The sequence below is a fragment of the Vibrio sp. 10N.286.46.A8 genome, from assembly GCF_041470165.1.
Taxonomy (GTDB): Bacteria; Pseudomonadota; Gammaproteobacteria; order Enterobacterales; family Vibrionaceae; genus Vibrio; species Vibrio tasmaniensis_A.
Genome location: NZ_JBFRLX010000081.1, coordinates 1 through 47,799, shown reverse-complemented (window position 1 = coordinate 47,799; position 47,799 = coordinate 1). Strand labels below are relative to the sequence as shown.

Here is a 47,799-nt window from a genome sequence, read left to right as displayed (position 1 = left end):
CTTGTGGTTCATTTCTACTGCGTTAGAGACTTTTCATGTAGGCCAGCTACACGTCAAAGCCTCTTCCTTGTATTAATTTTCCACAAGATGCTGCAAAACCCAGCTCGAAAGGTCAACAGCCCCTATTAAGTTCTAGTCATTTTCTAGAATAATTTCAACTGCTTGCCGTACAAACAGAGCAATTAATTACCATCTCACTCATATTGCTACAGGGTTTGTGACAAGCCTAACGGACTGATTTAATTTTGTTTTCTCTTATGAAATATAAACTTAGGTGCTTATAAAACCTAAGGTAGGGGTCTAGCTCAGGATAAAACGAGGCCGATACAAATAAAAAAGACCACTGCGGTGAATTAACAACAGTGGTCTTAGAGCGGGTTAAGTAGTTTAGGCTAATCTAAATAGCTGTAACTCAAATAACGATGATTTAAACAGCCGTGCTTTAAATAACGAAAAGTAGAACTACGAAGCTTTATCAATCTTTGGCTTTGGGTCGGCTTCTACTTCTTCCTCGCTACTTTCAGAGAAGATATCAGCCACAGCGCTTCTCTCTAATTCACCCTTCAGATTACCTTCTTCGTCGACAACTGGAAGGGAGTAGTCACAAGACATAGTGTCTGGAAGTACTTCTTCAATTACCGCATCTGGTAAAACAGCAGGAACCTCTTCGTAAATCTCATCGCTGAAGTCATGGACAGAGGCATCTTCAACCGCGTCTTGTAAGCTCTCTTGAGTTACCAAACCTTGATAGCCTTCGTCCGTTACATGATAAGCGTAATCGTTTTTCAGCATCTTCATTTGTGCCAGAGCACCTTCAATCGTTTCTGAAGTGATTCGATAGAGAGGAGGCTGCATAACCGTTTCAACCGTCAATGCACGAGCACGGTTTACGTCTTTAACGAATGCCTCTACATAGTCATCGGCTGGATTCAGTAGAATCTCATGTGGCGTACCTTGTTGTACCAACTCGCCATCTTTCAAAATTGCGATTCGATCGCCGAGACGGAGTGCTTCATCCAAATCGTGGGTGATGAAAACAATCGTCTTATGAAGCTTCTCTTGCAGTTCAATGAGCTGATCTTGCATTTCACTTCGAATCAAAGGGTCGAGTGCCGAAAAGGCTTCATCCATTAATAAGATTTCAGCGTTAGTACACAGAGCACGAGAAAGGCCAACACGTTGTTGTTGCCCGCCAGAAAGCTGGGCAGGGTACTGCTTGCCGTAACCTTTCAAACCCACCGTTTCTAACCATTCATTGGCTTTTGCTAAACGATCTTCTTTCTTGATGCCTTGTACTTCCAACCCGTACGCAACGTTTTCTACCACGGTGCGATGAGGCATTAAGCCAAAGCGTTGGAATACCATCGACATTTTATGACGGCGGAACTCTTCTAATTGCTTGGTGTTGAGGCTCATTACATCAATGCCTTCGACCATAATTTTACCCTGCGTTGGGTCAATTAAACGGTTGAAGTGGCGAATTAGAGTCGATTTACCCGAGCCAGAAAGCCCCATGATAACGAAGATTTCACCGCGGTTAATCTCGAGATTAATCTCTTTTAAACCGACGGTATGACCCGTGTCCGCAAGAATCTGATCTTTGTGTTCGCCGTTATGGACTCGGTTCATCACAGACATCGGTTTCGGTCCAAACACTTTGTATAGACCACTAATTTCAATCAATGGTTTAGTCATGCTTGAGTCCTCCTAAATGCGCATTGGTTCTTCTTGCGTATGCCTGTGAAGCGCGGTCAAAAAGAATTGCGAGGGCAACAATGGCAAAACCGTTCATCAAGCCTAATGTGAAATATTGGTTGGTGATGGATTTAAGAACTGGTTGTCCTAGGCCTTTCACGCCAATCATGGATGCGATAACAACCATAGACAGTGCCATCATGATGGTTTGGTTGATACCCGCCATGATCGTTGGCATTGCTAGAGGGAGTTGAACACCCCATAAGCGTTGTTTCTTGCTCGCACCAAAAGCGGTTGCTGCTTCAAGGACTTCTTTATCGACTAAGCGTATGCCTAGGTTGGTTAAACGAATCACAGGTGGAATCGCGTAGATAACCACGGCGATCAGACCTGGAATTTTACCGATGCCGAGTAACATCACCACTGGGATCAAGTAAACGAATGCCGGCATGGTTTGCATGATATCAAGCATCGGTGTAACGATAGATTGAGCTCGATTTGAACGAGCCATCGCAATACCAATCGGAATGCCTAAGAATATCGAAACCAAGGTACAAACAGTGATGATACTGAGCGTCCGCATGGTGTCTTCCCACATTCCAAAGTAACCAATAAGGAGCAGAGAAACGACACAACCTAAAGCCAGTTTCCAAGAACGACTCGCGGCGTAGACAAGGCTTGTACAAACGGCGAGGACTATAATCCAAGGGGTTGAGATAAGAAGTTTTTCAAACCAAACAAGGAATGAAAGAAGAGGGTCAAATAGAGATTCAATCATTTCACCGTATTCTCGAGAGAATTCACGGTATGCGCCATCTAGCGTCTTTTTTATGGTTCGTAAATCAGCGCGTTCCATCTCTGGAAAGGTTGATAACCAATTGGTGTCAGCCATTTTATATCCTTATAGTTCGGAGCCACTTGTTCATGCGATGAGGTAATCGCCTATGAAAAGGGCTCCGAATCATGAATAACATCAAGTATAGCGACGTTATTTCCGTATTATTGAAGCTTAGTGCTTAGCCTTAGTGCACAGTGCGTTTCGAAATATAGCTATCATTGAAATATAACGGCTATCGAAATGCTGCGATTAAAGCTCAGCTTCAACTTTCTTAGCGACTTCTTGAGAAACCCATGGGTGCCATACTTCTGGGAATTCACTCAAGAAATGTAAGCTTGCTTCTTCACCATCCGCTTGATTGTCTTCCATCCAAGCAAGCAGGGAGTTCATCTTATCGTTTGTGAAGCCACGTTTAGTGAAGTAGTCATAAGCTTCAGGCGCACGTGACGCAAAACTCTCAGTGGTGATAGTGTGAACGGGTGAAGGTGGGTACATGGTCGCTTTAGGTGAATCACAGTCTTCTTTGGTGGTACAAGTTAAGAACTCTTGTTCATTAACACCACTACCAAAGTCAACTTTAACCATGTCGTATTTGCCTAGAACGGCAGTTGGCGCCCAGTAGTAACCAAACCAAGCTTCTTCGCGCTCATAAGCTTTTGCGATAGAGCCAGATAAGCCGGCACTCGAGCCTGGATCAACAATCGTGAAACCACTGTCTTCCAGCTCAAGAGCGTTAAACAAGTTTCCGGCGCTGATCTGACAGTTCCAACCTGCTGGGCAACTGTAAAATGCTGATGTATCTGGGTCTTCAGGGTGCTTAAATAAGCTAGCGTTTTTACGTACACCTTCGATGGTTGCCATCTCTGGGTATTGTTTAACTAAGTAAGCTGGAACCCAAAAGCCTTCTTCACCGCCATTCACAAGTGCTTTACCTGCGTAGCGAAGACGTTTTTCTTGGACACCCTTGTCCAATGCGTCTTTTAAGCTGTTGCTCCAAAGTTCAGGTGCAACATCAGGTTGGCCTTTTTCAATCATGGATGTGCCTGTTGGCATGGTGTCGCCAGGGATAAGTTCGGCATCACATCCATAACCATGTTCTAGGATGAATTGGTCGATATTGGCGATCAGTGTTGCAGAGTTCCAGTTCATATCTGCGATTGTTACGCTGCCACATTCTCCAGCGTTAGCATTACCGCTGGCTGCTGCTACTAACAAAAATACGGAGCTTAACTTGTATTTCATATTGAGTTTCCTTTCTCTTTAATAATACAACTAAGGTAACCAAGGTAAATTGATTATCTAAATTGCTCGATGGTGATCCTTTCCGTGTATTTGAACCATTTGAGCAGAAGGAGGGATGGGTGAAGTTTGAATAGATAAACGTGCAAAGTCAGTGAAGTGTGATTTGCCAATTCATCCACTGTGTTTCAACAGCCATCGGATAACTTTGTCAAACTATTACAAATTCGTCAAAAACCACCTCTATTTATAATCTTAGGGAATAATCGTACGAATTCCATCTTTGATGCGATTTACATGGCACTTTAACCGTCTGTGTCACATTACCGCTAAAGTTAGGTATGGGGCTGTTGATTTTTGAAGGGATTTAAAGGTGGTAAGACCATGACTGATGTGTGTGAAATGCGTTGAATGGTTTTTAAAATCTTATTTTCAATAATAATTTCGCCAAAAAAACCCAATTTGGTTTTGGGGTGTTTAGAGCTATCGGGGGGCTCGAAGTTTAATAGGATAGGTGGCTGTCATCGTATCAATGACAGCCATACAGTTGTACAAGAAAGCTATAGTTGTACAAGAAAGTTACAGTGGCGCGAAAAAGTTACATCGGCAGGTTTAAAAACTCATTTTGATACAGCTTGTTTGCCAAGCTATCGCGAAGTTTAGTTGGAAGGAATTTCATTCGATTGATTTGTCTTACCAACTCTTGTGCAAAGCTAGGTGTTTGTTTCATGTTCATCACACTGCCCATTAGATTGATACTCTGAGCATCAAGCAGCTTTTTCGCTTGTTCTAGGTGGTGAGTTGACGTTTCACCATAGGCGACAACCATCAATGTGCAGTCACAGGCACTCGCAACAGACTGTGCAGGGATATTCCCTTTGTTAATGTTGAGAAGCGGTGAGGTGTCGATGATGACTCTGTCGTATTTCTCTAGCCATTTGTTGACTACTTTTTGTAACGTTGTCGGGTCTTTATAAGCAAGCTGTGTTGATGCCACTTGAGGTGCCGGGACACCAATGAACATCCGGTGAGACTCAACATGTTCTATTAACTGCCCCTGTTGACTGTCTTCTAACATGTTCAAATCTTTGAAAGCGGGGTTGTACAAGTTGAGGTCAACATAAAGCGTAGAATGACCAGCAAGGAGAAAACGTTCTGCTAATGCAGTTGCAACAGAGGTTACCCCGTCACCTGAATGACAGGCAGTCACACAAATCGATTTCTGTCCGTTAAGTTCAGAAGCTAAATACAGTTGCTCGACTTCGGCATGGGTCGCTGAAATTGTCATTATAAAGCTCCTATTAAGACGATCATTGTTGTTAGACGTAATATGTCTTCTAGACCTACACGAGCTTTTTCCATAAAGCTCTCACGGCGATCTGGGATGTAGATAGTGTCACCAGCGCGCAGTACTGGTAGGTTGTAAATATTGGCTGTTTTGCTGAATTCAACAAGGTCGAAGGTACGAGCTTGACCTTGGCAACAAGACATATTCACAATGGTAATTTTCTCTACGTAAGCATTGTCCGTAGGGCCTGCCGCTTCTGCCAATATATCTAGAATCGTCATGTTGTCGTTGAACACATAGCGACCTGGGTTGTTAATCGCACCAAGCACACGAACGGTTTCTTCTTTCGGTGTATCTAACCAGTTTTTACCTTTCTCTGGAATGTAAATGGTGTCACCAGTGGTTACATTTGGCAGTAATGATTCGTCACCGGTTTCAAAGTAGAGCGATAGATTGAGTTTGCTTACTTTAGAGTAGGTTTTATCACGATGCGTGACACGAACGTTGTGTATATCGGCATCCTTAGTAGGCCCGTCAGCTGCAGACAAAATGTCAAGAAAGTGCATGTCTTTGGTGAAGCGGTAACGACCCGGTGCATTCACTTGTCCAAAAATGTAGATCGAAGCATCAGAGCTTTGACGTACCCATTGAGATTTATTGTCTGACGGATCTTGTGGTAAGTCATGGACACGGACGATAGAGCCTGCACGAATTTGTGGCATCAGATCTCGTGGTGCACCATTTCTGATGAAATCATCAAGATTAAACACAACCAACTTTCTACCCGTTACGACTTCAATTTTCGATGTGTCAGCGCGTAGCGTGGGGCCGCCGACGTGTGCCAATAATCCCATAAAGTTCATTTCATCTGACCATTCTATACGACCAGGTCGATTCACCTCACCGATCACGTTAACTGCTCTGTCTGGTGCAATCTTTAACCATGACTTCTCGTTCATGTCGGTTTTCTCAGGAACAAAGATCGCGTCACCGGCTTTAATATTCGGTGGGTTAGAGTTAGGCAAGCCTTCAGTGTAAGCCGCTAAATCGAATTTAAGTACTCGACCATCCGCTTTAATTACGCGTATTTGACGCGACTCTGCAAATCGAGTCGGACCGCCAGCATTGGCAAGGATATCCATGAAGGTCGCGTCTCTCTTTCCTTCAAAAGCGCCAGGGGCAGCGACTTCACCCATAACGTAAACCATGTTTGCGCCGGATTTGATCTCTTCCTCTTGCTTCGGCACAAAAATGGTTGCACCTGGGCGTAAGATTGGAAGTAGGCTTTCGTCACCAGAATCCAAATAACGCTTAAGGTTGAACAGCGTAGGTGTATTATTTGAAATTACTCGGATTTGTTCAACACTGGCATAGCGAGTTACCCCGCCTGAACGCATTAATACGTCGACAAGGTCGGTGTTCTCTTTGTAAGTGAACGAACCCGGCGCGTTAACCTCACCAAACACTTTAATCGAATTGCGAGAGTCAGCACTGTCACCTGAGTTTGCAAGCTTTGCTGCGTCAAACTCTTGCTCGATGTTACCGACTAATGGGGAAGCTGGAACGAATAATGAATCCAGTGATTGCAGAGTAGGTAGTGTTGATTCATCACCTGAATCAAGGAATCGTTTGTAGTTAAACTCTTTCTTGTCCGCACCTCGCTTAAGTATCAATTTGTCCAGTTGTGCGCCGGGACGTAATCCACCTGCTGCGTAAAGTGCCATTTGGATACTTGAACCTAACGCCAGTGTGTATTCACCGGGTTGTTCTACATAACCTTGCACGTAGATGATAATTTGCTGCTCTTTTACATATACAGAAGCGTTTGAAAGATCTTTGTAAGCGGTAGCCAGTGACTCTAAAACGACTTTGTTAAGTTGTTCACTGTTATAACCCGCAACAAATACGGCGCCCACTTCAGGAAGGGTAATCCGGCCACGTTTATCCACTTGGAACCCTTTGTTCAACGTACTTTCACCGGGCACGTTAACTTGGATAAGGTCACCGACTTGAACCGCGTCTGAAAACTCTTCGTTAGCATTTACGAGGTTCGATAGGCATAACGATAGGGTGATGATAAAAGCGATCAATAATTTCATAATCCACCTCCCATTTTCTCAGCGTTCTTAGGGGAGATAACTTCGATACTCACTCTGCGGTTGGTTAAACGCGTACCGTCTGATTCGCCTTCAAAAAGAGGAACCGTTTCACCAACAGACACTGCTTTGATTCGCTGAGCACCTAAGCCAAAAATAGTTAGGTAGCGTTCGACTTGTTTAGCACGTCCAAGTGCCAAGTCATCGTTATATTCTTCGGTACCCGTGGCATCAGCATGGCCGGTAACAACAAGGTCTAGAGATTTATGTTCTTTCAGTAGCGTCGTTGCCTCGGCAAGTCGTCCCATGTATTTGGGATTGACTTCAGTAGAGTTTTCCGCGAATTGGTTGTCAACATTAAGCAGGTCGTACAACTGCTCGATAACCGACAATTGCATTCTAAATTGGTTTTCATTTTTTGGTGGTTCACAATGGGCTTGTGACGTCACGTAGTCCAGTTGAACTTCAAGTTCGTTTAAGCGTTTTCTTTGAATGACTAGGTCGTTAGCCGCATCTAGCAGCAGGCCACCTTGTAGTTCGCGAGCGATACGATTTTGCTTTTCTATCGCTTGCACAACAGCAGCGGGGAAGCACCAGCGGGCGCCTTCTTGAATCAAGGCATCAAGATGTAATTTGGCCAGTTGCCAATCAAAACGTAATCCGTGTTCAGGACCAAGAGGTTCGTCTGGCATGACAGGAGAAAAGTCGGAATTTTGGTAATTAATAGAGTCATAACTTTCAGCCAAGCCGCCAGTGCCTTGTTCAGGGTAGCTAGTACAGCCACCTAGAACTAAAGCAGACAGAGAAAGGGCTATGTAGCTTTTCAGTATTTTCATGCCAACGTCCTATGTTTTTACTTTTTATTATTATGTTTTGTTACTTCTAGCTTAGTGGATCTTCATGAATTTGTAGGATTTTTTGAATTTACTGGGATAGCGTGGCCAATACGTAACAAGTTCATAATTTCAAGAGGCTGACCAGTCACATTTTCAAGTCGCATGTTGCGTTCGCGTTCAGTTAGGCGTTTGAACATGTAAACAATCGCGCCAACACCAGATGAATCTAAAAACTCAACTTGGCTAAAATCGACTTCGATTTCAGGGTGGCCGTCATTTGAGATTACATCGTCAATATCAGTCTGAGCATCACGGCTTCCCGCTGCGTCTAAATCACCGAAGATAGAAAGAGTTAGGGTGGTTGTATTCAAATCAATCTTACGTAGTTCCATAGCGATATCTCCTTTTAAGTATGTATGAACAATTGCACTGAATGTGCCAACTTTTATATTTATATTTTTCAACAATTTAAATCGACTGCCAATCTCTATCTCATATTGAGAAAGTTGGTTTCTCAATATGAGAACTAAAAACGGCGGAACATTTGAGATCCATAAGTCATTAATTATATGAATGAAATTGAAAGTTAAATAAGGTTGATGTGTGGGTCGCATCTTCTAGCAAAGGTTGTCTAGCTACGTGTCAGAACGCTTAGGATTAAAGGCGTTTGTTGACCACGACAGATATTAATACGGAGCAGATGATGAGATTAACTAAATTGGCGATAGCAACTCTATGGGCGTGTTCGCTTTCTTCTCATTCATCCTATTTACCGCCTGATCATCTGGTGCTCGCAAACACATACCAACAAGGCGTTGATGTTTCTGAATACTGGAAGAGTGAAAAGCTTGATGGGATTCGTGCTCTTTGGGACGGACAAAACCTTTATACTCGAAATGGGAATCGCATTTACTCACCGAAGTGGTTTACAAAAAACTTACCGAAGGTACACCTTGAAGGGGAGCTCTGGGCAGGAAGAGGAAAGTTCCACTTAGTCCAATCTACCGTCCTCGATCACACACCTAGTGATGTTGCGTGGCGCCAAATAGACTTGATGCTGTTTGATATGCCAGGGGCTACTGGCGATTATCAAAAGCGCTATTACAACATATTGCATTGGGTAAGTATGATTGGAGAACCTCATGTCAGCTACATCGAACATGTACCTATTCAAAATGAAGAAGCTCTGTTTTATCAATTAGACAATGTCGATGAACGTAATGGCGAAGGTTTGATGCTCAGAAAGATCACCAGTCGTTATCAAGCAGGTCGAAGCAATGACCTGTTAAAACTAAAAAGGCATCACGATGCCGAAGCCACAGTTATTGGCTACAAAGGCGGGACAGGGAAGTATAAAGGGATGATGGGTTCGATTTTGGTTCACACGGAAGAAGGGGTTGAGTTTTATATCGGAAGCGGGTTTAGTGATCAAATGAGACTTGCGCCGCCTGAGATCGGCAGCCGTATTACCTTTCGCTACAATGGCTTTACTCAAAATGGAAAACCCAAGTTTGCGCGCTTCGTTAGAGAAAAGAGTGAGTATTAATACCAATCAGATTGTTCAGTACAATATAGTCATACACACAGTAAACGAAAAAGAGCTCTGAATATCAGAGCTCTTTTTCGTATTCAATATCAGGGATACCGGTTGAGTGAGTTAGAACTCAGCGAGAGCTAAATTCTAACTGCACATCGTCGTCTTGTTTGTGCATCCAGTGCAGACGCATACCTAGCATAATAGCTGCAGACGTTAGACCAACAATGAACCCAACCCAGAAACCGTGCGCGCCCATAGGCTCAACAATCCAATCTTTCATTCCTAAAATGTAGCCAATAGGAAGACCAAGCAACCAGTAAGCAACGAAAGTAATGTTGAAGATCGAACGCATGTCTTTGTATCCACGCAAAGCCCCTGCAGCGATAACTTGGATTGCGTCAGTGCATTGATAAACTGCAGCGAACAATAGTAATTGCATTGCAACAGTAATTACCGCCGTATTCTCTGTGTACAGTAACGAAACTTGCTCTCTGAATAGTACCGTCAATGTAGCTGTCATTAGGGCTGTGACTAAACCAACAATGATTCCCACGTGTGTCGCGATCTTCGCTCCTTCAGTGTTGCTTTCACCCAACTTATGGCCAACACGAATACTCACGGCGGCACCGATACTCATTGGTATCATAAATATCAGTGACGAGAAGTTAATTGCAACCTGGTGTGCGGCGACAACCAAAGACCCAAGAGGGGCAACCAACAGAGAAACAACAGCGAATAGCGTCACCTCAAAGAAGATAGCAGCGGCAACTGGAAAGCCCAGTTTAAACAAACGAATTTGTGCTTTGAGCTGAGGCTTGTGGAACGTACCGAAGATATTGATTTTAGCCAAACGCTTTGATGTTAAAACGTAAGCGAACAGCAGAGCAAACATCACCCAATATACGATAGCCGTTGCAACGCCGCAGCCAACACCACCCAGAGCGGGAGCGCCAAGCTTTCCGTATACGAACATCCAGTTAAGCGGGATGTTTAATAGCAAGCCAATAAAACCAATCACCATTGCAGGCTTAGTTAAAGACATACCATCTGTAAAGCTTCTCAATGTTTGGAACAACAAAAATGCAGGGACAGCAAACATCACCGCATTCATATAACCGATGGTTTTTTCTGCCATGAGTTGTTCTATGTCCATCCACTCCAATATCAGTTGTGTCTGAAAAAGTACGCCAATGATTGGAAGGGAGATGACAAGCGCTAAAAACGCACCTTGTTGAATCTCAAATGGAATTTTTACTTGTCTACCAGAACCATGTAGTTGTGCAACGACAGGAACCAACGCCATCAACAGACCCACACCAAATAAGATTGATGGTAGCCAGATACTTGCTGCAATCGAAACCGCCGCCATATCGATAGCACTTACACCACCGGCCATTACGGTATCGACAAAACCCATTCCAGTTTGTGCAACAGATGCGATCAATACTGGGGTCGCAAGTTTGATTAGATTCGAGGATTCTTCTTTGTAACGATGCACAAACAACTCCAAATAAGAGGGAAAATTAGAATAATAGTGTAGGAAAGGACATTCTGAAGGAATCAGAGACAATGATCTTAAGCTTCCACTGGACGAATCATAAAGAAATGTCACAATAACTGCTATGAAAAACTGTTATTAGGGCGTGTTGATCTTTCGAGCTGATTTTTGCAGCGAGTTGCTGGGTATTTATACAAGGCAGAGGCTTCGATGTGTAGCTAGCCTACATGAGAAGCCGATAACGTAGTAAAAATGACCAGCAAACGCTGCCCGAAGGGTTCGGGCTGGGCGCCCCCGCAAAAAGCGTTTTACTCTTTGTTGAGGGAGATTTGCTTAGGATGCTTGGCTACTTCCCCCTCGCCGCGATTAAAACGCTTTTATCTCGAACAAAATTTAACCGAGAAAGGTCAACACGCCCTAGAATGCTAAATAGGAATCTTATGTTTACAGGTATCGTTCAAGGCATGGCAACACTGGTTGCTATAAACAAAAAAGAGTTGTTTCAGACTCATACCATTGAGCTAAGCGACGAAATGGTTGAGGGATTAGCGATTGGTGCCTCAGTAGCTCATAACGGTTGTTGCTTAACGGTAACGGAAATTTCGGGCAATCAGATTGCTTTTGATTTAATGCAAGCCACATTGCGATTGACGAACTTGGGCCAACTGAATGTTGGTGATAAAGTGAATGTTGAGCGAGCAGCAAAATTTGGTGATGAAATTGGCGGGCATAGTATGTCTGGCCACATTACGTTGATGGCGAACTTAGTGGATGTGATCAAGACTGAAAACAACCGCACGCTTTGGTTTGAGTTGCCACAAGAATCAATGAAGTATGTATTGAGCAAGGGTTATATTGGCGTTGATGGTTGTTCATTAACGATAGGTGAAGTGGAAGAGAACCGTTTCTCTGTACACTTAATTCCTGAAACGCTAAATCGCACTTTGTTTGGCAGCCGCGAAATAGGCGACCAAGTAAATATTGAGTTTGATCCTCAAACACAAGCGATTGTTGATACTGTTGAGCGCGTGCTAGCAAACCAGAAGTCGTAGTAGCGGTTCATCAATAACACGCGCCCCAAAAGCGTTGACTAAGTAAAAATCGAAGATGTTAAAAAAAGCACATTAAGTGCTCTTTTTCTATTTTTGTGTTTTTCTGGGCTAGCTTCAAAATCGAGGTGTAGCTTTAAATCGAGGTGTAGAGCCAACTCGACAAGAGAGTAGGTGTTAGAAAACTTGTTCGTCGTCTGCATCAATCGAGAGATGGATTCTGTCTCTCAATTCATCAACCTGCATGTCCAGATGAATTGCATTGCAACATGCAGGGCAATCGTCGTAAAAATCTTGGCTCCCATTAGATGCATCCAGCGTTATGCTAATTGCATGACCACAATGGGGGCAAGAAACATGTTTCTCTGTGTATTTATGCATGACGAATTCTCCTCACTGTACTTGCACTAATCGTAGTAGCTTGTATGGGTCGTAACAAATAGCGATATCCAACGTTGCAACTTATATAGATCGTAGTAGCTAGCTGTGATTGGTATTAAACGGCCTGTATCTTCTGAATATACGCCTCAGTTTGTGCTAAATACTCGCCGCCAAATTGATTGCAGTGGTTGAGAAGATGGTACAAATTATAAATGTCTTTCCGATCAGTATAGCCAACGTCGAGTGGATTGACGCTCTGGTAACCTTCATAAAACTCTTTTGAAAACCCTTCAAACAGTTCAGTTAGCGCTAAATCACATTCATGATCGCCCCAATAACAAGCGGGATCGTAACAGATTGGCCCAAAGGCTGAGTTAGCAACATTACCGTTCCAAAGGTCGCCATGAAGCAAAGAAGGGCGAGGGTTGTGGCCTGCAAGACGCATATTCACGACATCAACAATATCATCGATATCGCCGAATTCGATGCCTTTTTCTTTTAACAATTGCAGCTGGAAGCCAATGCGTTGCTCAGAGAAAAAACGTCCCCATTTCTTATGCCAAGGGTTGGGTTGAAGGGTGCTACCAATATAATTGTCTTGGTCACAACCAAACTCTTTCTGTTCACCCCATTGATGCAATTGGGCAAGTTGAACGCCAAAGTCATAGCTATTATTGCTTGTTTCAAGCGGCTTGGTCGGCAAGTAATTAAGGATAATGAACGAGCATTCTTTGGTTTTACCAATCAGTACTAACTCAGGAACATAAACGGTAGAAGTCTCTCTTAACAAGCGTAAGTTCTCAGCTTCAATTTCAAACTTAGGTAAAAATTCTCGCTGGTTCACTTTTACAAAGTAACGTTCGTTACCATCGCTAATCATATAGCAATCGTTAATGTCGCCACCAGAAACCTTGGTACGTTCAGTTATCTGGAAGTTAAATAGAAGAGTATCTGAAAGTTGTTGAGAAATGGCCTGCCACATAGGAAATCCTCAAAGACTGAAGGTTAGAAATACTGTTTGTTTAATAGCAATAGTTTAGGATAAATCTGAGCAATTTATAGACGCACTCGTCAATGTTCTTGGCTCTTCTTCAACTAATGTAGAATCAATTGGCTGATTTGTGAACTCGAACTGATTCAAGCCCTTTGAAATCAAAACAGAAATTGAGAATGATATAAGGAAATAGTTTGGAACTAATCTCACGGCATGATGATTTTCATACAATAGAATTGCAGAAATAGGTTGAGATTATTTTTCACTATATTTTAGGTGTGTTTGGTGAAGTTAGGGTGTTTTGATTGAAATTTAAGCTTAAATGCTAACTCGGATCACTTTAATACAGTTTTTAGTAATAAAGAGATGACAAACAGACTCATATACATAGTATTAGGTAGGTACATATTAATCTGCTCTTGAGCTTAAACGGAGATTTATTGTGGTTGTAGAAACCGATGGCTATTTGGCTTTGATCGAACACTTATCATTTAACCTAGATGTCTTTACTAATAGTAATGGCGATACAGGTAATGAAAGTGTCGAAGACATCATCACTGACATGATATCAACAAACATCATGGCTATTTTCGAGCAAAACCCTGAGTTACATTCAAGCGTTCGTTTTCAACTATTGAAAGAAGCGGATTCAGTGGTGGCTGATTTAGGTGAAGTGTTAGCTGGTGTATGGTCAAAAAAAGCGACTAACGAACAAATTGTATTCTTAGATGAATACATCGCATTAGTGAAGAATCTGTTTGATACTGCGGTCGCTCAATACGACTAATTAGCTTCTAGTACATTTACTAGGCTAAACAGCGATAGGCGTTTAAATAGTACCTTCAAAGCAACTGTGTTATCAGTTAATCTTTTAATCACTATAAACGCCTAAAATGCCAAAACTTAGAGGCCCAATAAGGGTTATCCAATCTCGATATAATGACACCTTTCGATGTCGAAGCATGTAAGAATTGATTGTTTCCTAAATATACACCGACGTGTCGTACCGTCATCGATGTTTTGAAAAACACCAAGTCACCACTTATTGCCTGTCCATACGCTATTTCCTTTCCCTTTTTAACTTGATCTTTTGTGGTTCTCGGTAAGGCTTGCTGGGTCGCAGTTTGCACTGCGATTTGAACGAAAGCAGAGCAATCTACGCCTCTAAATGAAGTCCCACCGAAATGATATGGCACACCTTTCCACTGTTCATACACACTCATATACGCATTGGTCGTTGATTGCTCTAACTTTGACAGAGGCTTGTGTGCGGTTTGACTAAGCTGAGAAGGGGATGGCGTCGAGCTACAAGCAGCCAATGTTGCTAAAGTTATTGTAACTACAGCCATTTTTCTGAATTTCATATGTAACTCTTCTGACAAAAAACTGAAATATAAACGTCATCAAGGACTTCTAGTATACGAACTAACTTAAGGATATCTTTTTTCGTAGTCAAACTGGATTTCACATGCCCGACACAAATTTATCAATAAAACCTTCACGTTATACATTCTCGCTCATTCAAACCGTCACCGCTGTATTTATTTCCATTCTTTTGCTCGTCATCTTTTTATCTTTGGTCAGTCTCCGAGGCGTCGATCGGGTCGGGGGCCATTTTGAAGCACTTTCGGAACAAGCATTACCTCTTGCATTAAACAACGCCGAATTAACACAAAGCGTATTAGAGCAGGTAAAACTTCTTACTTATAGCACCCAATCAACCGACCTAAATACGCTTAGCACAACAGGTAACTCGGTCGACGTGTTAGTTGCCGAAAGTAACCAAACGCTAGAAGAACTCCTCTTCATATCCCAGTCTTTTCCTGACGCGATTTCCGTTGAACAAAAACAAAACTTAATCGAGAACATGGCGACCTTACAATTGATGACTAGCCAAGTGTTGTCGTCACAAATCGAAATTCAGAATAAGCAAAACCTCATCGATGGCCAAGTCACTGAGTTTCGCTATGGTGTGAGTTCCATCGGACCTGAAATGAACCGTATCAGTTCTTTCCTTGTTCAGAACAACCCAGAGGCTTCCGATGCGGCTAACCGATTCACAGCGAGTGCTTCTGCAATGGCGAACACCTTCCTAATGTTGATGATGCAATCAGACTTAGAAAAAGCGCAAGACGAATACAGAGAGCTTCGAAATCGAATTGCAGGCATTAACCTAGCGTATGATGACTTTTCTGAATGGCATCCAGACATCGTAGAGTTCGCAAGCTTAACAGCGCCTTATGAGATGGTTAAATCTGGCTTTGCAGATAACGGTGTATTAAGACAAATCCTACAAAAGCTAGAACTTGTTGAGCAACAAGAAGCCGACTTAGCAAAAGTCATCCATCTGGCCAACACCGTGATAGGGACCTTAAATCAACTATCGAACACCGCTTCCATTTTAATTGATGAAAGCGAGTTTGTGGTCAATCAGACAATTGCGACGATAGACAAAGTACTATTTATTAGTGGATTAGTGATAACGGCCATCATTTCTATTTCATGGTTGGTGTTACGTCACTGGGTGAACAAAGGACTCAGGAACATTACTCAACAAATGAGCTTACTCGCGGAACACGATTTTTCAAAACAGAGTCAATTAGTTGGCCCATTGGAATTGCAAGTTATCGCATCAAAACTTAATTCTGTTGTCGACTCAACCGCTGATTCGGTGCGCTTGGTAACACGAAACTGTGAAACGCTTTATCAAACCGCGGAAGTCAGTCACGATGCCGCAGAGCAAACTAACTCAAGCTTACACGAGCAAAATGAATCACTTCAAAACATGATTACCACCATTACAGAGCTTGAAGCATCTATTGGTGAAATTGCACGTATTTCTAACGCCTCGAATGATGACGCCCAGCTTGCTGAAAGTGAGTCAGTAACAGGGAGTCAAGTTGTTGGACTTAACCAGCAGCGACTGCATGCACTAGAACACTCTCTAAGCATGAATGAAGAATCGATGGCCGACTTAGACGGGCGTGTTAAACAGATTCGCGAAATGGTCGACATGATCAGCGGCATTGCTGACAACACTAACTTACTCGCATTGAATGCAGCAATAGAAGCAGCTCGAGCAGGAGATCAAGGCCGAGGCTTTGCAGTGGTCGCCGATGAAGTAAGAAAACTAGCCAGCGATACTTCCCAGCAAACCACTAATATTCGAAATATGATGAATGAATTGGTAGCAGCAGCTGATCGCTCACGGGCTTCTGTAACAGAGTCGAGAAACGAAATGGCGAATGCACTGGAAACCAGTGGAGATGTGAAACAAGCGTTTGAAAAAATCGAGGTGGCGGTTAGCCAGATTAAAGGACGTGTTGAACAAATCATGGTGGCGACTGAGCAACAGGCACGCGCAACGGTGGATGTGACACATTCGATCACTCGTGTTTCTGAACAAGGCGAGAATACTAAGTTACAGCTTGAATCCATGATTGAGAGTTCAGAGCAAGTCGGAGAGATAGCAGGACACCAACAAGCCATGCTTCATAAGTACGTACTGAAATAAACGAGCGTGCTGAGTTAAGCCTGACAGCATAATAGTTGAAGCACTAACTACGCTTAAATTCCTATTGATACAGAAACGCCCTTAAGTTTTCACAAGAATCTAAGGGCGTTTTGCTTTGGTATTAAGCTTGGTTTGTTATTAAGATAGGTTTGATCTCAATATAAACTGAGACTCAACTGAATTCGAACCTAGTCTTTCGTTGTCGGGAATCGTACAAATGGCTGCCGTAGCATTAAGTCTAACCGTTGCTCTTTACCATCTTGAATCTCTGGAACGCCAATCTTAACGTTATCATGGCCAAGCTTAGGTTGAGCACGATAAGTTTTGAACCAGATATCCCACACCGATAAGAAGAAACCAAAGTTTGAGTGTGTTTCTTTAACAATGACTGAGTGATGGACGCGATGCATGTCTGGCGTAACGATCGCTTTTCTTAATAGTTTATCGAACCACAACGGCAGGCGCGCATTACTGTGGTTAAACATGGCACTGGCATTCAACACAATTTCGAAGATTACAACAGCGAACACTGGAACACCCAGTGCTATGACCAAGCTCACTTTAATCAGCATTGAAAGAATCATTTCTATTGGGTGAAAGCGGGTGCCCGTTGTGACATCGATATCGAGATCAGCGTGATGAACTCGGTGCAGCTTCCACAGCCAAGGAACGCGGTGAAACACCAAGTGCTGTAGGTAAATAGCGAAATCCAACAACAATACACAAACCACAATGCTGAGTTCTTTGGGAAGTGACAGGGTATTAAACAAACCCCATTGGTTATCTTGTGCGATAACTGCCGCTTGGAACGCCGCGATAGGGATTAACGTCGCTAACAGAAAGCTATTCAGAGCGACTAAAGCAAAGTTGTTTCCCCAACGAAACCATTTACTCTGAGTCAGCGTTTTACGTGGAAAGCGGTACTCCCAAAGCGCACATAATCCAAAAACGACAATAAAACAAACAAGGCGAAGCAGGGATGGGTCTTGCATGGGAATTCCTTCTATCATTCTAGGGTCACTGTAAGTACAATCGTGCCACTTTTCTAGATCTATCGTTATTGTCCATGAGAATCCACGCTTTTCACCGTTTATACCAACACCGTTTATCCATTGCTACTAAGCCGTTTAATGCGCGCGGGTGTAAAGTAGTGCGATGTGAGTTCTGTAAAATAAAAGAAGACAGCTGTATCTGCGAGCATCAACCTAACATTGATACGAACGTCGCGACTATGTTGATCTTGTCAGACAACGAAATCTTAAAACCAAGTAACACCGGTCGTTTGATTGTTGATACGGTAAAAGACAGTTACGCCTACCTTTGGCATCGTACTGAGCCAAATCAAGAGATGTTGGATGTTCTAAAAGACAATAAATACCAACCTGTGATCGTGTTCCCTGAAGACTATACCGACGACAAAACGCGCGTGGTTCAAAACCTGCCACAAATGCGTGACCCAAACAAAACACTATTGCTGATTTTCATTGATGGCAGCTGGCGCGAAGCGCGACGTATCTTCCGTCGTTCAGAGTATCTGCAAGACTTACCTGTGCTGTCGATTGAGCCTGAATCGGTTTCTCAATACATGATGCGTAAGTCAGACAACGAACAACACCTTTCTACTGCCGAAGTCGCGAGCTTAGTATTAAAACAAGCGGGTGAAGAGCAGGGCGCGAAGACTTTACAACTATGGTTTGAAGCATTTCGTGAAAGCTACATGTTAAGTAAGACACGTTATAAGTCGGATCCAACCAAACCGAGCCTGAATGCTTTCATAGAGCATACTAAAAGTGAGAAGTCACTCTAACCTTTAAACGCTTTGTGCTGACTTGTTGTTCAAACAAACTCAAACACGGGATAAGTTTGTCATCTATCACGGTTTGTAGGGGGAGTGTTATGGATAATGCTCCTTAGTTGTTTAATTTAAAAATTTTATTTGCCCTAATTTAGGGAAAAATTGGAGAGATTTCATGTATTACGGCTTCGATGTTGGCGGCACAAAAATTGAGTTTGGTGCATTCAATGAGAAACTTGAGCGAGTAGCAACAGAACGTGTTCCAACACCAACAGACGATTATCAATTACTGCTTGATACGATTGCTGGTTTAGTTAAAAAATACGACAGCGAATTCTCTTGCGAAGGCAAAATTGGCCTTGGTCTTCCTGGCATGGAAAACGCAGACGACGGCACAATGCTGGTTGTTAACGTACCTGCTTCAACAGGTAAGCCACTGCGTAAAGATTTAGAAGCGCTTATTGGTCGTAGTGTAAAAATCGAGAATGATGCGAACTGTTTTGCGCTTTCAGAAGCATGGGATGATGAACTTAAAGATGAACCATCAGTTGCTGGCCTAATTCTAGGTACTGGCTTCGGTGGTGGTTTAGTTTATGAAGGCAAAGTTTTCTCTGGTCGTAACCACGTTGCAGGCGAGTTAGGCCATATGCGTCTTCCTATTGATGCATGGTTCCACCTTGGCGACAACGCGCCGCTATTAGGTTGTGGTTGTGGCAAGAAAGGTTGTTTAGACAGCTACTTATCAGGTCGTGGCTTCGAATTGATTTATGAGCACTACTTCGGTGAGAAGAAGAAAGCGATTGAAATCATCCAAGCGTACAACGAAGGTGAAGCAAAAGCGGCTGAGCACGTAGATCGCTTCATGGAGCTATTGGCTATCTGTTTCGCGAACCTGTTTACCGGTCTTGACCCTCACGTAGTTGCATTGGGCGGCGGTCTTTCAAACTTCGAACTTATCTACGAAGAGATGCCAAAACGTATCCCTAAATACCTACTGTCTGTAGCGAAATGTCCAAAGATCATCAAAGCGAAGCACGGTGATTCAGGCGGCGTTCGTGGTGCTGCATTCCTTAACATTAAGTAGTCGTGGCTTAAGTTAAGCTAGCTAAGGTCTAAGGTTAGATAGTGAAAAAGTACAAATAAAAATGCCGCAATCTCGAAAGAGGTTGCGGCATTTTTTATTGTTCGGTGTTTTCGTTGCTAGAAGCTAAATTTTGAGAAAAAGAAGCCAGAGGGCTTACTTCTTCTTTTTGCCAACGCCAAGGTTGTCTTTTTGCTTCAAAGTAAGCTTAGTAAAGCCTAACTTACGGAAATAGTTGTCTTGGTAGTTACGTACCGCTTTAGTATCAGAAATAAACTCAAGCTGTTGCTCAGTTTTTAGATACTCTGTGATGTCGATACCTTCAGCTGCAGCTACAGCTTCTTGGATCGTGCGGTGTTCTTGTTTCGAAAACAATAACTCTTTGTCTTCATCTTTATAAGTGTACAGAATGGTACGAGCCATGGTGCTCTCCAATATAATTATTACTTTGCGCGCACTCTACATAAAAACAGTACGCCACTCAAGATAATGATAGGAAATTACCACTTATTACCCCCATGAATGGAATGTGTAATAAGCATTTTGTGGTATACTATTCGTTATTTTTTAATCTGGCTGACTTAAACGGAACTTATGAGCAATACGCTTTACCCAAAAATCATGGGAATAATAACGCGAATCCAGAACTACCCTGGAATCAAAGGATTAAAAGAAGTCGAAGATAGAATAACGAGTCTATGCGAAGCTAATAATCAACCGATCCCGGATTCCATCGCGCTTTTCCTTAAAGGTTTCACAAGCTATCGCCACGATAACCTTTCTGACGCTGCTGAGCATTATAAAGCCTGCCTAAACGTCATTGCTCCTGAAGAAATTCAACTATATGTATTTGTCATCGGGTTACTTGCGTCTACCCATAACATTCGTGGTGATTATCAATCAGCGTATGCTTGTTACTCAGAGACACTAGAAAACTTACACCTAGTTGATGACAATTTTAAGTCACTTATATTCTGTAATTTAAGTGACTTGCACTTAAGCTTAGAAAAATACGAACAAGCGAAGCAATATGCTCGTAAAGCCATTATTTCATCTCAAAATGCGAATCGCCTGTTAGATTGTGCTGTCAGCCATTTAAACCTAGCCTATAGCTGTGCACATACAAATGAGTTTGAGCAAGCGGTTAGCGCCATTATGGAAGCGAAAAGAATAGGCACCTCGCTTTCTAGTCACAGGACGATAGCGCTCTGTCATAGTTACCTAGGGCAAACAATGCTCTTGTGGGGAGGCTTCGATGATAGTGATGTATTAGATGCATTTTATCAGGCAGAAGAGCACTTCAAAAAATCGAGAGATGAGCATAATCGAAAAGAAAATTTGGTTTACTGGTTTCAATTCTTAGAAGGCATTGGAGAGCGAGAACAAGCAAAAGTAGGGTGCGCTTTTCTCGAACAGAATTTTGATCTAAAGAGTAGTTACCGTTCTTATGCTATCTATGCCCAAACTAAGGCGAAGCTCTTTCGAGATGAAGAGGATTGGTCTGGTTTAGCGGCACTTCAAACTCAGCATGTGGATCTTTTAGAAAAACACATGAGAAGTTATGAGCGCGAACAGAGCGAACGTATTCTAGAAGGGGTAGGTACCATTCAGAGTAAGAAGCAAAATGACGTTCTGGCTCAAATGCAAAAATATATGGGTGCGCTCACTGACATTGGCCAATTCATAGCAACCGCTGCAGATTTAGAAAGCGTACTGCCTGATATACTCCATAAGATAAATATGATTCTACCAACATCTGAGTTTGGGATTGCTATGTATGACGATAAATCAGACATACTCGACTACCGCTATTTTGTTGATACTCAAGGGTTAATACCGAACCTAAAAGTAGTTTGCCAAGAGAACCAAACCATTGGTACTTATGTTATTCGCAAGCGAGCTACCGTTCATTTTAATAGCGCGACAGATGCGGCTCTAGAACCCTATATCGGTAAAACCACACAAGACGATAATTTCGTTACGTTTCGTGGCGAGCTTGATACTAACTCAATGATTCTAACGCCAATCATTCTTAATGAAAAATTAATCGGCTTTCTGTCAGTTCAGCATCATATACCAAACCAATATCAGGAACACCATTGTCAGCTTATAGAACATTTAGCTAGCTTTATTGCCGTGTCGCTAGAAAATCAAAAGCAACGACAGCGTTTAGAAAGTGCTAATCAAACACTCGAAATCTTGAGTACTACTGACCCACTAACAGGTCTAGCTAATAGATATCAATTAGATAACATCACGCCAGTCTTAATACATAACGCATACTACCAAAAACAATCTCTAGCGGTCCTTATGATCGATGTTGACGAGTATAAAGCTTATAACGATTTTCATGGGCATTTAGAGGGCGACGAAGCGCTTCGTATTATCAGTCGCTTACTTAAAAAAACATTCACAACCAAGAATGACTACCTTTTCAGATATGGCGGTGATGAGTTCATGGCGATTTGCTTCGGACAGAGTAGTAGTGATATTGAAAATAAGGTTGTCACTCTGCGAAAGATGCTAAATGAAGTCAAATTAGCAAACCCTAAAGCTCTCTATGCGGAACAATTAACACTCTCTATTGGTGGGGTTAACGTCGACTTAGCCAGTGACAATGTGGATCGAAACTTCAAAATGATTTGTGATATTGCAGACAAACAGCTCTATCAAATCAAAGAAAATGGCCGTAACAACTATAATTTGGTCGATTGCAGATTACTTAAAGTCGAGCTTGTTTAGTTAAATTGGGATCGGGAGTACTTTGATTCCAATTCTAACGTTAACTCGGATTTCCTCGTCAATGACCTTTTCTTGTTAATGTTAAGCTGAGCTTTACCCCAATAAAAAGAAAGCCCCTGATATCTGGTATCAGGGGCTTCATCTATTTAGAGTATGTATTACTCTGAATTCGCTAGCTTAAAGTTCGCTTAAAGCTCACAATCTTGTTTATTTACACACGACCTTGCAAAGGAATGATCGTCACCGTTTCACCGGCTTTTACAGTGTCTACCGCTGGTGAAATCTCGATTAGACAGTTTGCTTCGCTCATTGAACGCAAAATACCTGAACCTTGCTTACCGGTTGTTTTTACTTCAAGCACGCCTGATTCGTTCATTGAGAACACACCACGGCTGAACTCAGTACGACCTTGACGAGAACGTAATTGCTCAGTTGCTATCGCGTTCGCTTTCACTGGTGTCCAGTTAGTTTGACCTTGTAGCTTGCGGATTGCAGGTTCTACAAAGTTAATGAACGACACCATCACGGCTACTGGGTTGCCCGGTAAACCGAAGAAAGGTTTGTCTTCAATTTTTCCGTAAGCAAGAGGGCGACCTGGACGCATGTTGATACGCCAGAAGTTAATCTCACCCAACTTGTCTAACGCGAGTTTGATGTAGTCAGCATCACCAACAGACACGCCACCAGAAGTCAGAACCATATCGGTCTCTAACGACGCAGCATGAAGTACATCCATCATCTTTTGTTCGTCATCTTCGATAATGCCGTAATCAACGATGTCGCAACCTAGCTTTTGAAGCATGCCGATGATAGTGAAACGGTTCGAGTCGTAGATAGAGTTTGGCTTTTGCTCAACGCCCGGTGCCTGAACTTCATCACCCGTTGAGAACACACCCACCTTCACTTTACGCAGAACAGGGCAGGTACCGAAACCTAACGACGCCATCATACCCATTTCTGGTGCTTCGATGCGTGTGCCACGTGTAAAGACAGGTTGGCCAATTTCTAAATCTTCACCGGCCATACGGACATTTTGTCCAACTGAGATTTTCGCATCTGGGAAGCTAACTTTATCGCCATCTTGCACGGCTTGCTCACGCATCACAACAACATCAACGCCATCTGGCATTGGTGCGCCCGTCATGATCTTAACAGCTTCACCTTGTTGAACGGTTTTGTCGTAGCTGTGACCAGCCATAACTTCAGCAACAATGTTGTAGCTATCCAATTCAAGATCTTCACTACGAATCGCGTAGCCATCCATTGCAGAATTAGTATTCTGTGGGACGTTGATTGGCGAGATCACATCTTCAGCCAACACACGACCGTAGCCTTGCAGTAATTCAACACTCTCTGTGAGATCAAGTGCGTCAATGCTATCAACAATCTTTTGTTGGCCCTGAGTTACGGTTAAACCTGCAGGAGAGAACGAATCACAACACACCGCGGGCGCTGCGTCTTTTGAAGATGAGCATGACGCTACTTTGCCTGTTGTAGAGGAAAGGTCAAAGGACTGGGCGTAATCGATGATGAAATCACGAATCGCTTCTAAGTCGTTGATCGCCATTTGAGGTAAGTCAGATTCAACGTGGCTATCAGCAGCAATAGCAATGATGTTGTCATCGTTTTGGTGCAACCAAGGTTTACCCACTTCATCACGGTGAAGCTCGATTTTAGGGAAAGCAATGTTCTTACAGCCTTCAACCAAAATCAGATCAAGTGTGTTGGTATCAAAGCGAGTCAACAGGTAATCAAAATCGGCTTCTGCTTCTGGAGTCTCAGTCATCATCACGTGACGGTTTCGAGAAGCTATCAGCATTTGATTTGCGCCCGCTTTGCGTAAACGGTAGCTGTCTTTACCCGGCTTATCGACATCGAAATCGTGGTGAGCATGTTTTAGCACACCAACTTTTAAACCCGACTCTGTCAATAAAGGAAGCAGAGCTTCTAATACGGTTGTTTTGCCTGTGCCACTGTAAGCAGCAAACCCCAATAGAGGAAGGTTAGGGCGTTGTCTAGAATCATTCATTATTGAAGCGTTCCGAATTGGGTGAGTTCTTCTGGCGTGTTTAGATTCACAAAGCAGTTAGGAGAATCGCTAAAATCGACATATTCCGTGACACACTCTTTGTACAGCAAGATAATTTTACGATCACCACGTTCCAAAAACGCTTCTAGCTTTGGCAGAACACGTTTGTGGAATAGGGTGAATACTGGTTGCTTAAATTCGCCATCATGCGCGACAAGAATGTCGCTGTCTTCTTTTACCGCAGAACAAAAACGTTCAACAAGGTCGTCACTGATCTGTGGGCTGTCGCAAGGGACAAAGCCGACCCAATCTGTGCTCGCGTTTTTAAGGCCAGCATGAATGCCGCCCAATGGGCCTGGATAGTCAGGGAAAGAATCGGAAACAACCGGTGCAAATGCTTGGTAACTGTCTAAGTTACGGTTGGCATTGATAGTGATGCTGACATCTTGTTGTGACAGCTTGTTTATAACGTATTGAATAAGCGGAGAACCGTTGAGCTCAACGAGTCCCTTATCTTTTCCGCCCATGCGGCTGGCTTGTCCGCCAGCCAAAATAACCCAACTAGTTTGCGTTGGAAGCAGCATAAATATTCTCTTGTGCTTTGTTCTTTTTAATAACTTGCAGAAGCGGTGATTCGCTCAAAGTGTTGTCCTTGATCCACCACTGCTTCTTACACAAATCGGTTAACGCGTTAGTTTGGTGACTTGTAATGACTAAACTCGCGCCTCTCTGAAGAAGATCTTCGGCCATAATCACCAATCTTTCAATAGATTCTTTGTCTAAAGAAGCACTTGGTTCATCCATAAGCAAGATTGAAGGCTTAAGAATCCAAGCACGGGCCATTGCTACGCGTTGGCGCTCACCACCAGACAACACAGAAATGTGCTCATCTGCCAAGGTTTCTAAACCTACCATTCTTAATGCATTAATTATTTGAGCTCGCTTATCTTTTTGACTCTCTTTATTAAAGCGAATGCCATAAGCGACATTTTGGTACACCGAGCCATCAAAAAGGTAAGGGGTTTGGTGGAGATAGATGATGTCTTTAAATTTTAACCGAGGAAACAGGCTATGTTGCCAGCTTTGTGTCGGAGACTGAATACGGCCAGAGCTCGGCTTGATCAATCCTGATAAGATTTTAAGTAGGGTCGTTTTGCCAACACCATTGTCCCCTTTGAGATAAATGGCATCGTTGGGGCCGATCGACAATTCGGGAATGTGGAACAAAACACGCTCTTTGTAGCGCATTGAAATTTGCTGCGTTGTTATTTTTATACTCATGACAGCGTTCCTAAGTTCTTAAATAGCCTTTTCCTCTCACACTGGAAAGGAAAAAGTTAAGGGCTAATGCCAATGCTAATAACACCATACCGAGGGCGACGCCTTGAGCGAATGCGCCTTTGTGGCTTTCCATGGCGATAGCTGTTGGGATGTTTCTTGTCATCCCCATAATGTTGCCACCCACCATCATTGAACAACCTACTTCTGTGACGATACGAGAGAAGGCAGCAATGGTTGCAGCCAATAGAGGGAAACGAGTTTCCCAAATCAAGGTACACGCGACTCGTGTTGTTGATACGCCAAGAGTGCGCGCTGTTTCTACTGCTCGGCGGTCACTGGCCTGCAGAGCGCCATGCATCATCGCAACTAGGATAGGGAAACAGATCAGCATCTGACCTAGAATCATCGCCTTTTGCGTGAACAGTAATTGCCAGTCACCTAAAGGACCAGAACGAGAGAGCATCATGTACATCAACAAGCCAATTACCACGGTCGGTATCGCTTGTAAGGTGTTGATCACCGAAAGCAGAGCCCATTTACCGGGGAATTCGGTGTAAGCCAGTAAGAAAGCCATAAGGATTGCAGGAACAATCACTAATGAGATGGCGGACAAAGATACGCTGAAGGATACCGCGACGATTTGCCACAATTCGTGGTCAAAACTCACCAGTAGATTCATTGCATCAATCGTTGTTTGCCATAGGGTCATGAAGTATCTCGTTTGAATCGATAATAGGCTTTTATCGGTAGTGTCTGATGTTAATCATAGCTGACACAAACTATTTGAGCCTGTATTGGTCAGCGATTGTTTCTAAGCGTGAATGCCTTTAAAGCAAGACGGTTTTTAAACGTGATTATTTAGGTGGTCTCGTTGACTGTTTAGTTAAGCGTAGCGCTAATTGGTTAGGGTTAAACCTTCAACGCTACGCTTTACTTACAACCCAAGACTCATTTCTTACAACAAGCTATTCTGCGCTTGCAACCAACTATTCTGCGTTTGCAACAAATAGCTGTTTGCCGTGCAGTTTAAAGTCGTTGATCAGTTTCTGGCCTTTAGGGTTAACCAACCAATCACTGAATACTTTCGCTGCTTGGTAATTGATGCTTGGGTAGCGTTCTGGGTTAACAAGAATCACTTGGTAAGGGTTAAATAGGTTCTTGTCGCCTTGGAACAACACTTTAAGGTCAAGTTTGTTTTGGTAAGCCAACCAAGTACCACGGTCTGTCATGGTGTAGCCTTGCATTTCAGACGCCATGTTCAGAGTAGGACCCATTCCTTGACCAACGCTGCGATAGCCGCCAAAGTTTGGCTCCATCTTAGTTTGTGCCCAAATACCCATCTCTTTCTTATGAGTACCAGAGTCGTCCCCACGAGAAACAAACGTCACGTTGTTGTTCGCGATTGCTTTGAACACATCAGCTACTGCTTTTTGAGATTCAATCTTCGCAGGGTCGCTTTGTGGGCCAACGATAACAAAATCGTTGTACATCAGCTTACGAGGTAAAACGCCGTAACCTTTTTCAACGAAGTTCGCTTCAGCTTTTGGTGCGTGAGTCATTACCAAATCAACATCACCGTTTTCACCCATGCGAAGTGATTTACCCGTACCCGCAGCGAGAACATCAACCTTAATACCAGAATCCTTTTCGAACTCAGGCAATAAGTAGTCCAGTAAGCCTGAGTGGTAGGTACTTGTGGTTGTCGCCAATTTGATATGAGTGGTGTCTTCCGCGCTGCTAGCCGTGTAACTGACGATAGATAGAGCTGCAATAGTTAGGGGAATTGCTTTCATTATTATTATGTCCATTCTGTTATAAATGAATGACATGCCTCTATTTTTAAAGGGCTCAAAGAAGGGCATGTGCATAAGACGCTAATTGTTGTAATTAGGAATCTACACCTAATAAGCAAGCTTAATGCCAATAAATAGTGCATCAAATTTCATTAAATTGCTGTTATATCGAACAAAACTGCGTCATTTAGGCTAACAAAATGCATTAAAATATGAGCTAGGACAAAATGTCGCACATTGTCCCTGTCGCACAAAAGGTTAATTGGTACACTCTGTCCCAACTTTCCCCATCGGCTAATCATTATGTCTTTACCTAGTTCACCTGCATCGAACCTCAACCCAAACACATTGACTCAATATCAAGCGTTTTCCGTCTTGGTCGTGGACGATGAAGTCGGGATGCAGGCTATTCTAAAGAAGGCCCTGGGTAAGTTCTTTGGCAAGGTATCGAGTGCAGGGTCTGTTGAAGAAGCTGAAATACTGCGTTCGAGGGAACATTTTGATCTCATTGTTCTTGATATCAACCTGCCAGGACGCTCTGGCATTGAGTGGGAAGAGGCTTTTAACGACAACGACAAACGTGCCGATGTTATTTTCATGACTGGCTATGCTGATCTAGAGATGACCATATCCGCGCTTAAGCTTGGCGCTTCAGACTTCATTCTTAAACCTTTCAATTTAGAACAGATGATACAAGCTGTACTACGTTGTATGGATAAGCGCCTTGATCAAAGAATGCAATACGCATTGAAGCGTGATGTTAGCCGTCATATCAAGACCGAGTTAATCGGTAACTCAGATAAAACCAAACAGCTTAAATTGCTGATCAGTCAATTTGCACCCTCTCGAGCATCCGTTCTTATAGAAGGTGAGTCAGGTACAGGTAAAGAGCTAGTTGCACGCGGGGTACATGAAGCCAGTAAACGCGCTGGGCCATTTGTGCCAATCAACTGTGGCGCAATCGCCCCAGAACTTCTAGAAAGTGAACTATTCGGGCATACCTCTGGCGCATTTACCGGCGCGAAGAAAAACCGTGAAGGTCTATTCAGAGTCGCAAGTGGTGGCACCTTGTTCCTCGACGAAATTGGTGAAATGCCACTACCAATGCAAGCAGCGCTGTTACGTGTGTTAGAGCAACGCACTATTCGTCCAGTCGGTAGCGAGAAAGAAATTGCCGTTGACGTACGAGTAGTGGCGGCGACTAACCGAAACCTTCAACAAGAGGTCGAAAAAGGGCACTTCCGTCGCGATCTATTCTACCGACTCAATGTCCTTAAAATTGATGTTGTGCCATTGAGAGAGCGTCCATCCGATCTAATAGAGCTTGTTCCGTATTTCACTCGTCTTTTAGCAAGTGAACTTAGTGTACCGGTCCCAAACTGGGCTCATGAAGATATTTTGGCGATGAATGAATACGAATGGCCGGGAAATATTCGCGAACTCAAGAACCTAGTCGAAAGGTGCATTCTTTTAGACAAGCCACCAGCGCACTATTGGCGCGAAATTAATGGCGATCCTGCGCCCACCAGCATTTCAGTGACGGTGTCACATGGAGCAGAAATACCAAACTTGAATAACGTAGACGCTGCAGAAGGTTACCCCAACACTTGGACACTCAAAGAAGTAGAAAAATCTCATATCGAGCAACTGGTGAGTTTTCATGATGGTAACAAATCCGCAGCTGCAAGAGACCTCGGCGTTGCACGGAAAACGCTAGAGCGTAAATATAAAGACTGGAACACAGAAGGCTCTGAATATGCCGATTAGACGTCATTGGTGGTCAAAGTGGACGTTTCGGTTCAAAACCATGGTGCGTTATCGTCTGTTATTTTTGACGTCAGCGCCGATCATCTTAACTTTATGTGCTCTTGTTGCGATCACTTTGTATTGGTCTGTTCATTATACGTGGCAGGGGGCTTTGATCGATGTTGATGAGCGTTTGGACGTTGCCGACAATAGTATCCATCTAATTCAAAACCAACAGGCCTATAACGTTCAAGCATTCGCTGAGTCTTATAACTTTCGAATCAAACTTACGAGTGATATTTCAAAGGAAGAGCTCACACGTTGGGTTTCTGAAAACAAATCTCGCTATGAGCTCGACTTTTTGCGTTGGAGGAGTGTTGAGAGCATGGGGAAAAAGCGTGAATACCTCGACCTGACACGCAAAGAATCGTTCTTTAGTGTATTGAGCCAAAATGAACTCAACGATTTAGACCAAAACCTTGCAAGGCAAGCCGAAGTCCCAATGCTCAATAATCAAAACGTTGAAACTCGGGGTTTAGTTAGCCGCACCGTTGTGTCAATTCGAGACAAGAATAATCACGTTATTGGTTTTCTTGATGGCGGGATCCTCCTTAATAACAGCACACAGTTAGTTGATCAGATCAGCAATTTGATCTATCCACAACGTGATGGTTTTAATCGCCGCATTGGCACGGTTACCGTATTCCTTGATGATCTGCGTGTCAGCACTAATGTGCCATTAAGCAGTGAAGACAGTGCAGGGCGCGCAATTGGTACTCGCGTTTCTCATGAGGTTCATTCAAAAGTATTGAATCAAGGGCAAAAGTGGTTAGACCGAGCATATGTTTACGACGCTTGGTACATCACCGCTTACCAACCAATCCACGACCAGTTTGATAACGTTATTGGCATGCTTTATACCGGCTATCTAATCTGGCCACTCGTAGAAACGTACCTGACTAACCTTGGTGAAATCAGCATCACCATCATATTACTGCTGTTAGCTTCAGGTTTGATCGTACACCGTGGTGCACGCGATCTTTTCAACCCAATTGAACGCATCCATAAAGTCGTAAAGCTCGTCCAAATGGGGCAAGACAAGCGAATCGGTACGTTGGGTTTGGATGATCAACACGAACTTACGTTGCTTGCGAAACAGTTCGACAAAATGTTAGATCTGCTCCACGAGCGTAATCAAGAGATTCAACAAGCTGCGTCTGAACTCGAATGTAAGGTTCATTCTCGTACCGCCAGCTTGAAAGAGAAAACGGAAGAACTCGAACTGCACATCCAGCTTCTCAACCAAGCTAGAGATAAGCTGGTGGTCAACGAGAAATTAGCCGCATTAGGTGAGTTAACCGCAGGTATTGCCCATGAGATTAATAACCCAACGGCGGTGATTCTTGGCAATGTTGAACTAATGAAGTTTGAACTCGGTGACGAAGTGGCTCGGGTAGACGAAGAAGTCCACGCGATCATGGAGCAGATCGACCGAATTCGAAACATTACACGAAGCTTACTTCAATACAGCCGACACGGTGGTGTACAAGACGAAATCACTTGGCAACATATCAATCCAATTGTCGATGAAAGTATTACGCTCGTAAAAACAGGCGCAAAAAAGAAAGGCATTGTGTATGTCTCGCAATTGAATGCTAAAACCTCAGTCGAAGTGAACCGAAACCAATTGCTGCAAATTCTAGTGAACCTGCAAATGAACGCGATTCACGCGATGGACGGACAGGGCACATTGACTATCTCAAGTGAAGACTGGGTTGAAAATGGTGTGTCTCATGGTGCAATCGTTCATGTCGAAGACGAAGGCTGCGGTATCAAAGAAGAACAATTGAAACGTATCTTTTCACCTTTCTACACCACCAAACGTGATGGTACAGGCTTAGGCTTGTCAGTATCTCAAAGTATCTTGAGCCAAACGGGTGGCGAGATCCGAGTTGAATCTGAGGTAGGAAAAGGAAGTCGCTTTAGCATCTATCTTCAACAAAAGGCCACACCGCAGTTGTTGGTGTCTAACCTTTAGTCGTTCATAACGCGAATAGAAAACACCTCCGTACTTAAGATAAGTTCGGAGGTGTTTTTATTTATGGCCCGTTATTTCAAACAATTACAAGCCATGTCGAACAATTACAAGCGTCTAAAATATGAAAAGCCTAATGCGCTGCCACTGAAATCTTCGGTGGGTTGATGTTGTGCTTCTTAAACTCTTTCATCACACGCAGGGTAATGTCGGTTTCAAACAATTTCTCATACGCGGTGTCCACCACATAAGCCTTACACGTCAACTGTATCGCTAGGTAGTTGTCGGTAATCGTCTGTTTAACCAGAACCGTTACAGGCTTTGGCAAGTGTATGTAACGACTTGAAGACGCGGCTTCTTGAATCAGGTCGCGGGCTAGGGTGATGTCTTCATTCATACCGACGTAAAACGGAATCACCACTTGCATGTCCAATGCGCCATAGTTACCACTGGTGGTCACTTCATTTAAGAACTTGTTGTTCGGAATAGTAATGATGTCATCGTTCAGGGTTCTCATTCGTACCGAACGTAAACCAATGGTGATGATGTCGCCGTAGTTGCCTTCGAACGTGACGCGGTCACCAACCTGAAACGGTCTGTCAATCATCACAGTGATGCCGGCGATAAACGACGCTGCCAAGTCTTTAAGCGCAAAGCCGACCGACACGGCGAGGGTACCACCAATCAAAGCCAGTATTTGATCGTTGATTCGAAAGCTCATCATGAACACGATAAGGCCGGTGCTCACGTAAATAAAGAATTGAGTAAACGACTGCAGTTTCTGTAGCAGCATTCGATATTGCACGAACTGACTACCAAAACTGGTCACCAACGAATTGATGAACTTAAGCAACAACCACATTGCGGCAATAACGATCATGGAGAAGAACACGCCGCTCCATCGCACCAAGCTCGCTATCTTAGAGATGTTTTCTACGTTAGCTAACTCTTCCGTCGCAAAGGTCGGGAAACTGACAGCACTTGCCAAGCCAACAAATAGTAGGATAAATAACTTCTTCATTTTACTTCACCAGTAGATGTTGACGATCAAGAACGTTAGTAATGTGGCGGAACCAGTGCTCGGAAATTCGAGCCTTTTCTTCATGCCAACCAATATAACCACGGCTTTCAAAGTAACGCAGAATCCCCGTTATCTCTGCCGTGCTCAGCTGTGTACATTCAGACAACACTTCTGGAGAAGCGATTTCCAGTTGTACAATAGAACGAAGTACAGCCAACATAGGTTTAGGCATATTCTCTAGTTCTTGCGCTTCAGGGACATGGAATAAACGTACTACCGCTTGATCTGTCTCTTTATTTCGGTTCAAAGAGAGTCGGAAGAAACGCAGCGCAACGGTAGGGTTGCCATCAGAGTAGTGCCACAAAATTCGATAAAAACCTTGGCGTGCACGTTCTTCTTCACTCATATCATCTTGGTCCCATTGCTTAGGGACCACTAAGCCATCAAAAGACAACGGCTTCTCAAGCTCCGTATTGATACGGCTATTTAGAAGTTCACCCACTTGTTTCTCTGTCCAACGCGGAAGGAAGCACACCAAATCAAACAGCAGACGCTCACCACGCGCTCTATCCACAAATCGCCAACTTGATTTGGCGATCGATATCACGACACGGTGGTTCTTTTTAGAACGACGCAGAAGGTTGGTCAAACGAATCAAATCAGACAGACCGCCAACCATTGGTTTCACCAGTCGTTGAGCGTTATCTATCGCGATAAGGTAAGTGGTATTGCTCTTACGAAGGTGCGCTAATATTTGAATTTCAGTCGCTTCTTCTTCCAAGCCGATGCTCACGGCTAGATGTGCCAACAGCTCTTGGTAACCCGCGTAAGGGCAGCTTACATATACGGGCTCAGCGTTAGATACTTTGTGCAGCAAAGTATAAAGCAGCGTTGTCGCGCCCACACCACGCTCGCCTGAAACAATACAGATAGCCGGGCTGTCAGACATCAAGTAGCGAGACAGTTGCTTAACCTCGTCACCGGCATAGTCAATTAACGTGCTGTCTATATTACCTGGCAGAATGTATTCATACGTTTGATCGCCTTTGATTCGAACCAAGTTTTGCTGATTCTTATCAAGATCTGACTGCTTAGCCACTTCGATTCTAAAGAGATACGCCAAAGCTTGGCTAAACAGCGTGTAATTAGATAGCAAGGCCATTATGCGGTGTTGGAAGTTGTAAACGCTCAGCCACACGATACCAATGGCCGTCGCCAATACATTAAGTAAGAACGTATCCTTACGGTTTACCGCCCAATTCACCCATACCGGACGATCAGAAATGTGTTGAAGCGTATCGAAGACTTTCGCTCTCCATAACTTGAGCACTGAAACCGTAACCAATACAAACCAGAAAAACAGGGCGCTATATATCCAACTATAAATCGTGCCTTTGCCTAGCGTAATACTTGATATTTGCAGAATCACACCCGCCACGATGAAGCTCCACACGTAACGGCGGATAGTCGATAGTCGCAGCGCGATCACTTCTTGATTGGATGTACGCCCCAAACGGTAGGCAAATTCCAAAATAAAGCTGATGGCAATCGAACCACCTAGAATCCACCACGTGAAGATTTCCAGGAAAATCAAATGTTGCAGACTAGGGATACTAGAAAGCACTCTCAATGACAATGTGATGGCAATTAGCCAAGCAATCGCACTTTCAGCGCGGCTGATGTACCAAATGACACGAACCAAGAAAGGAGGATTCGTCTTCGCTTCAAGAAAGTTAATTCGAAACAACTCAATCAAGCGAGTGCTGTTAGCAAGCCACCACACTAAACCGAAATAGATGAACAACACTTTTAACGACGCACCAATCACAGGAACGGGCGAAATAAAGATATCGTTAACTAACGCCTTGAAGCTTCGGATTTGGAAGTATGCAAGATACTCAATATTGAGCTTAGTTAATTCCCATTCTTGCTTAAACTGGGTAACACCATAAGGGCCAAAACCGGTTAAGCGCTCTTTGTTCGCAGAGTTCGTCTGTTCTAGAAGATGTTGTTTACTTACGTTTAAGCTATTCAAAGTGACGTAACTGGTTTGAACCTCAAACCATTGAACGACGTCGTTGTTATCTCTATAAGCTTTTATCTGTTGCTCGAAGATTTTGATTTCCTGCTTTTGAACTCGCAGAACTTCAGCTAACAAGATATTGACTTGGCGTCGGTCCGACGGCTCCATAAAGAGGGGATCGGGTAACGAATCAATTCGAGCATCGAGGTCAACAGCAGAATCGGATACCTGCGGCTGAGATTGTAAGTCATATTCCAAGTTGGCATGACTAGGCCATGAGAGAATGGCTAAAGTGAGGAGTAAGAAGCGCGATAGTGAACGCATAAAAGTCTCTTAGAATTATGAGGTTAGGATTACTATAGTTAGATAATCTTACTTTGTGAAATCCAACCCCGTATCGGGGGCGAGTACTTTATTCCTGTTTCGATCGATTTTGTCATGAAATTGTCAGAGATTAGGCTAGTCTTGGCTATGTCGGTGGCTGCTTTGATCGGGTTGGTTTTACTGTAACTAATCAGCATACGATATATTCAATGGTCGGCATGATTTGGGGCGTTATATCTCTCCCATTTTAGGGCGCCGTTTGATATTTTGTTTTCCCTGAAAATCAGCGGCTTTTCGTCGATAAATAGAAAATCAAAAGTGTGAGTCAGCTCAAACTATGATTTGGTTAGGTTATCACTCACTTAATAGCGGGTAATTGCAATCAAGACTTGCAGTTAAAGCCCCGAACAAGTAACGTTGCGGCGTTTTTCACATTAAAAAGGTAACGGCATTGATCTCCACAGCAAATATCACCCAACAATTCGGCGCTAAGCCACTTTTCGAAAATATTTCAGTTAAGTTCGGCGAAGGCAACCGCTACGGTTTAATCGGCGCGAATGGCTGTGGTAAATCGACGTTCATGAAGATCCTATCTGGTGAACTTGAGCCAAGTGCTGGTAACGTAAGCTACGATCCAAACGAGCGCGTAGCTAAACTAAACCAAGACCAATTTGCTTACGAAGAATTCACGGTAATCGACACGGTTATCATGGGTCACAAAGAGCTTTGGGCTATTAAACAAGAGCGTGACCGCATTTACTCTTTGCCTGAAATGAGCGAAGAAGACGGCATGAAGGTAGCTGACCTTGAAGTTCAGTTTGCTGAAATGGACGGCTACATGGCAGAAGCTAAAGCAGGTGAGCTTCTTCTTGCTGTAGGTATTGAAGAATCTATGCACTTCGGTCTGATGAGCGAAGTAGCACCAGGTTGGAAACTTCGTGTTCTATTGTCTCAAGTACTGTTTGCAGACCCGCATATCATGCTTCTTGACGAACCAACGAACAACCTGGACATGGACACCATCAAGTGGTTGGAAGATACGCTAAACCAACGTAACTGCACAATGATCATCATTTCGCACGACCGTCACTTCCTAAACTCTGTTTGTACACACATGGCTGACCTTGATTACGGCGAACTTCGTCTATTCCCTGGTAACTACGATGAGTACATGACGGCAGCGACACAAGCTCGTGAGCGTCTACTGTCTGACAACGCTAAGAAGAAAGCACAAATTGCTGAACTTCAAACGTTCGTATCTCGTTTCTCTGCTAACGCATCTAAAGCGAAGCAAGCAACGTCTCGTGCTAAGCAGATCGATAAGATTCAACTAGACGAAGTTAAAGCATCTAGCCGTCAAAACCCATTCATCCGTTTTGAACAGTCTAAAGAGCTATTCCGTAACGCACTTGTGGTTGAAAACCTATCTCAAGGTTTTGAAGAAGACCTATACAACAAGTTCGACGGTATTTTCGAAGTAGGTGAGCGTGTTGCTATCATCGGTGAGAACGGTGTGGGTAAAACAACGCTACTTAACACACTAGCTGGCGCTCTTGAGCCACGTACTGGTGAGTACAAGTGGTCTGAAAACTCAAACATCGGTTACTACGCTCAAGATCACGCACACGATTTCGAGACAGACATGAACTTGTTTGATTGGATGAGCCAATGGCGCCAAGAAGGCGAAGACGAGCAAGTTGTTCGTGGTTTCCTAGGTCGTATGCTATTTGGTCAAGACGACATTAAGAAATCTGTAAAGGTTATCTCTGGTGGTGAACAAGGTCGTATGCTTCTTGGTAAGATCATGATGCACAAGCCAAACATCCTGCTTATGGATGAACCAACGAACCACATGGATATGGAATCTATCGAAGCGCTTAACTTGGCTCTTGAGAACTACAAAGGCACATTGTTCTTCGTATCTCACGACCGTGTATTCGTAGACTCGCTTGCAACTCGTATCCTTGAAATCAAAGATGGCAAAATCAACGATTTCCGCGGTACTTACGCAGAATTATTGAAAGCACGCGGCTAAGCTTTAAGTTAGCTTGCTTTTCAACTCAATACGTTGGAACTTTAGCTATCAGCTATAAACCGAAAATTAAAAATTAAAAACGCCGTCATACTGAAAAGCATGACGGCGTTTTTGTATCTTGTATCTTGTATCTTGTATCTAGCTAAGTTTCTATGTATCTATCCTTGAAGGGTCACTAACTCTTTACATCAGAACTTTACAATTAGAAGCGGTTAGTGAATCACCAATCGAACTTACGCTTTTTTCCGACTGCTGATTATTCACCTTTCACATCAAAATCAATCTTCTCTGCGCCAGTGAACACTTGGAAACGCAGGCCTTTAGCACGAGCAATGGTCGTGATACCAAATTGCTGAGCCAAGTCTAAACCCATTTGCGTTACGCCTGAACGTGATAACAGAACAGGAATACCCATCTGCGCCACTTTGATGACCATTTCAGAAGTCAGGCGGCCAGTAGTGTAAAAAATCTTATCTTCACCAGACTCTTTGTTAAGCCACATCTCACCAGCCAACGTATCTACCGCATTGTGACGGCCAACATCTTCAACAAACGATAGAACCTTGTCGTCTTTGCAAACAGCGCAACCATGTACCGCCCCAGCTTTCTTGTACGTGTCGTTGTAATGAGTCAGTGCTTCTAAAGCCGTGTAAATTTCAGATTGCTTAATTTTGGTCTGAGGCACTTGGTAATCTTCCAACTGCTTCATCACGTTACCAAACATGGTGCCCTGACCACAGCCAGAGGTCACCGTCTTCTTCTTAAGCGCTTGCTCAAGCTGGCTCGTATCTTCATTGGTAATGACCGCTGCAGAGCTGGTTTCCCAATCGATGATGATAGATTCAACTGCTTCAGGGTCAGAAAGGAAGCTTTGGTTCTTCAAATAACCCAAGACTAAAGATTCAGGACGCGAGCCGAGCGTCATCAGAGTTACGATCTCTTTCCAGTTCAACATGACGGTAAGAGGGCGTTCACAAGCGATCTGTTTGGTTAGCTTCTCACCATATTCATCAAACACTTCAACTTCGATTGTTTGAAGTGGGTTTTCACTAGTTTTTATTATGTTTGGTTTTACCACAGTCACGTCCTACTTAATGAGATAGCGATTTAAAGAGATAAGAAGTTAACAAGAGGGTCTAACGCCGATCTTGTTCATCGATTCTTTAACTCATGCTTAAAGCAAATCTTATTCCAAAATAACGGGTATTCAGGAAAACATGAAGCATTTGATTAAAATAGCGCAAAATATGGGAGTTCACCGAGTGGAGTTGTCTGAAATAACCAGTATCGACTAACGTTAAGTGACAACTTGATGACGAACATTATAGATGCGCTATTGAAGTTAACCTGTATTGGCGTGTTTATTGCTTTATAGCGCTTATAGGATTGAGCTAAGTACAAAATGTCCTAAGCACATTCAGGCCAAAGAAAATCAATTGGGTGAAGTATGTCTGAGATAAAAGAATTCAAAGAACAATACGAAAAAACAGAAGCAGCTTGGCCAATAGGTGTCCAAAGAATAGAGAAAGAGATCAAAACAGGTATCTGGGTAACCACTCAATGGGAATTGAAGGGGTTTGAATTGTCACCAGAAGATGACGCCCCAGACGTTTGTTTACTTCAATTACATAAAGATGAACGTACAGACTATCGATTCAACCTAAGCTCTCAGCAACCTAAGCTTTTCTTAGTAATGGATAATGTCGATTCTGATGTTAAGCCCGTCATTCAGTTACTTACTGCCTCACAAACCGTTGCAGGGCAATACATGGACGGTGACAACCAAGTACTTTCCTACGACATTCCTTTGCCCGTACAGGCTTGGATGGAAGCATTCATCGGTCGTCATGGCGAGTTATTAGAAACAAGACGTAAGAAACGCAAAGGCGCGGGAAGATCAAATGGCAACTAACTTCTTTAGCCGTTGGTCTCAACGAAAGCTTGATGGATCCACTGACGAACCTTTGGAAGTAGAGCAAACACTGGAAGCACCAGAACTCACTTCTTCTGATTCTTCATCTTCTGAGATTTCGCCTGCTGATTTTTCGTCTGAAATAGAAGCAGCAGCGCCTCAGTCTTTAGAAAGTGAAGCTTCAGAAACCAATGAAGACGTTCATGTTGCTGACGTTCAAGATCCCGCACCAGAAGCCACTGAAGACTTGTCTGTTGCTCAATTATTGGTATCAGAAGCTTCAGAAAGCGTAAAAAAAGCCGCATTGCGTAAACTATTCCTCTCAGAAGAGTTCAACGTTCGTGATGGTTTAGATGATTACGACGACGATTACAGCAATTTGAAGTCTCTGTCTGAAGGAGTTGCAGAAACTCTTCGCGATTGGGTAAAAGACAAGACAGAAGAAGACACAGTAAACGAACCTGAACAAGCCGCTGATAATGAAGAAGAAACTTTGATTGATGAGGTTGATGACTCTATTAATGAAGCCGAAGAGACCGAGTCAGAATTCAGTGAAAGTGACGAAATTGCGGGGGAAGAAAAAGAACTGTATAAAAAAACAGTGCTAGATAATGACGCTACAATGTCAGACGAAGCTGACCTGACAGAGATGGGACAAAATATACCACACAAATAATAGGTACATTTTGACTAAACACTCAATGAACCGCTTGCGACAAAATGTCCCAAGCGGTTTTTTTATACGTACAATAAACGCCACAAAGCATTAAAGCACTGATATATAAGAATTATTAAATTGGCATGGCATTTGCTAAATAACGTTCATTATCAACTTTTTTGTAGATAGACGAGTTCAGGGTCTAACGAATGGCACACTAGCTAAAGAGTTAGTTGTTAACGGATTACTCAGCAAGTTCTCTATCGCTTACTACAATGAAGGTTGAACAGATTATCCATGTCCATAGATGGAACTGAGCAATGCTTAAACAATTATTAGAACAAGCAACTTCAAATAACGCTAAAGCAAGACTGTATGCATTTGAAAATACAGTAGAGTTAACAAATCTGATTCCACCTACTGTTAGCTACGAAAGCGGCGGTAATACACTTGTTATTGGTCCAACTGCGATCATTGAAAGTGCTGCGGCGCAATTACCTCAATTAACGAGCTTAACCTTATTGTCAACAGACGGCGAAAAGGGCACAAACCCAGAACTGTACTTCGCAAATTCGGTTCAAGTATCCGGTTTCCTTGGCACGTTTGAAGTCGTGATTGAGAGTAAAGGCACATCAAGCAACTTGGCAAAAGTGGCTATTAATCACGATTGTTTCGATGTGGTTTTAGACCTTTGTCTGAATAGCTGCATGACAGAAGAAGTACCTGTTCCTGGGTATTACCCAGTAGGGCGCGGTTATCCAAAACTGGCTGAAGCACTGGAAGAGATTCCAACGCTAATGGGCACGTTCGATAAGCCTAAGTTCTTCCGTTTAGACACCGACCTTTGTGCGCACAGTTCACGTGGCGTTAAAGGCTGTGAGCGTTGTGTTGATGCTTGTCCTGCTGGCGCACTATCAAGTGAAGGCTCAGAGAAGACAGGTCACAAGATCGAGATTAACCCTTACCTATGTCAGGGCGTTGGGACTTGTGCAACAAGCTGTCCTACAGAAGCGATTACCTATGCGCTTCCAAATCCTGACGATACGCAAAAGTTCATTGAACGTACGCTAGCTAACTATGAACATGCGGGCGGTCTGGACCCAATCGTACTTATCTGTAGCTCACGTCATGAAACTTACAACGTGATGGCTCTTAAAGCGCTACCAGATAACGTGATTCCAATCGTTGTTGAAGAATTGCCTTCTATTGGTATTGATACTTGGTTTGCAGCGTTAGTGAATGGCGCAACTCAGGTTCTGTTTGCTGCTTCTCGCTTTATGCCAGAGACGATCATTCGTGTTCTGAATAACGAAGTAGGGATCGCTCAAGAGTTACTAGACCAAATCGGTGTTCCAAAAGAAACCATCGATATCCTGTATTTAGAATCTCTACGTGAAGGGCCTCCAACACTGTATGTTGATTCGTTCGATCTTGCACTTGGCGATCTTCAAGGCAATAAACGTCAACGTCTATTCACAGCACTTGACGCGATGTCTTCATCTCGTATTCCTGTTGAAAACATTGTAGAGCTCCCTTCGAATGCGCCATACGGCACGGTTTCGTGTGAAAGCAAAGATTGTACTTTGTGTATGAGCTGTGTGGCTGTGTGTCCAACACGTGCGCTGCATACCGATGGTGCCTCTCCATCACTTAAGTTTGTAGAACAAGACTGTATTCAATGTGGTCTGTGTGAAAAGGCATGTCCTGAGAATGTTCTGACTCTGACTCCTCGTATGAATTGGGTGAAAGAAGAACGTCAGAAGGCTGTTGTGATTCATGAAGAGAAAGCAGCGGAATGTTTACGTTGTCATAAACCATTCGCACCGCAGTCTATGATTGACATGTTACAAAATAAGTTACGCGGTCACTCTCATTTCTCAGATGAGACAGCAATTAATCGTATTGCGATGTGTGAAGACTGCCGTGTGGTAGACATGTTCGATTCAATGGCTCAAGACCCATTGAAACAATTGAAATACTAGGAGTTGGCCTTGGATACTAATTTGGATCAGGCACAAGAGCCTGAGCTCGCAAAAGAATTAAAGCAAGAACAGACACTAAGAACTGAAATCTATCTGGTTCTTTCTGCATTGTTTCGTAGCGCACCTTCTGAAGAGGTGATCGACTTTCTAAAGACACTAGACATTGAAGCGTCTGAAAGTGCGATGCAAAAGGCTTGGATTGCGATTCAACAAGCAGCAACTGAATCAAACCGCGAAGCACTAGAAGATGAATATCAGAATCTTTTCATTGGCATTGGTCGTGGGGAGATTGTTCCATTTGGATCTTGGCACAGAACAGGATCGATGATGGAAAAACCATTAGCTGAGATCCGTCACGATCTTGAATTGCTTGGCATTGAACGTGATGAGCAGGTTAAAGAGCCTGAAGATCATATCGCGGCTCTTTGTGAAGTAATGGCGATGCTAACCGATGAAGAAGACGCGCTACAACAAGCCGTTTTCAATAAACATATCGGGCCTTGGTTTAACTCTTTTACACGTCAGCTTGAAAGTGCAGAAAGTGCGAACTTCTACAAATCAGCAGCACAGCTATGTGAAGCATTCTTAACGTTGGAGCAGGTTCGTTTCAGCGTGAATACAAAAAGCAGTAAACACAAATTAAAGATTGATGTGAAAAACGTCACTGATTACGAGTAATCGAGCAGTACGCGATTATATCGATAGAGGGGCATGAAGCCTCCAAAAAGATCTACCGCAAGGTAAGGAAGCAATGATGAAAGATAACAAAGAAATAGATACAAGCCGTAGAGACTTACTCAAAGGTTTAACGACTGCAGCCGTTGCTGGTGCCGTTGTCGCTGGTACAACGAAAGTGGCAACTGCTTCAGAAACGGTTGAAATGCCGAAAGAAGACGTGAAGAAGACGGGCTATCGTGAAACGCAACATATTCGCGATTACTACGACACACTTTAGGAGATAACGGATGAAACTTGTCAAACGCTCCGATAGTGTGAGCAAAGAAACCAATCAACTGGGTGTGTCTCGACGTGCCTTCATGAAAAACACCTCATTAGCAGCTGGTGGCGCGGTAGTAGGCGCAAGTCTATTCGCTCCAGGCATGATGAAAAAGGCGCAAGCTAAGTCAGTCGATCCTGAAGCAAAAACAGAAGTGAAACGCACTATCTGTTCTCACTGTTCTGTGGGTTGTGGTATTTACGCTGAAGTTCAAAACGGTGTTTGGACGGGTCAAGAGCCTGCATTCGATCACCCATTCAACGCTGGTGGACACTGTGCTAAAGGTGCAGCTCTGCGTGAACACGGCCACGGTGAGCGTCGCCTCAAGTACCCAATGAAATTGGAAGGCGGTAAGTGGAAGAAGCTTTCTTGGGAACAAGCGATTGAAGAGATCGGTAACAAGGCGCTAGAACTTCGTAAAGAATCTGGCCCTGATTCGGTTTACTTCCTAGGTAGTGCAAAACACAGTAACGAGCAAGCTTACGCATTCCGTAAGATGGCGTCGCTTTGGGGCACCAACAACGTTGACCACCAAGCGCGTATTTGTCACTCAACCACAGTAGCCGGTGTTGCAAACACTTGGGGCTACGGTGCGATGACAAACTCGTTCAATGACATGCACAACTGTAAGTCTATGCTGTTCATTGGTTCGAACCCTGCAGAAGCTCACCCAGTAGCGATGCAACACATCTTAATCGCGAAAGAGAAGAACAACTGTAAGATCGTTGTTGCGGATCCTCGTCGTACGCGTACTGCTGCGAAATCTGATCACTATGTTTCTCTTCGCCCAGGTTCAGACGTTGCGTTTATCTGGGGTGTGTTATGGCATGTCTTTGCTAACAAATGGGAAGACCAAGAATTCATCCGCCAACGTGTATTCGGCATGGACGAGATCCGTGAAGAAGTTGCGAAGTGGAGCCCTGCTGAAGTTGAGCGTGTTACTGGCGTAAGCGAAGAAGACGTTTACCACACAGCAAAACTGCTCTCTGAAAACCGTCCGGGTTGTATCGTTTGGTGTATGGGTGGTACTCAACATACTACAGGTAATAACAACACACGTGCTTACTGTGTACTTGAGCTTGCGCTAGGTAACATCGGTAAATCAGGTGGCGGTGCAAACATTTTCCGTGGTCACGATAACGTACAAGGCGCAACTGACCTTGGCGTACTATCAGACACGCTACCGGGTTACTATGGCTTGTCTGAAGGTTCGTGGCGCCATTGGTCTAAAGTTTGGGATATCGACTTTGACTGGGTGAAAGGACGTTTCGACGACAACGCATACGGCGGTCAAAAACCAATGAACAGTGCAGGTATTCCTGTATCTCGTTGGGTTGATGGCGTACTTGAAGACAAAGACAAGATCCGTCAGCGCGAAAACATCCGCGCGATGTTCTACTGGGGTCACGCGGTGAACTCTCAGACTCGTGGTCCAGAGATGAAGAAGGCGATGCAGAAGCTGGATATGATGGTTATCGTTGACCCATATCCAACAGTTGCAGCAGTAATGAACGATCGCACAGATGGCGTTTACTTGCTTCCGGCAACCACTCAATTTGAAACCTACGGCAGCGTAACGGCATCAAACCGTTCTCTACAGTGGCGCGACAAGGTTGTTGATCCTCTGTTCGAATCTAAGCCTGATCACGAAATCATGTACCTTCTTTCTAAGAAGCTTGGTTTCTCTGATCAACTGTTCAAAAACATCCGTGTTGAGAACAACCAACCATTGATTGAAGACATCACTCGTGAATTCAACAAAGGTATGTGGACGATCGGCTATACAGGTCAAAGCCCAGAACGTTTGAAAGAACACCAGCAAAACTGGCACACGTTCCACAAAACAACGCTTGCTGCAGAAGGCGGCCCAGCGAATGGCGAGACTTACGGTCTTCCTTGGCCATGCTGGGGCAACCCAGAGATGAAACACCCAGGTACGCATATCCTTTACGATACGTCTAAACCGGTTGCTGAGGGCGGCGGTAACTTCCGTACTCGTTTCGGTGTCGAATTTGAAGGTCAAAGTCTATTGGCTGAAGACAGCTACTCAAAAGGCAGCGAAATCAAAGACGGTTACCCAGAATTCAGTGACAAACTGCTGAAACAACTGGGTTGGTGGGACGATCTAACCGCAGAAGAGAAAGCTTCAGCGGAAGGTAAGAACTGGAAGACTGACGTTTCTGGTGGTATCCAGCGTGTGGCTATCAAACATGGTTGTATCCCGTTTGGTAATGCGAAAGCGCGTGCGATTGTTTGGACATTCCCAGACCGCGTACCACTGCACCGTGAACCACTTTACACGCCACGTCGTGATCTTGTTGCAGACTACCCAACATGGGATGACAAGGAAGCAATCTTCCGTGTTCCTACGTTGTACAAATCAATTCAAGACCAAGACAAGTCTGCTGAATACCCAATCATTCTGACTTCTGGTCGTCTGGTTGAGTACGAAGGTGGTGGTGAAGAAACCCGTTCTAACCCTTGGCTAGCGGAACTACAACAAGAGATGTTTGTTGAAGTGAACCCGAAAGACGCAAACGACATTGGCTTTAAAGATGGTGATGATGTTTGGGTTGAAGGTGCTGAGAAAGGCCGCATCAAGGTGAAAGCGATGGTTACTCGTCGTGTTAAACCGGGTTTAGCGTTCTTGCCGTTCCACTTCGGTGGTAAGTTTGAAGGTGAAGACTTACGTTCTAAATACCCAGAAGGCTCTGATCCTTACGTTATTGGCGAAGCTGCCAATACAGCAACCACATATGGTTACGACCCTGTCACGTTGATGCAGGAAACGAAAGTAACCCTTTGTAATATTCGTAAAGCGTAAGGAGTCTTAAAATGGCTAGAATGAAATTTCTTTGTGACACCAAACGTTGTATCGAATGTAACGGTTGTGTCACTGCATGTAAGAACGAAAATGATGATGCTCTGGAGTGGGGTATTCAACGCCGCCGCGTTGTGACACTGAACGATGGTGAACCGGGTGAAAACTCTATCTCAGTCGCATGTATGCACTGTACTGATGCCCCTTGTATGGCAGTTTGCCCAGCAGACTGTTTTGAACATACAGAAGACGGCATCGTACTTCACAATAAAGATCTATGTATCGGTTGTGGTTACTGCTTGTTTGCTTGTCCGTTTGGCGCACCTCAATTCCCTAAACAGGAAGCCTTTGGTGAGCGCGGTAAAATGGACAAATGTACCTTCTGTGCTGGCGGCCCTGAAACAGAACCTGGTTCTGTGGAAGAGCGTCAGAAGTACGGTGCGAACCGTATTGCTGAAGGTAAGCTACCAATGTGTGCTTCGCTTTGTTCAACAAAAGCGCTGCTTGCAGGTGATGCTGAGCAAGTCTCTGATATCTTCCGTCAGCGTGTTGTAGAACGCGGTGCGAAAGGTGCTGGTTGGACAGACGGCAACGACCTTTCTTACGATGCGATGAAGAGCTAGTTAGGAGAGACATATGCTTACAATGTTTAAGCGTCTCTTCCTTGTTGTGCTGCCGATGTTGGCAGCACTAACAATGCTGTCTCCTTTGAGTCATGCATCTGAGACGAACTCATCACAAACTCAATCGAGCTCTGCTGAAAGAGAAATCACACAACTTGCTGGCGCTGATTTTTGGCGACAAGTAAGAAACGGTGAGGAAGGTTACACCACATCTCAATCTGCTGAGCACGGTGTGTTAATCAGTACGCCCGGGCAAACATGGTACATATTGAAAGAGAAGTGGATGTCGCCAGCCGGCGCAGTTGCTATCTTTGGCAGTATTGCTTTCGTTACTCTAATGTACGTTGTGATTGGCCCACTAATGCTGAGTGCGCCAAGAACTGGCCGTAAGATCAAGCGTTGGTCTCGACTGGATCGTGCGTTGCACTGGAGCATGGCGTTTACTTTCTTAACGCTCGCGTTCAGTGGTTTGATGTTGGTTTACGGCAAGCACTTTTTGAAGCCGTATATTCCAACTGACCTTTGGGGCTTTATCGTTCTATTGGCGAAGCAATACCACAACTACATCGGCCCGATTTTCTATGTGCTATTGATGGCTGTTCTTATCAAGTGGTGGCGCAAGTCGATCTTCAAAATGGTCGATATTCAGTGGTTCATCAAACTAGGCGGCATGGTAGGGAAACACAAAGGTTCTCATCCATCGGCAGAGTTTTCGAACGCGGGTGAAAAAGCGCTATTTTGGCTGCTTATCGTTATGGGCAGTGTCGCAGCGATCAGTGGCTTGGTGTTAGATTTCCCAATCTTTGGCCAAACACGACGTGATATGGAGCTTTCCAACTTAGTTCACATGCTTGCTGCTCTGATCCTTATCTGTGGTTTTGTGTTCCACATCTACATCGGCCTGTTCGGTATGGAAGGCGCACTAGAAGGTATGGTAACGGGCGAAGTCGATGAAACTTGGGCTAAAGAACATCATGACCTTTGGTACAAAGAAGTGATGGAACAAGAGAAAAACGGCGTTGAACAAAGCGCTAACGTAGCAACAGAGAAAATGGAAGGGGTGAATAAGAATGAACAAACCTCATAAGGGTATTTGGGTTGCTTACATCCTAAGCTGCTTTACACCATTTACTTGTCTTCTCTCTGGTGTGATTGCCATTATCTACGCGGGCTATCGTTTAGATAAAGGCGAAGACGGCGAAGTAGTGGATACCCATTACTACGGCTTGATTCGCTCGTTCTTCTTGAACCTGACGTTTTTTGTTGTGCTTATCGTTACGGTAGCGACCTCTAACGGTGTGTTAATTGGTGTTAACGATTACTGGTATCAAAACCATATTATCGATGACATCGCTTACTACATTCCATATGTGGGCATGTTATTTGGTGGTGTGGCGATTGTGGTGTGGTTTATTCGTATGTATCAAGGCATGCAGCGTTTAAGTCAAAACCTACCGCAAAACCCGACAACAGGTCCAAACCTTTAAGCGTTTAAATGTAAGCCGTTTGGGTTACCAAACTCGATAATAGCTCCTTTGTCGATGAGTTAACTCTAATCAGCGAAAGACCTTAAAAGCCCAGTGATTCATTTCACTGGGCTTTTTGTCGTTTGGGCGCTAGGTAACTGATCTAAAACCTTATATTGACCGCATCAATATGGTGCAATTCCCTCAATTGGTGCAATCTGTTATCGAATGTTTTCTCTCTCTGAGAACCAATAAAGTGCACCCTAGAAATTAACCACTAAAAATCAAGAACTTAAAACCAAATCCTGTTGCACGTTTTTTGCGTAACCAAGTTGGAACACATCTTGCGTTTACTGTTGAGTCTTTAATTAATTACGACATCAATTCGCACGGTTCTAGTGCAATTGAGACAAAGCTAAGGGAGAGAGCTTTAATGAGTCAAACGGTTAACCAAGTTCATAGCGCAGTAC

40 protein-coding genes are annotated in these 47,799 nt (G+C 43.7%); 19 read left to right on the top strand and 21 right to left on the bottom strand.

Annotation, left to right across the window (positions count from 1 at the left end; genetic code table 11):
• Positions 1–462: 462 nt before the first annotated feature.
• From AB4232_RS09800 to AB4232_RS09770, 7 genes are all read right to left on the bottom strand, one after another.
• Complete coding sequence (locus tag AB4232_RS09800) at positions 463–1,695, bottom strand: glycine betaine/L-proline ABC transporter ATP-binding protein (RefSeq protein WP_017083649.1); 1,233 nt, start codon at positions 1,693–1,695, stop codon at positions 463–465.
• On the bottom strand, positions 1,688–2,587 hold the full coding sequence (locus AB4232_RS09795; RefSeq protein WP_004733798.1) for a proline/glycine betaine ABC transporter permease: 900 nt from the start codon (positions 2,585–2,587) through the stop codon (positions 1,688–1,690). The genes AB4232_RS09800 and AB4232_RS09795 overlap by 8 nt, the downstream gene beginning before the upstream one ends.
• Positions 2,588–2,782: 195 nt before the next feature.
• Positions 2,783–3,775, bottom strand: a complete 993-nt coding sequence (locus AB4232_RS09790) for an ABC transporter substrate-binding protein (RefSeq protein ID WP_004733797.1) — start codon at positions 3,773–3,775, stop codon at positions 2,783–2,785.
• 595 nt (positions 3,776–4,370) lie between these two features.
• On the bottom strand, positions 4,371–5,060 hold the full coding sequence (locus AB4232_RS09785) for a tyrosine-protein kinase family protein (RefSeq protein WP_017083650.1): 690 nt from the start codon (positions 5,058–5,060) through the stop codon (positions 4,371–4,373).
• Positions 5,060–7,159 carry an SLBB domain-containing protein gene (locus AB4232_RS09780; RefSeq protein ID WP_135382557.1) on the bottom strand — a complete coding sequence of 700 codons (2,100 nt, stop codon included), beginning with the start codon at positions 7,157–7,159 and terminating at the stop codon, positions 5,060–5,062. Before AB4232_RS09780 ends, AB4232_RS09785 begins: the two co-directional genes overlap by 1 nt.
• A complete protein-coding gene (locus AB4232_RS09775) occupies positions 7,156–7,992 on the bottom strand; it encodes an OmpA family protein (RefSeq protein ID WP_372087018.1) in 837 nt (278 codons plus the stop codon). The genes AB4232_RS09780 and AB4232_RS09775 overlap by 4 nt, the downstream gene beginning before the upstream one ends.
• 62 nt (positions 7,993–8,054) lie before the next feature.
• Positions 8,055–8,384, bottom strand: a complete 330-nt coding sequence (locus tag AB4232_RS09770; protein ID WP_004733793.1) for an STAS domain-containing protein — start codon at positions 8,382–8,384, stop codon at positions 8,055–8,057.
• A gap of 311 nt (positions 8,385–8,695) precedes the next feature.
• On the opposite strand from AB4232_RS09770, the gene AB4232_RS09765 reads away from it, so the two are divergent.
• Entirely contained in the window at positions 8,696–9,538 is an 843-nt protein-coding gene (locus tag AB4232_RS09765; protein WP_372087017.1) for a DNA ligase, read from the top strand.
• A gap of 118 nt (positions 9,539–9,656) precedes the next feature.
• Here AB4232_RS09765 and AB4232_RS09760 read toward each other — a convergent pair whose 3' ends face one another.
• Complete coding sequence (locus AB4232_RS09760) at positions 9,657–11,027, bottom strand: MATE family efflux transporter (RefSeq protein ID WP_372087016.1); 1,371 nt, start codon at positions 11,025–11,027, stop codon at positions 9,657–9,659.
• Between the two features lie 440 nt (positions 11,028–11,467).
• On the opposite strand from AB4232_RS09760, the gene AB4232_RS09755 reads away from it, so the two are divergent.
• Positions 11,468–12,079 carry a riboflavin synthase subunit alpha gene (locus tag AB4232_RS09755; RefSeq protein ID WP_372087015.1) on the top strand — a complete coding sequence of 204 codons (612 nt, stop codon included), beginning with the start codon at positions 11,468–11,470 and terminating at the stop codon, positions 12,077–12,079.
• A 174-nt stretch (positions 12,080–12,253) separates the two neighbouring features.
• Here the strand turns inward: AB4232_RS09755 and AB4232_RS09750 are convergent, their stop codons facing one another.
• Both AB4232_RS09750 and AB4232_RS09745 read right to left on the bottom strand, forming a co-directional pair.
• Entirely contained in the window at positions 12,254–12,457 is a 204-nt protein-coding gene (locus AB4232_RS09750) for a CPXCG motif-containing cysteine-rich protein (RefSeq protein WP_012603956.1), read from the bottom strand.
• A gap of 115 nt (positions 12,458–12,572) precedes the next feature.
• The gene (locus tag AB4232_RS09745) at positions 12,573–13,439 is read right to left on the bottom strand and encodes a fructosamine kinase family protein (RefSeq protein ID WP_372087014.1); all 867 of its coding nucleotides are present in this window, start codon (positions 13,437–13,439) and stop codon (positions 12,573–12,575) included.
• Between the two features lie 454 nt (positions 13,440–13,893).
• On the opposite strand from AB4232_RS09745, the gene AB4232_RS09740 reads away from it, so the two are divergent.
• Positions 13,894–14,238: a DUF3802 family protein gene (locus AB4232_RS09740; protein WP_009846752.1), complete on the top strand. Its 345-nt coding sequence runs from the start codon at positions 13,894–13,896 to the stop codon at positions 14,236–14,238.
• A 91-nt stretch (positions 14,239–14,329) separates the two neighbouring features.
• On the opposite strand, the gene AB4232_RS09735 is transcribed toward AB4232_RS09740, so the two are convergent.
• A complete protein-coding gene (locus AB4232_RS09735; RefSeq protein ID WP_017097841.1) occupies positions 14,330–14,815 on the bottom strand; it encodes a C40 family peptidase in 486 nt (161 codons plus the stop codon).
• 104 nt (positions 14,816–14,919) lie between these two features.
• Between AB4232_RS09735 and AB4232_RS09730 the strand changes: the two genes are divergently transcribed.
• Entirely contained in the window at positions 14,920–16,965 is a 2,046-nt protein-coding gene (locus AB4232_RS09730; protein ID WP_372087013.1) for a methyl-accepting chemotaxis protein, read from the top strand.
• A gap of 188 nt (positions 16,966–17,153) precedes the next feature.
• Here the strand turns inward: AB4232_RS09730 and AB4232_RS09725 are convergent, their stop codons facing one another.
• Positions 17,154–17,957, bottom strand: a complete 804-nt coding sequence (locus tag AB4232_RS09725; protein WP_372087012.1) for a sterol desaturase family protein — start codon at positions 17,955–17,957, stop codon at positions 17,154–17,156.
• Positions 17,958–18,025: 68 nt separating this feature from the next.
• Here AB4232_RS09725 and AB4232_RS09720 point away from each other — a divergent pair, with 68 nt between their 5' ends.
• Positions 18,026–18,772, top strand: a complete 747-nt coding sequence (locus AB4232_RS09720) for a tRNA-uridine aminocarboxypropyltransferase (protein ID WP_372087011.1) — start codon at positions 18,026–18,028, stop codon at positions 18,770–18,772.
• 163 nt (positions 18,773–18,935) lie between these two features.
• Positions 18,936–19,844 carry an N-acetylglucosamine kinase gene (gene nagK / locus AB4232_RS09715; RefSeq protein ID WP_017112058.1) on the top strand — a complete coding sequence of 303 codons (909 nt, stop codon included), beginning with the start codon at positions 18,936–18,938 and terminating at the stop codon, positions 19,842–19,844.
• 153 nt (positions 19,845–19,997) lie between these two features.
• Here the strand turns inward: nagK and AB4232_RS09710 are convergent, their stop codons facing one another.
• Positions 19,998–20,264, bottom strand: a complete 267-nt coding sequence (locus tag AB4232_RS09710) for a DUF2960 family protein (RefSeq protein WP_004733780.1) — start codon at positions 20,262–20,264, stop codon at positions 19,998–20,000.
• 171 nt (positions 20,265–20,435) lie between these two features.
• Between AB4232_RS09710 and AB4232_RS09705 the strand changes: the two genes are divergently transcribed.
• Positions 20,436–22,583, top strand: a complete 2,148-nt coding sequence (locus AB4232_RS09705; protein WP_372087010.1) for a diguanylate cyclase — start codon at positions 20,436–20,438, stop codon at positions 22,581–22,583.
• Between the two features lie 211 nt (positions 22,584–22,794).
• Here AB4232_RS09705 and AB4232_RS09700 read toward each other — a convergent pair whose 3' ends face one another.
• The 5 genes from AB4232_RS09700 to AB4232_RS09680 all read right to left on the bottom strand — a co-directional run bounded on the left by AB4232_RS09700 (position 22,795) and on the right by AB4232_RS09680 (position 27,686).
• On the bottom strand, positions 22,795–24,612 hold the full coding sequence (locus AB4232_RS09700; RefSeq protein ID WP_372087009.1) for a bifunctional molybdopterin-guanine dinucleotide biosynthesis adaptor protein MobB/molybdopterin molybdotransferase MoeA: 1,818 nt from the start codon (positions 24,610–24,612) through the stop codon (positions 22,795–22,797).
• Positions 24,612–25,196, bottom strand: coding sequence for a molybdenum cofactor guanylyltransferase MobA (mobA, locus tag AB4232_RS09695; protein WP_004733776.1), 585 nt, complete (start codon positions 25,194–25,196; stop codon positions 24,612–24,614). The genes AB4232_RS09700 and mobA overlap by 1 nt, the downstream gene beginning before the upstream one ends.
• Positions 25,174–25,893, bottom strand: coding sequence for an energy-coupling factor ABC transporter ATP-binding protein (locus AB4232_RS09690; protein ID WP_122047283.1), 720 nt, complete (start codon positions 25,891–25,893; stop codon positions 25,174–25,176). The genes mobA and AB4232_RS09690 overlap by 23 nt, the downstream gene beginning before the upstream one ends.
• 10 nt (positions 25,894–25,903) lie before the next feature.
• Entirely contained in the window at positions 25,904–26,602 is a 699-nt protein-coding gene (locus AB4232_RS09685; RefSeq protein ID WP_009846742.1) for an ABC transporter permease, read from the bottom strand.
• Between the two features lie 277 nt (positions 26,603–26,879).
• Complete coding sequence (locus tag AB4232_RS09680; RefSeq protein WP_009846741.1) at positions 26,880–27,686, bottom strand: substrate-binding domain-containing protein; 807 nt, start codon at positions 27,684–27,686, stop codon at positions 26,880–26,882.
• Positions 27,687–27,989: 303 nt separating this feature from the next.
• Here AB4232_RS09680 and AB4232_RS09675 point away from each other — a divergent pair, with 303 nt between their 5' ends.
• Both AB4232_RS09675 and AB4232_RS09670 read left to right on the top strand, forming a co-directional pair.
• A complete protein-coding gene (locus tag AB4232_RS09675; protein ID WP_372087008.1) occupies positions 27,990–29,453 on the top strand; it encodes a sigma-54-dependent transcriptional regulator in 1,464 nt (487 codons plus the stop codon).
• Positions 29,443–31,470 carry a cache domain-containing protein gene (locus tag AB4232_RS09670; RefSeq protein ID WP_372087007.1) on the top strand — a complete coding sequence of 676 codons (2,028 nt, stop codon included), beginning with the start codon at positions 29,443–29,445 and terminating at the stop codon, positions 31,468–31,470. The genes AB4232_RS09675 and AB4232_RS09670 overlap by 11 nt, the downstream gene beginning before the upstream one ends.
• A 130-nt stretch (positions 31,471–31,600) precedes the next feature.
• Here the strand turns inward: AB4232_RS09670 and AB4232_RS09665 are convergent, their stop codons facing one another.
• Positions 31,601–32,488, bottom strand: coding sequence for a mechanosensitive ion channel family protein (locus AB4232_RS09665; protein WP_009846738.1), 888 nt, complete (start codon positions 32,486–32,488; stop codon positions 31,601–31,603).
• A 1-nt stretch (position 32,489) separates the two neighbouring features.
• Positions 32,490–34,835, bottom strand: coding sequence for an ATP-binding protein (locus tag AB4232_RS09660; RefSeq protein ID WP_372087006.1), 2,346 nt, complete (start codon positions 34,833–34,835; stop codon positions 32,490–32,492).
• A gap of 451 nt (positions 34,836–35,286) precedes the next feature.
• Here AB4232_RS09660 and AB4232_RS09655 point away from each other — a divergent pair, with 451 nt between their 5' ends.
• Positions 35,287–36,870 carry an ABC-F family ATPase gene (locus AB4232_RS09655; RefSeq protein ID WP_017103159.1) on the top strand — a complete coding sequence of 528 codons (1,584 nt, stop codon included), beginning with the start codon at positions 35,287–35,289 and terminating at the stop codon, positions 36,868–36,870.
• Positions 36,871–37,126: 256 nt separating this feature from the next.
• Here AB4232_RS09655 and fdhD read toward each other — a convergent pair whose 3' ends face one another.
• Positions 37,127–37,948, bottom strand: coding sequence for a formate dehydrogenase accessory sulfurtransferase FdhD (gene fdhD, locus AB4232_RS09650; protein WP_135382565.1), 822 nt, complete (start codon positions 37,946–37,948; stop codon positions 37,127–37,129).
• Positions 37,949–38,317: 369 nt separating this feature from the next.
• Between fdhD and AB4232_RS09645 the strand changes: the two genes are divergently transcribed.
• From AB4232_RS09645 to AB4232_RS09605, 9 genes are all read left to right on the top strand, one after another.
• Positions 38,318–38,782, top strand: coding sequence for a DUF3305 domain-containing protein (locus AB4232_RS09645; RefSeq protein WP_009846734.1), 465 nt, complete (start codon positions 38,318–38,320; stop codon positions 38,780–38,782).
• A complete protein-coding gene (locus AB4232_RS09640; protein ID WP_372087005.1) occupies positions 38,772–39,458 on the top strand; it encodes a DUF3306 domain-containing protein in 687 nt (228 codons plus the stop codon). Before AB4232_RS09645 ends, AB4232_RS09640 begins: the two co-directional genes overlap by 11 nt.
• A gap of 302 nt (positions 39,459–39,760) precedes the next feature.
• A complete protein-coding gene (locus tag AB4232_RS09635; protein ID WP_135382568.1) occupies positions 39,761–41,422 on the top strand; it encodes a 4Fe-4S dicluster domain-containing protein in 1,662 nt (553 codons plus the stop codon).
• Positions 41,423–41,431: 9 nt separating this feature from the next.
• Entirely contained in the window at positions 41,432–42,100 is a 669-nt protein-coding gene (locus AB4232_RS09630) for a molecular chaperone (protein WP_029225439.1), read from the top strand.
• A gap of 76 nt (positions 42,101–42,176) precedes the next feature.
• A complete protein-coding gene (locus AB4232_RS09625) occupies positions 42,177–42,377 on the top strand; it encodes a twin-arginine translocation signal domain-containing protein (protein ID WP_029222953.1) in 201 nt (66 codons plus the stop codon).
• A gap of 10 nt (positions 42,378–42,387) precedes the next feature.
• Entirely contained in the window at positions 42,388–45,243 is a 2,856-nt protein-coding gene (locus AB4232_RS09620) for a formate dehydrogenase subunit alpha (protein ID WP_012603933.1), read from the top strand.
• An 11-nt stretch (positions 45,244–45,254) separates the two neighbouring features.
• A complete protein-coding gene (fdh3B, locus tag AB4232_RS09615; RefSeq protein WP_010440854.1) occupies positions 45,255–45,863 on the top strand; it encodes a formate dehydrogenase FDH3 subunit beta in 609 nt (202 codons plus the stop codon).
• A 13-nt stretch (positions 45,864–45,876) separates the two neighbouring features.
• On the top strand, positions 45,877–46,950 hold the full coding sequence (locus AB4232_RS09610) for a formate dehydrogenase subunit gamma (protein WP_135382572.1): 1,074 nt from the start codon (positions 45,877–45,879) through the stop codon (positions 46,948–46,950).
• Complete coding sequence (locus AB4232_RS09605) at positions 46,934–47,350, top strand: hypothetical protein (RefSeq protein WP_010440849.1); 417 nt, start codon at positions 46,934–46,936, stop codon at positions 47,348–47,350. Before AB4232_RS09610 ends, AB4232_RS09605 begins: the two co-directional genes overlap by 17 nt.
• Positions 47,351–47,799: the final 449 nt, after the last annotated feature.

Coding starts and splice junctions, on each gene's coding strand:
- AB4232_RS09800 (WP_017083649.1), bottom strand. CDS start 1,695: ATGACTAAACCATTGATTGAAATTAGTGGTCTATACAAAGTGTTTGGA.
- AB4232_RS09795 (WP_004733798.1), bottom strand. CDS start 2,587: ATGGCTGACACCAATTGGTTATCAACCTTTCCAGAGATGGAACGCGCT.
- AB4232_RS09790 (WP_004733797.1), bottom strand. CDS start 3,775: ATGAAATACAAGTTAAGCTCCGTATTTTTGTTAGTAGCAGCAGCCAGC.
- AB4232_RS09785 (WP_017083650.1), bottom strand. CDS start 5,060: ATGACAATTTCAGCGACCCATGCCGAAGTCGAGCAACTGTATTTAGCT.
- AB4232_RS09780 (WP_135382557.1), bottom strand. CDS start 7,159: ATGAAATTATTGATCGCTTTTATCATCACCCTATCGTTATGCCTATCG.
- AB4232_RS09775 (WP_372087018.1), bottom strand. CDS start 7,992: ATGAAAATACTGAAAAGCTACATAGCCCTTTCTCTGTCTGCTTTAGTT.
- AB4232_RS09770 (WP_004733793.1), bottom strand. CDS start 8,384: ATGGAACTACGTAAGATTGATTTGAATACAACCACCCTAACTCTTTCT.
- AB4232_RS09765 (WP_372087017.1), top strand. CDS start 8,696: ATGAGATTAACTAAATTGGCGATAGCAACTCTATGGGCGTGTTCGCTT.
- AB4232_RS09755 (WP_372087015.1), top strand. CDS start 11,468: ATGTTTACAGGTATCGTTCAAGGCATGGCAACACTGGTTGCTATAAAC.
- AB4232_RS09750 (WP_012603956.1), bottom strand. CDS start 12,457: ATGCATAAATACACAGAGAAACATGTTTCTTGCCCCCATTGTGGTCAT.
- AB4232_RS09745 (WP_372087014.1), bottom strand. CDS start 13,439: ATGTGGCAGGCCATTTCTCAACAACTTTCAGATACTCTTCTATTTAAC.
- AB4232_RS09735 (WP_017097841.1), bottom strand. CDS start 14,815: ATGAAATTCAGAAAAATGGCTGTAGTTACAATAACTTTAGCAACATTG.
- AB4232_RS09730 (WP_372087013.1), top strand. CDS start 14,920: ATGCCCGACACAAATTTATCAATAAAACCTTCACGTTATACATTCTCG.
- AB4232_RS09725 (WP_372087012.1), bottom strand. CDS start 17,957: ATGCAAGACCCATCCCTGCTTCGCCTTGTTTGTTTTATTGTCGTTTTT.
- nagK (WP_017112058.1), top strand. CDS start 18,936: ATGTATTACGGCTTCGATGTTGGCGGCACAAAAATTGAGTTTGGTGCA.
- AB4232_RS09710 (WP_004733780.1), bottom strand. CDS start 20,264: ATGGCTCGTACCATTCTGTACACTTATAAAGATGAAGACAAAGAGTTA.
- AB4232_RS09705 (WP_372087010.1), top strand. CDS start 20,436: ATGAGCAATACGCTTTACCCAAAAATCATGGGAATAATAACGCGAATC.
- AB4232_RS09700 (WP_372087009.1), bottom strand. CDS start 24,612: ATGAATGATTCTAGACAACGCCCTAACCTTCCTCTATTGGGGTTTGCT.
- mobA (WP_004733776.1), bottom strand. CDS start 25,196: ATGCTGCTTCCAACGCAAACTAGTTGGGTTATTTTGGCTGGCGGACAA.
- AB4232_RS09690 (WP_122047283.1), bottom strand. CDS start 25,893: ATGAGTATAAAAATAACAACGCAGCAAATTTCAATGCGCTACAAAGAG.
- AB4232_RS09685 (WP_009846742.1), bottom strand. CDS start 26,602: ATGACCCTATGGCAAACAACGATTGATGCAATGAATCTACTGGTGAGT.
- AB4232_RS09680 (WP_009846741.1), bottom strand. CDS start 27,686: ATGAAAGCAATTCCCCTAACTATTGCAGCTCTATCTATCGTCAGTTAC.
- AB4232_RS09675 (WP_372087008.1), top strand. CDS start 27,990: ATGTCTTTACCTAGTTCACCTGCATCGAACCTCAACCCAAACACATTG.
- AB4232_RS09670 (WP_372087007.1), top strand. CDS start 29,443: ATGCCGATTAGACGTCATTGGTGGTCAAAGTGGACGTTTCGGTTCAAA.
- AB4232_RS09665 (WP_009846738.1), bottom strand. CDS start 32,488: ATGAAGAAGTTATTTATCCTACTATTTGTTGGCTTGGCAAGTGCTGTC.
- AB4232_RS09660 (WP_372087006.1), bottom strand. CDS start 34,835: ATGCGTTCACTATCGCGCTTCTTACTCCTCACTTTAGCCATTCTCTCA.
- AB4232_RS09645 (WP_009846734.1), top strand. CDS start 38,318: ATGTCTGAGATAAAAGAATTCAAAGAACAATACGAAAAAACAGAAGCA.
- AB4232_RS09640 (WP_372087005.1), top strand. CDS start 38,772: ATGGCAACTAACTTCTTTAGCCGTTGGTCTCAACGAAAGCTTGATGGA.
- AB4232_RS09635 (WP_135382568.1), top strand. CDS start 39,761: ATGCTTAAACAATTATTAGAACAAGCAACTTCAAATAACGCTAAAGCA.
- AB4232_RS09625 (WP_029222953.1), top strand. CDS start 42,177: ATGAAAGATAACAAAGAAATAGATACAAGCCGTAGAGACTTACTCAAA.
- AB4232_RS09620 (WP_012603933.1), top strand. CDS start 42,388: ATGAAACTTGTCAAACGCTCCGATAGTGTGAGCAAAGAAACCAATCAA.
- fdh3B (WP_010440854.1), top strand. CDS start 45,255: ATGGCTAGAATGAAATTTCTTTGTGACACCAAACGTTGTATCGAATGT.
- AB4232_RS09610 (WP_135382572.1), top strand. CDS start 45,877: ATGCTTACAATGTTTAAGCGTCTCTTCCTTGTTGTGCTGCCGATGTTG.
- AB4232_RS09605 (WP_010440849.1), top strand. CDS start 46,934: ATGAACAAACCTCATAAGGGTATTTGGGTTGCTTACATCCTAAGCTGC.